The 57,671-nt window shown below is 40.3% G+C and carries 60 protein-coding genes (2 of these 60 cut by a window edge); 23 read left to right on the top strand and 37 right to left on the bottom strand.

The window, feature by feature from the left end; translation table 11 throughout:
• Positions 1-1,251, top strand: partial view of a glycoside hydrolase family 13 protein gene (locus AC3ISB_RS06165; RefSeq protein ID WP_480339971.1) — the 3' portion only. The gene continues 504 nt to the left of window position 1, outside the view; only the last 1,251 of its 1,755 coding nucleotides appear in the window; its start codon lies beyond the left edge, outside the window; its stop codon occupies positions 1,249-1,251.
• 43 nt (positions 1,252-1,294) lie between these two features.
• Here AC3ISB_RS06165 and asnB read toward each other — a convergent pair whose 3' ends face one another.
• A complete protein-coding gene (gene asnB / locus AC3ISB_RS06160; protein WP_098371328.1) occupies positions 1,295-3,142 on the bottom strand; it encodes an asparagine synthase (glutamine-hydrolyzing) in 1,848 nt (615 codons plus the stop codon).
• Between the two features lie 285 nt (positions 3,143-3,427).
• Here asnB and AC3ISB_RS06155 point away from each other — a divergent pair, with 285 nt between their 5' ends.
• Positions 3,428-3,994, top strand: coding sequence for a DUF2777 domain-containing protein (locus AC3ISB_RS06155; protein WP_076367203.1), 567 nt, complete (start codon positions 3,428-3,430; stop codon positions 3,992-3,994).
• Between the two features lie 57 nt (positions 3,995-4,051).
• On the opposite strand, the gene AC3ISB_RS06150 is transcribed toward AC3ISB_RS06155, so the two are convergent.
• The 4 genes from AC3ISB_RS06150 to AC3ISB_RS06135 all read right to left on the bottom strand — a co-directional run bounded on the left by AC3ISB_RS06150 (position 4,052) and on the right by AC3ISB_RS06135 (position 8,870).
• Positions 4,052-4,393 (bottom strand): YisL family protein, encoded by a 342-nt coding sequence (locus AC3ISB_RS06150; RefSeq protein ID WP_063232221.1) that lies wholly within the window; start codon positions 4,391-4,393, stop codon positions 4,052-4,054.
• A 133-nt stretch (positions 4,394-4,526) separates the two neighbouring features.
• A complete protein-coding gene (locus tag AC3ISB_RS06145) occupies positions 4,527-5,708 on the bottom strand; it encodes a DUF418 domain-containing protein (RefSeq protein WP_480339970.1) in 1,182 nt (393 codons plus the stop codon).
• 41 nt (positions 5,709-5,749) lie between these two features.
• Positions 5,750-7,024, bottom strand: a complete 1,275-nt coding sequence (locus AC3ISB_RS06140; protein WP_141993125.1) for an MFS transporter — start codon at positions 7,022-7,024, stop codon at positions 5,750-5,752.
• Between the two features lie 253 nt (positions 7,025-7,277).
• The gene (locus AC3ISB_RS06135; protein WP_480339969.1) at positions 7,278-8,870 is read right to left on the bottom strand and encodes a long-chain-fatty-acid--CoA ligase; all 1,593 of its coding nucleotides are present in this window, start codon (positions 8,868-8,870) and stop codon (positions 7,278-7,280) included.
• A gap of 224 nt (positions 8,871-9,094) precedes the next feature.
• Here AC3ISB_RS06135 and AC3ISB_RS06130 point away from each other — a divergent pair, with 224 nt between their 5' ends.
• The 6 genes from AC3ISB_RS06130 to AC3ISB_RS06105 all read left to right on the top strand — a co-directional run bounded on the left by AC3ISB_RS06130 (position 9,095) and on the right by AC3ISB_RS06105 (position 11,062).
• Complete coding sequence (locus AC3ISB_RS06130; RefSeq protein WP_098371407.1) at positions 9,095-9,316, top strand: spore germination protein; 222 nt, start codon at positions 9,095-9,097, stop codon at positions 9,314-9,316.
• A 22-nt stretch (positions 9,317-9,338) separates the two neighbouring features.
• Positions 9,339-9,545, top strand: coding sequence for a spore germination protein GerPB (locus AC3ISB_RS06125; protein WP_098371332.1), 207 nt, complete (start codon positions 9,339-9,341; stop codon positions 9,543-9,545).
• An 83-nt stretch (positions 9,546-9,628) separates the two neighbouring features.
• A complete protein-coding gene (gerPC, locus tag AC3ISB_RS06120) occupies positions 9,629-10,240 on the top strand; it encodes a spore germination protein GerPC (protein ID WP_480339968.1) in 612 nt (203 codons plus the stop codon).
• Entirely contained in the window at positions 10,230-10,409 is a 180-nt protein-coding gene (locus tag AC3ISB_RS06115; RefSeq protein ID WP_098371334.1) for a spore gernimation protein GerPD, read from the top strand. The genes gerPC and AC3ISB_RS06115 overlap by 11 nt, the downstream gene beginning before the upstream one ends.
• 5 nt (positions 10,410-10,414) lie before the next feature.
• Positions 10,415-10,822 carry a spore germination protein GerPE gene (locus AC3ISB_RS06110; RefSeq protein WP_098371335.1) on the top strand — a complete coding sequence of 136 codons (408 nt, stop codon included), beginning with the start codon at positions 10,415-10,417 and terminating at the stop codon, positions 10,820-10,822.
• A 21-nt stretch (positions 10,823-10,843) separates the two neighbouring features.
• On the top strand, positions 10,844-11,062 hold the full coding sequence (locus tag AC3ISB_RS06105) for a spore germination protein (RefSeq protein WP_141993122.1): 219 nt from the start codon (positions 10,844-10,846) through the stop codon (positions 11,060-11,062).
• 45 nt (positions 11,063-11,107) lie between these two features.
• On the opposite strand, the gene trpB is transcribed toward AC3ISB_RS06105, so the two are convergent.
• The 5 genes from trpB to AC3ISB_RS06080 all read right to left on the bottom strand — a co-directional run bounded on the left by trpB (position 11,108) and on the right by AC3ISB_RS06080 (position 21,025).
• Positions 11,108-12,271, bottom strand: coding sequence for a tryptophan synthase subunit beta (trpB, locus tag AC3ISB_RS06100; RefSeq protein WP_098371337.1), 1,164 nt, complete (start codon positions 12,269-12,271; stop codon positions 11,108-11,110).
• A 128-nt stretch (positions 12,272-12,399) separates the two neighbouring features.
• Positions 12,400-16,134, bottom strand: coding sequence for a helicase-exonuclease AddAB subunit AddA (gene addA / locus AC3ISB_RS06095; protein ID WP_489275827.1), 3,735 nt, complete (start codon positions 16,132-16,134; stop codon positions 12,400-12,402).
• On the bottom strand, positions 16,127-19,624 hold the full coding sequence (addB, locus tag AC3ISB_RS06090) for a helicase-exonuclease AddAB subunit AddB (protein WP_480339965.1): 3,498 nt from the start codon (positions 19,622-19,624) through the stop codon (positions 16,127-16,129). Before addB ends, addA begins: the two co-directional genes overlap by 8 nt.
• A gap of 189 nt (positions 19,625-19,813) precedes the next feature.
• Positions 19,814-20,377 carry a signal peptidase I gene (gene lepB, locus AC3ISB_RS06085; protein WP_098371340.1) on the bottom strand — a complete coding sequence of 188 codons (564 nt, stop codon included), beginning with the start codon at positions 20,375-20,377 and terminating at the stop codon, positions 19,814-19,816.
• A gap of 33 nt (positions 20,378-20,410) precedes the next feature.
• Entirely contained in the window at positions 20,411-21,025 is a 615-nt protein-coding gene (locus AC3ISB_RS06080; protein ID WP_098371341.1) for a TVP38/TMEM64 family protein, read from the bottom strand.
• Between the two features lie 290 nt (positions 21,026-21,315).
• Here AC3ISB_RS06080 and AC3ISB_RS06075 point away from each other — a divergent pair, with 290 nt between their 5' ends.
• The gene (locus tag AC3ISB_RS06075) at positions 21,316-21,687 is read left to right on the top strand and encodes a YhjD family protein (RefSeq protein ID WP_098371342.1); all 372 of its coding nucleotides are present in this window, start codon (positions 21,316-21,318) and stop codon (positions 21,685-21,687) included.
• 266 nt (positions 21,688-21,953) lie between these two features.
• On the opposite strand, the gene AC3ISB_RS06070 is transcribed toward AC3ISB_RS06075, so the two are convergent.
• Positions 21,954-22,196, bottom strand: a complete 243-nt coding sequence (locus tag AC3ISB_RS06070; protein ID WP_144550807.1) for an STAS domain-containing protein — start codon at positions 22,194-22,196, stop codon at positions 21,954-21,956.
• An 852-nt stretch (positions 22,197-23,048) separates the two neighbouring features.
• Here AC3ISB_RS06070 and AC3ISB_RS06065 point away from each other — a divergent pair.
• Positions 23,049-23,888 carry a ComEC/Rec2 family competence protein gene (locus AC3ISB_RS06065; protein WP_098371343.1) on the top strand — a complete coding sequence of 280 codons (840 nt, stop codon included), beginning with the start codon at positions 23,049-23,051 and terminating at the stop codon, positions 23,886-23,888.
• Positions 23,889-24,107, top strand: coding sequence for a DUF3006 domain-containing protein (locus AC3ISB_RS06060; protein ID WP_098371344.1), 219 nt, complete (start codon positions 23,889-23,891; stop codon positions 24,105-24,107).
• Positions 24,108-24,195: 88 nt separating this feature from the next.
• Here AC3ISB_RS06060 and AC3ISB_RS06055 read toward each other — a convergent pair whose 3' ends face one another.
• Positions 24,196-24,759, bottom strand: coding sequence for a competence protein ComK (locus AC3ISB_RS06055; RefSeq protein WP_489275824.1), 564 nt, complete (start codon positions 24,757-24,759; stop codon positions 24,196-24,198).
• Positions 24,760-25,079: 320 nt separating this feature from the next.
• Here AC3ISB_RS06055 and AC3ISB_RS06050 point away from each other — a divergent pair, with 320 nt between their 5' ends.
• Positions 25,080-25,316 (top strand): IDEAL domain-containing protein, encoded by a 237-nt coding sequence (locus AC3ISB_RS06050; RefSeq protein ID WP_480339964.1) that lies wholly within the window; start codon positions 25,080-25,082, stop codon positions 25,314-25,316.
• Between the two features lie 70 nt (positions 25,317-25,386).
• Here AC3ISB_RS06050 and AC3ISB_RS06045 read toward each other — a convergent pair whose 3' ends face one another.
• The 7 genes from AC3ISB_RS06045 to AC3ISB_RS06015 form a co-directional block, all read right to left on the bottom strand.
• Positions 25,387-26,196 (bottom strand): YitT family protein, encoded by an 810-nt coding sequence (locus tag AC3ISB_RS06045; RefSeq protein ID WP_480339963.1) that lies wholly within the window; start codon positions 26,194-26,196, stop codon positions 25,387-25,389.
• A 149-nt stretch (positions 26,197-26,345) separates the two neighbouring features.
• Positions 26,346-27,611 carry a M48 family metallopeptidase gene (locus AC3ISB_RS06040; protein ID WP_489275822.1) on the bottom strand — a complete coding sequence of 422 codons (1,266 nt, stop codon included), beginning with the start codon at positions 27,609-27,611 and terminating at the stop codon, positions 26,346-26,348.
• A gap of 381 nt (positions 27,612-27,992) precedes the next feature.
• Positions 27,993-28,604 carry a LuxR C-terminal-related transcriptional regulator gene (locus tag AC3ISB_RS06035; protein ID WP_489275821.1) on the bottom strand — a complete coding sequence of 204 codons (612 nt, stop codon included), beginning with the start codon at positions 28,602-28,604 and terminating at the stop codon, positions 27,993-27,995.
• Between the two features lie 177 nt (positions 28,605-28,781).
• Positions 28,782-29,309, bottom strand: a complete 528-nt coding sequence (locus AC3ISB_RS06030) for an HD domain-containing protein (RefSeq protein WP_098371349.1) — start codon at positions 29,307-29,309, stop codon at positions 28,782-28,784.
• A gap of 176 nt (positions 29,310-29,485) precedes the next feature.
• Complete coding sequence (locus AC3ISB_RS06025; protein ID WP_480339960.1) at positions 29,486-31,030, bottom strand: fatty acid--CoA ligase family protein; 1,545 nt, start codon at positions 31,028-31,030, stop codon at positions 29,486-29,488.
• Between the two features lie 179 nt (positions 31,031-31,209).
• Positions 31,210-32,199, bottom strand: coding sequence for a lipoate--protein ligase (gene lplA / locus AC3ISB_RS06020; protein WP_141993113.1), 990 nt, complete (start codon positions 32,197-32,199; stop codon positions 31,210-31,212).
• Positions 32,200-32,240: 41 nt separating this feature from the next.
• Positions 32,241-32,975: an MBL fold metallo-hydrolase gene (locus tag AC3ISB_RS06015; protein ID WP_098371352.1), complete on the bottom strand. Its 735-nt coding sequence runs from the start codon at positions 32,973-32,975 to the stop codon at positions 32,241-32,243.
• Positions 32,976-33,148: 173 nt separating this feature from the next.
• Here AC3ISB_RS06015 and yhfH point away from each other — a divergent pair, with 173 nt between their 5' ends.
• On the top strand, positions 33,149-33,277 hold the full coding sequence (gene yhfH / locus AC3ISB_RS06010) for a protein YhfH (protein WP_065310849.1): 129 nt from the start codon (positions 33,149-33,151) through the stop codon (positions 33,275-33,277).
• A 162-nt stretch (positions 33,278-33,439) separates the two neighbouring features.
• Here the strand turns inward: yhfH and AC3ISB_RS06005 are convergent, their stop codons facing one another.
• The 3 genes from AC3ISB_RS06005 to hemE form a co-directional block, all read right to left on the bottom strand.
• Positions 33,440-34,015, bottom strand: coding sequence for a TetR/AcrR family transcriptional regulator (locus tag AC3ISB_RS06005; protein ID WP_098371353.1), 576 nt, complete (start codon positions 34,013-34,015; stop codon positions 33,440-33,442).
• Positions 34,016-34,296: 281 nt separating this feature from the next.
• Positions 34,297-35,232, bottom strand: coding sequence for a ferrochelatase (gene hemH / locus AC3ISB_RS06000; protein ID WP_141993112.1), 936 nt, complete (start codon positions 35,230-35,232; stop codon positions 34,297-34,299).
• Positions 35,233-35,310: 78 nt separating this feature from the next.
• Positions 35,311-36,354, bottom strand: a complete 1,044-nt coding sequence (gene hemE / locus AC3ISB_RS05995) for a uroporphyrinogen decarboxylase (RefSeq protein WP_098371355.1) — start codon at positions 36,352-36,354, stop codon at positions 35,311-35,313.
• Between the two features lie 271 nt (positions 36,355-36,625).
• Between hemE and AC3ISB_RS05990 the strand changes: the two genes are divergently transcribed.
• Complete coding sequence (locus AC3ISB_RS05990; protein WP_098371356.1) at positions 36,626-37,141, top strand: antibiotic biosynthesis monooxygenase family protein; 516 nt, start codon at positions 36,626-36,628, stop codon at positions 37,139-37,141.
• 182 nt (positions 37,142-37,323) lie between these two features.
• Here AC3ISB_RS05990 and AC3ISB_RS05985 read toward each other — a convergent pair whose 3' ends face one another.
• Positions 37,324-37,947: a phosphatase PAP2 family protein gene (locus AC3ISB_RS05985; RefSeq protein ID WP_098371357.1), complete on the bottom strand. Its 624-nt coding sequence runs from the start codon at positions 37,945-37,947 to the stop codon at positions 37,324-37,326.
• Between the two features lie 92 nt (positions 37,948-38,039).
• Between AC3ISB_RS05985 and AC3ISB_RS05980 the strand changes: the two genes are divergently transcribed.
• Positions 38,040-39,251, top strand: a complete 1,212-nt coding sequence (locus AC3ISB_RS05980; protein WP_480339959.1) for a M20 family metallopeptidase — start codon at positions 38,040-38,042, stop codon at positions 39,249-39,251.
• Between the two features lie 28 nt (positions 39,252-39,279).
• On the opposite strand, the gene AC3ISB_RS05975 is transcribed toward AC3ISB_RS05980, so the two are convergent.
• The 3 genes from AC3ISB_RS05975 to AC3ISB_RS05965 all read right to left on the bottom strand — a co-directional run bounded on the left by AC3ISB_RS05975 (position 39,280) and on the right by AC3ISB_RS05965 (position 42,034).
• The gene (locus AC3ISB_RS05975) at positions 39,280-39,987 is read right to left on the bottom strand and encodes an EcsC family protein (protein WP_339201496.1); all 708 of its coding nucleotides are present in this window, start codon (positions 39,985-39,987) and stop codon (positions 39,280-39,282) included.
• Positions 39,988-40,089: 102 nt separating this feature from the next.
• The gene (locus tag AC3ISB_RS05970; RefSeq protein WP_098371359.1) at positions 40,090-41,298 is read right to left on the bottom strand and encodes an ABC transporter permease; all 1,209 of its coding nucleotides are present in this window, start codon (positions 41,296-41,298) and stop codon (positions 40,090-40,092) included.
• Entirely contained in the window at positions 41,291-42,034 is a 744-nt protein-coding gene (locus AC3ISB_RS05965; RefSeq protein ID WP_076367270.1) for an ABC transporter ATP-binding protein, read from the bottom strand. The genes AC3ISB_RS05970 and AC3ISB_RS05965 overlap by 8 nt, the downstream gene beginning before the upstream one ends.
• 659 nt (positions 42,035-42,693) lie before the next feature.
• On the opposite strand from AC3ISB_RS05965, the gene AC3ISB_RS05960 reads away from it, so the two are divergent.
• The 3 genes from AC3ISB_RS05960 to AC3ISB_RS05950 all read left to right on the top strand — a co-directional run bounded on the left by AC3ISB_RS05960 (position 42,694) and on the right by AC3ISB_RS05950 (position 45,124).
• The gene (locus AC3ISB_RS05960; protein ID WP_480339958.1) at positions 42,694-43,116 is read left to right on the top strand and encodes an HIT family protein; all 423 of its coding nucleotides are present in this window, start codon (positions 42,694-42,696) and stop codon (positions 43,114-43,116) included.
• 259 nt (positions 43,117-43,375) lie between these two features.
• The gene (gene serC / locus AC3ISB_RS05955; protein ID WP_141993110.1) at positions 43,376-44,479 is read left to right on the top strand and encodes a 3-phosphoserine/phosphohydroxythreonine transaminase; all 1,104 of its coding nucleotides are present in this window, start codon (positions 43,376-43,378) and stop codon (positions 44,477-44,479) included.
• Positions 44,480-44,605: 126 nt separating this feature from the next.
• Entirely contained in the window at positions 44,606-45,124 is a 519-nt protein-coding gene (locus AC3ISB_RS05950) for a tryptophan transporter (RefSeq protein WP_076367276.1), read from the top strand.
• Positions 45,125-45,218: 94 nt separating this feature from the next.
• Here AC3ISB_RS05950 and yhzF read toward each other — a convergent pair whose 3' ends face one another.
• On the bottom strand, positions 45,219-45,398 hold the full coding sequence (gene yhzF, locus AC3ISB_RS05945; protein WP_480339957.1) for a membrane protein YhzF: 180 nt from the start codon (positions 45,396-45,398) through the stop codon (positions 45,219-45,221).
• 317 nt (positions 45,399-45,715) lie between these two features.
• Between yhzF and AC3ISB_RS05940 the strand changes: the two genes are divergently transcribed.
• On the top strand, positions 45,716-46,087 hold the full coding sequence (locus tag AC3ISB_RS05940) for a YtxH domain-containing protein (protein WP_480339956.1): 372 nt from the start codon (positions 45,716-45,718) through the stop codon (positions 46,085-46,087).
• Positions 46,088-46,269: 182 nt separating this feature from the next.
• Positions 46,270-46,848, top strand: a complete 579-nt coding sequence (locus AC3ISB_RS05935; RefSeq protein WP_034314691.1) for an HTH-type transcriptional regulator Hpr — start codon at positions 46,270-46,272, stop codon at positions 46,846-46,848.
• Between the two features lie 2 nt (positions 46,849-46,850).
• On the opposite strand, the gene AC3ISB_RS05930 is transcribed toward AC3ISB_RS05935, so the two are convergent.
• Positions 46,851-47,177, bottom strand: a complete 327-nt coding sequence (locus AC3ISB_RS05930; protein WP_098371363.1) for a DUF1878 family protein — start codon at positions 47,175-47,177, stop codon at positions 46,851-46,853.
• A 198-nt stretch (positions 47,178-47,375) separates the two neighbouring features.
• Between AC3ISB_RS05930 and AC3ISB_RS05925 the strand changes: the two genes are divergently transcribed.
• Both AC3ISB_RS05925 and AC3ISB_RS05920 read left to right on the top strand, forming a co-directional pair.
• Positions 47,376-47,960 (top strand): DUF3267 domain-containing protein, encoded by a 585-nt coding sequence (locus AC3ISB_RS05925; protein ID WP_098371364.1) that lies wholly within the window; start codon positions 47,376-47,378, stop codon positions 47,958-47,960.
• A 108-nt stretch (positions 47,961-48,068) separates the two neighbouring features.
• Complete coding sequence (locus tag AC3ISB_RS05920; protein WP_034314696.1) at positions 48,069-48,251, top strand: hypothetical protein; 183 nt, start codon at positions 48,069-48,071, stop codon at positions 48,249-48,251.
• 111 nt (positions 48,252-48,362) lie between these two features.
• On the opposite strand, the gene AC3ISB_RS05915 is transcribed toward AC3ISB_RS05920, so the two are convergent.
• Positions 48,363-48,446 (bottom strand): YjcZ family sporulation protein, encoded by an 84-nt coding sequence (locus AC3ISB_RS05915; RefSeq protein WP_061462016.1) that lies wholly within the window; start codon positions 48,444-48,446, stop codon positions 48,363-48,365.
• A 183-nt stretch (positions 48,447-48,629) separates the two neighbouring features.
• Complete coding sequence (locus AC3ISB_RS05910; RefSeq protein WP_098371365.1) at positions 48,630-48,713, bottom strand: YjcZ family sporulation protein; 84 nt, start codon at positions 48,711-48,713, stop codon at positions 48,630-48,632.
• Between the two features lie 199 nt (positions 48,714-48,912).
• Between AC3ISB_RS05910 and AC3ISB_RS05905 the strand changes: the two genes are divergently transcribed.
• Positions 48,913-49,779 (top strand): peptidylprolyl isomerase, encoded by an 867-nt coding sequence (locus AC3ISB_RS05905; protein ID WP_098371366.1) that lies wholly within the window; start codon positions 48,913-48,915, stop codon positions 49,777-49,779.
• A gap of 54 nt (positions 49,780-49,833) precedes the next feature.
• Here AC3ISB_RS05905 and AC3ISB_RS05900 read toward each other — a convergent pair whose 3' ends face one another.
• From AC3ISB_RS05900 to AC3ISB_RS05870, 7 genes are all read right to left on the bottom strand, one after another.
• A complete protein-coding gene (locus tag AC3ISB_RS05900; protein WP_053344914.1) occupies positions 49,834-50,016 on the bottom strand; it encodes a sporulation YhaL family protein in 183 nt (60 codons plus the stop codon).
• Between the two features lie 99 nt (positions 50,017-50,115).
• Positions 50,116-51,054 carry a 3'-5' exoribonuclease YhaM gene (yhaM, locus tag AC3ISB_RS05895; RefSeq protein WP_480339955.1) on the bottom strand — a complete coding sequence of 313 codons (939 nt, stop codon included), beginning with the start codon at positions 51,052-51,054 and terminating at the stop codon, positions 50,116-50,118.
• Between the two features lie 178 nt (positions 51,055-51,232).
• Positions 51,233-51,931, bottom strand: a complete 699-nt coding sequence (locus AC3ISB_RS05890; RefSeq protein ID WP_098371368.1) for a (2Fe-2S)-binding protein — start codon at positions 51,929-51,931, stop codon at positions 51,233-51,235.
• A complete protein-coding gene (locus AC3ISB_RS05885; protein WP_098371369.1) occupies positions 51,924-52,748 on the bottom strand; it encodes an ABC transporter ATP-binding protein in 825 nt (274 codons plus the stop codon). The genes AC3ISB_RS05890 and AC3ISB_RS05885 overlap by 8 nt, the downstream gene beginning before the upstream one ends.
• 320 nt (positions 52,749-53,068) lie before the next feature.
• Positions 53,069-53,476, bottom strand: coding sequence for a hypothetical protein (locus tag AC3ISB_RS05880; RefSeq protein WP_489275813.1), 408 nt, complete (start codon positions 53,474-53,476; stop codon positions 53,069-53,071).
• Between the two features lie 31 nt (positions 53,477-53,507).
• Entirely contained in the window at positions 53,508-56,537 is a 3,030-nt protein-coding gene (locus tag AC3ISB_RS05875; protein ID WP_480339953.1) for an ATP-binding protein, read from the bottom strand.
• Positions 56,538-56,558: 21 nt separating this feature from the next.
• Positions 56,559-57,671, bottom strand: the 3' portion of a protein-coding gene (locus tag AC3ISB_RS05870; protein ID WP_480339952.1) for a metallophosphoesterase family protein. It continues 171 nt past the right edge of the window; 1,113 of the gene's 1,284 nt are visible here — the last part of the coding sequence; its start codon lies off the right edge, out of view; its stop codon occupies positions 56,559-56,561.

Raw genomic sequence — 57,671 nt, 5'->3', positions numbered from 1 at the left:
AATTTTTTTGGCGGGGATTTCGAAGGAATCATTGAACATTTGGATTACCTAGAGAACCTCGGCATCAACGGAATTTATTTCACGCCAATCTTCCATGCCTACTCCAATCATAAATACGATACGATTGATTATCGGAGTATCGATCCGCAATTCGGAACGAAGGAAACATTGAAAACCCTAATAACCGAATGCCACAAACGGAATATCCGGGTCATGCTTGATGCCGTTTTTAACCATAGCGGCTACTATTTCCCCCCTTTTCAGGATTTACTCGAAAAAGGGGAGAAATCAAAATATAAGGATTGGTTCCACCCACACAACTTTCCTCTTAAAGGAGGGGAAAGGCCCAATTATGAAACATTCGGTTTTTTTGAATCGATGCCAAAATTGAATACTGCGAATCCGGAGGTGAAAGAATATCTGCTCGAGGTCTCGACTTATTGGATCAAGGAGTTCGATATAGACGCCTGGAGGCTCGATGTGGCAAATGAAGTCGATCAGCCATTCTGGCGTGAATTTCGAACAACGGTGAAAAATATAAAGCCTGACCTTTATATTCTTGGGGAAATTTGGCATGACTCGATGCCATGGCTTCGCGGCGATCAGTTCGATGCGGTCATGAATTACCCGTTTACCAACCAAGTTTTTCGCTTGGTCGCTTCACAAACCATCAATGCGCGCGAGTTCACAGAAGAAATGACAGCCATCTATCACAGTTATCCTACCAATGTTTTTGACGTGACATTCAATCTTCTTGGAAGCCATGATACACCGCGGATTTTCACGGATTGCGGGGAAGATCTAGCTCGAACCAAGCTCATCCACGCAATCCTTTTGACATTCAATGGCAGCCCTTGTATATACTATGGAGATGAAATCGGCTTAACCGGAGGCATGGATCCAGGGTGCCGAAAATGCATGATCTGGGAAGAAGAAAAACATAATACCGAGCTTTTCAATGAAATTAAGACATTGATCCTCTTGCGAAAAGAAGAAAGATTACTTGCCAATGACGGAAAGTTCAAATTCCTTGACACAGCCGGTAACGAAAATATCGTGGCCTACCAAAAGTATAATGGAGAACGTTCTGTCGTGATCCTCATCAATCCGACGGATGTCCAGCAATCCTTTGCCCTTCCTTTTGATTTGAAAGGACGTACACTAACCGATTTAAGAACAAAAGAAACCACACAGGAAGGTAAATTTGAATTGGGTGGTTATCAATATAAAATTCTCGCATTCAATCATTGAGGCAATGAAAACGGGGCAATGAAAGTCATCCGCCCCGTTTTTTTCAATCGATTATTTGGATATCATATTCTTTGAACCATACATGGGTTTGTGCCAAGTGAGCAAGCAACTGTGGACCTGACATCAATTGCCCGAACCACGGCACTTTAAAAGCGGCACCCTTGGAATCTACTATATCGGTTAGCTTCTGTTTATCGAAAAACTCATGCAGGACCGAATTTTTATCCGTAAGTAAGTCTTTCAACCACGCCTGCACACGGTCTGTATAAATAGGGTTATGGGTTTTTGGATATGGACTTTTTTTACGATACAATACCTCATCAGGTAACAGCCCCTCCAACGCCTTCCTTAGAATACCCTTCTCACGGTTGCCTTCCATTTTCATTTCCCAAGGAATGTTCCATGCATATTCAACAAGGCGATGGTCGGCAAATGGAACGCGCACCTCTAGACTTGCACCCATACTCATCCGGTCCTTCCGGTCAAGGAGCGTCGTCATGAACCATAATAAGTTCATATAGAAAAGCTCTCTCCGCTTTGCTGCCACACCGCTTTCCCCTTCCAATTTAGGCGTTTCGGCAAGGGTGGTCAAATAAGCTTCCTGCGCATATTCCTCGAGCTTCAATTTCTCGCGCCATTCCGTTTTTAATAATGATACCCGCTCCCCGGTCGATCTCATCCATGGAAAACCAGCACGATTCAAATCATCCTCACGATGAAACCAAGGATAACCGCCAAAAATTTCGTCCGCACATTCGCCGGATAGGCCTACGACAAAATCCCGCTTGATTTCCTTACAAAACCAAAGTAAAGAAGAATCGACATCCGCCATGCCTGGGAGGTCCCTTACAAGTACAGCTTCCGTTAAATAATCCGTCAACTGCTCTTGAGTGATGATCGATGAATGGTGAACCGTATTAAAGGTATCCGACATCTTTTTAATCCAATACCCATCAGAGTTAGGCTGAAAGTCATTTGCCTTAAAATAGCGCTCATTGTCTTCATAATCGATGGAATACGTATGAAGCTGGCCTTTTCCTTCTTTTTGATAGGCGTTTGCCGCAATGGCTGTTATCGAGCTTGAGTCAAGCCCTCCCGATAAGAAGGTACACAGCGGAACATCTGATACAAGTTGCCGTGTGACTGCATCTTCGACAAGGAAGCGAACCTTCTCGGCCGTCTCATCAAGAGTATCCCGATGTTCTTCGCTTTTCACATTCCAATATCTCCAAATCCGGAGGCCTTTCCTTGATAAGGTAAGCGCATGGGCAGGCCTTAATTCCTGGATATTATGAAATACGCCTGAACCTGGCTTTCGGGATGGACCAACACCAAAAACTTCAGACAACCCTTCGCGGTCAATCTCCGTTTTAACATCCGGATGGGCCAGAATCGCCTTAAGCTCCGATCCGAAAATGAACCCGCCGTCCCTTTCCGCGTAAAAGAATGGTTTTACTCCCATGCGATCTCTTCCAACGAATAATTTCTGTTCCTTTTCATCCCAAATCGCAAATGCAAAAATCCCATTGAACAAGTCAATGCATTTTTCTTTCCATTCTATATAAGAAATTAGTAAAACTTCTGTATCAGAATGACCGTTAAAGGAATATCCTTTTAATAATAGCTGTTTACGAATATCCTCGGTGTTATATAGCTCACCATTATAACAAAGTGTATATCTGCCGTTTTCGTGATTTTTCGTCATCGGCTGTTTTCCGCCTTCCGCATCGACAACCGTTAACCGTTTATGACCAAAGGCAACATGGGCTTCGCTCCAAACATTTTCTTCGTCTGGCCCCCGCTTTGCCAACGTTTTTGTCATGTTTTCCAGTGTTTTCGTTTTTGTCCGTAAATCTTTTTGAAAATGCACCCAGCCTGTTATCCCACACATTTTACACTTCATCCTTTCTATCCGGACCATCAAAAATAGATTGGCTCCCTGTCTTAAAAAAGATTTACAGTCCCTAAGTACCGATCAGCAATTCCGTAGGACTACCCTGCCCACATCGCCCGGCGTTGTTAATGAATTGTTGAGCAAAGCATCCCGTGTTTAAACATAGCCTATGCAAAGACGGAAAGATGGTTATTTGTCCATAAAATTTTAAAATATACAGTTATATTTTCATTGGATTTTGACTAAAAAGTAGGTGAGGATTCCACTATTGGAGGTATATGTATGAGTCAGCAACAACGAATCAAGTTAATGAACAGGCAAACAAGAGCTTTTACCGAAGGAACAGTGGAAAATATCAATCAACAATGGATTTTTTTCGATGATGAAACAGATGAGGCCTGCTCCATTGAAGACCACGTTGATAGCATCATTGAAGTGTACAGGGGTGGGCGCTGGCAGCAAGGAGTAGTTGAAGAAGAGGGGAAAATCTTGCTTCACCGGGAAATCACCTTCTTAAGGGAAAATGAGCCCATTCGGATACGCAAAAAACTGCTCTACTCTTTTGAACGTTTATTGGAAGAATTGAACGATGATTCCTTTTTCCAATTTGTAACGACATTGAATTCACTTGATTTTTCTATTTATGATTGTATATATAGTTATAACCAGCTCACCTTTTTAAGGGCCGTCCCTAACCAGTCCGGCGTGAATTTCTTCACCTTTGATAATGAGAGCCAAATATGCCTCGTCCAGCACCACTTTTCTTATGGGAAAAAGGATCACGATCGTTTTGAATTCACCCTGAACACTGGAAAAAGGATCGTCATTGAGAAAGTGAATTCACAATAAAGGATAAAAGAAAACGGGTAAATGAGGTTTCCTCATTTACCCGTCTTCAATTCAGTATTAAAAAAAGTCCATTCCTTGTGGCAGCGAAAGCCCTAAATAAAGGACGAATATAAGCGCTACGATGAACAATATCCACATGGCACTTGTGCTTTTCCCTTTTTTCGTACGGACCAGCACCATTTCCATCGCCGCAATCACGATGATTCCAACAATCATTTTTACTGCGTAAGCACCAAAATCAGTGATCAGCATACCGCCAGTCAGGAAAATCAATAGATAGAACAACCGTGTTATCATATGTAGCATTTTCGCTTTCGGATTTCCACCTTTAAGCATCGAATATGTGACAAAGAAAAGAATGATTCCGATAACCCAAGCCGTAATATGCATATGTGTCATTTTTTTTCCCCCTCGTTCAGTTTCCATTTCATCATATCATAGGCTTTTACAAAAAAACAAAACTAAGGAATCACCTGAACGGGTAAAACCAACAATTTAATGAACACCATTTACATTTCTTCTTAACTGGTCCCTACCTGCGCATAACCGGCTTTTTACCATATGTAACCAAACGCCATATATATTCAACCGGTCCGTATTTAAACAGCCCCATCCACAATAAGGAAAGCAGAATTTGGAGGCAAAACAGGGCTATTAAGAAAACAAATCCTGTCGTATAAGAGACTGATCCATATAAGCCAAGGCCATATGAATAAAAAATGGCCGTACATACTATCGATTGGAACAAGTAATTGCTCATCGACATCCTTCCGATATACGAAAGCGGGTGTAAGAGGCGGAAAGCCCCTGCCTGTTCCGCCAAAAGCGTAATTGCCGTGATATAAAAAATCGTAAGTAACGGCCCTCCCAAATAATCCTGCACGAATATCGTACCAAAATGGTAAACCGTCACATATGGCAGAATCTTAATTGACATGCCCAATAATAAGCTTACAATCGAAATCATCTTCAATTGTCGTTTATATTGGGTTGGATTTTGGATAATGCCTTGTTTTGCAACGCCTGCTCCAATTAAAAAAAACGGAAAAATCGATAAAAAAAGGATAATGGCATTAAAAGGGTTATTCACCATATACCAATCCAGTGCCCTTTGACTCATTATGTCCGTAAATGTACCAGATTGATAAACTTCCAAAGACTGTTTCATCATCGCCGAATCAGTCGTTATTGCCATCCCTTCCCTATCAAAAATGCCCAATATAAGAAATAGCGAACCCAATATCGCAAAAGGCAGGACATAACAAACCGAGCCTAGCAGAATTAAATTCCTGCCCTTCATTTTATAAAAAAATAAAAATGCAAACCCAAATACAGCATAATTAATGAGGATGTCCCCATGCCAGATGAAAAAAGCATGAATGCACCCGAGTATCAGCAGGAAACTTAGCCTTTTCATATATAGTAAAGGAAATGAAATACCCTTTTCTTCAGTCCTTACAGCTAGTATGATTGCCCCGAAACCGAACAGAAAGGCGAATAACGGATAAAAGCTGGCCTGTGCGACAATATCACTGAATCTGTACAAAATCCTGTCCCATCCCTCGGACCACCGCTCGGCACCATCTATGTACAAGAGCGGAGAGTGGAAAGAAGGCATATTCACTAAAAAAATACCTAAAATGGCTAATCCACGTAAAACATCGATGCTTACGATCCGTTTATTTTCCTGCAATGGTACCATTGTGCCCTTCATACCGTACACCCTCTTTCATCCATACAGATTTAGCATCTTTTCTATAACTCCATTGCATCATCTCTAACTTTTGTGACCGCTTTTTGCTTTTTTATCAGTATGACAAACAAGCTGCCCAATAAGCAAAAGATTCCTGCAAGAAAGAATGCCCATGTATAGGAATTGAATATTTTGAAGATAAGCCCTCCACCGTACGCCGCCACTGCTGCACCCACCTGATGGGCCGCGAATATCCAACCGTATACAATCCCGCTTTTCTCCATGCCAAAGACTTGCCTTGAAATGCTTATGGTTGGAGGAACGGTGGCTATCCAATCCAAGCCATAAAAAACGGAGAAGATTATCAATAGACCGATAGAGCCTTCATTTAGCGCAAAAGGAAGTAATACGAGGGAAGCACCCCTTAGAGCGTAATACCAAAACAACAGCCAACGGTTATCGAAACGATCTGATAACCACCCGGATACAGTCGTACCAATCAAATCAAAGATTCCCATGAAAGATAGCAGTGATGCTGCCGTCACAACCGGTAAACCAAAACTAATGCAGTAAGAAATGAAATGTGTGCCGATCAACCCGCTCGTTGAAAGACCGCATATAAAAAAGCTTCCTGCCAATAACCAGAATTCCTTCACTCTCACTGCTTCAATCAATGACTGAAAAGCCATGGCGATGGGGTTCTTCTTTTGGACTATAACAGCCTCCTGACTTTCCTCTTCTAATCCATATGGAAGAGTGCCAACTTCCATCGGATTGTTTTTCATGAATAAAAGGATGATTGCCAGCATGATCAAGCTAAGGATCAAAATTAATCCAATCGCCCATCTCCATGAATAATTCTCAATGATGATGGCTAAAACCGGAAGTAAAATGAGCTGGCCTGTGGCTGTACTTGCCGTGAGTATCCCTACCGCCAGCCCCCGCCTCTTCTCGAACCAACGATTTGCCACATATGGGCTCAAAACCGTTAAAAACACTCCAGAACCCAATCCAATGATAATTCCCCAAATTAAAATGAGCTGCCACTCATGCTCCATGAAAAAAGTGAGGAAAATCCCTGCCAATAAAGTGGACATGGCCAATACCATCATTTTCTTCAATCCAAGCACTTCAATTAGAGCGGCCATGAATGGACCCGATAATCCATAAAGAAAAAGACTTATGGCGAAGGCTAAAGAAATGACGGACCGGTCCCACCCGAACTCACTTTCAAATGGTACGATGAATACTCCCGATGATGACCTAACGATTCCCGCTACAATAATCGAGAAGAAGGTTATGATTAAAATAACCCAGCTATAATGAATACGTTTCAATGCTCTCCCCCACAATCCAAAAATCTTTGAATCAACATGATGAAAAAGAAAAATTATAATAATTTGAAATATTTTATAATAGTAACACTTTATCGTTAAACAGGATGCTTTTTTCGAAACAAATTCCAGTGCTCCTAAAATGACCGTCCATATCCAACAATGGCATGAGTTACTCTTCATAGTTTAATATGAAACCGAATTTAAAGGGAAACAGAAAAAACGCTGATCATTTCTGACCAGCGTTAGCGAGGCATCAATTAACGAATCTTCCTGATTTCCCCTTAATTTCCCAGTAATCATTACGGAGATGGATTTTTTGTATTTTCCCCGATGCCGTTTTTGGAAGCTCATCGACGAACGATACACTGGTAACTGATTTGAAATGAGCTAGTTTTTCCCGTGTGAAGGACTTTATATCATCCTCCGTTAATTCCACGCCCGTTCTTGGCACAATGAAGGCATGCGGCGTCTCTCCCCATTTTTCATGCGGAACGGCAATGACTGCCGCTTCAAGAATTTCCGGATGTTCGTAGAGTACTCCTTCCACTTCTATGGAAGAGATATTTTCTCCGCCACTAATGATGATATCCTTTTTGCGGTCAACGATATCAACATTGCCATTTTCATCGATTGTGGCCATGTCCCCAGTATGCAGCCATCCATTTATTAGTGTCTGGCTTGTCGCTTCTTCATTTTTCCAGTAACCTAACATCACTCCATGACTGCGGACGATGAGCTCCCCGATATCCACGCCATCATGGGCCACTTCCTCCCCATTGCCACGGATGACCTTTACCTCACTGCCTATGATGGGATATCCGGCTTTCGCCTTCATTCTGTATTTTTCTTTTTCAGAAAGATCATCGAATTCAGAACGAATCAGCGATATCAGACTAACCGGTGTTGATTCAGTCATTCCGTAAATTTGAATGAATTCCCAGCCTAACTCTTTTTCCACCCTTGTAACGAATGCAGGAGGCGGTGCGGAACCCGCAACGACGATTCGGATATCCTGCTCGATATTCGGAACATTCCGTTCATAATATTGAAACAGCGAATTCAGAACCGTGGGTGCCATATGCATTATGGAAACCTTATGCTTTTGCAGTGCATCAAATATCATTTCGGGGCTGGTTTTCCTCAAACAAACTTGAGTTGCACCATTTGCCGTATAATAAAATGGGGCACCCCACCCATTCACGTGGAACATCGGCAGTACATGCAAATATGTATCGCGGTCATTGACCCTGAAATGATGCATCGCGCCCAGGGCATGCAAATAGTTGTTGCGGTGAGTCAGCATCACCCCTTTGGGATTTCCTGTGGTCCCACTAGTATAAAGGAGACTCGAAACATCATTTTCATCCACGGACTCCCGGTTGAAGCACTTGTTATCATAACGTTCCAGCCAATAGTTGTAATCGGTTTCATTTATCTCTTCATTTTTATAATGAACGATTATGTGCTCCACCGACTCAAGTTCATCCTTGACAGGGGAAATTAGATGATACAATTCCTGATCTACGAAAAGGACCTTTGAATCGCTATGGTTCAAAATGAATACATAATCGGCAGGCTTCAAACGGATATTCAATGGAACGATTACTGCCCCAAGCTGAAATACCCCATAAAAGCCTTCAAGCATTTCAATTGAGTTAGGTGCCAAATATGCCACCTTGTCACCCTTTTTGACTCCAAGGTCCCTTAAACCATTTGAAAGCTGGTTTACACGGCCTTTCAACTCTGAGTAGGTTAAAACCTTGTCATCTCCAATGATGGCTTTCTTATCGCCATATAGTAAGGCTGCTCGATCCAAGAAATGCGATAAAACTAATGGTACATTCATTTCCTCACCTCTAATTTTATTTGAAGATTCTGAATTAGCATTATATTACCATATCTGTTATCAATATTCCAATAACATTTACCATTGTTATATAACAATATATTAGTAGGCAGATGAATCACATCAATCATGAGCCAACATACAATACCTTGAAACTCCCTTCAGTGATAGGCTCATGGCCTGAGATTCAAGGGAAAAACCAGAATAAAAAAAGGGTGATTTTCTTGCCAGCCATCGTAGGAGTCGTTCAAGTTATCAACGTCGGTAGCAGTGGAATTGTCCATATTGGGGACGTCTTTAAGATTAGTCCATATACCACCTCAAAAACGTTTGCAGGTGCTGGCTCTTTTAATACAGGTGAATCCATATCCCTCTATAATGCCTACAGCACCACAAATACAAATGATACAGATGGTGTCGATCAGCCACTGGTCTTAAATCTCTAATGGTTTTAAGAAAGGAGTCAGCATGATCTTCAATATTCACCAGACCATACAAATCAATATGATAAAAATTGAAAGCATCGCCAATTCATCCGTTTTTCAAATAGGAAGCGCCGGGGTTATTAAACCATATTCCACCTTAGCCAATACTGGTGGATTCACTGAGCCTGCTCCACAAATTGAAGCTGATGTAGTCCCATCAACCAGTTTCGTCCCGTTTACCCGCTCCTAGTTCATAGGCATTCACCTACCTCCAACTTTTTCATATACTGTCTTATATAAAATTAACTTATTGTGAAGGTGGGGTGTTGAATCGTGAATCAGGATCTATATTCATATTCCATACAAATGCAGCGTTTTCTTGAAGCCCAGGATAAACGGATCATGAAACTTGAACACGAACTCAAACGCCTGAAAGATGAACTAGCCGAGCTGAAAAATAAACCGCCAATCCATGTAGATAAAATTGAATATAAATTCGATCAGTTAAAGGTCGAATCTCTAGATGGAACTTTGAATATCGGTTTAAATCCAACTGATCTTAACAACATTGATGAATTTGCCGTCAACAACCAACCTGTTCAACCTGGCCCTAACCTATTTCCAGGCAGGGAGATCGTCGTCGAGGAAATTCACAACGATATACTTTCAGACTTGGAAAATATGATTCACGATGCGGAAAACCAGCTGAAAATATCATTGGAACCCTCTTATCATGACTTTATTAAGCAGGACGTCGAACGCCAGCTGCATCAACGAATCAATATGTATTTCGATAATCTTTCGTACGCGGAACGTGCTCCGCAGCAAAGGGATAATATCAAGGAAAAGATCAGGGAAAAGGTGAAATCCGATATTCAAACCGCATTATTTCAATTCATTACCCATTCACAAGCCGATACAGGAGGAAATCCAAATGGAGTTTAATGTAACCAATCACCAGCTTTGCGTAGGAGATATTAAAATTACCGGTGTAGCAAGCTCTGCTTTATTTCTCATAGGGGATGTACAAACGGTCCAACTATCTTCCGCATTCGATACCCCGCCGGAATCCCTTATCATCGGACCATTCGTCCCATTTGCTCCAAAAGGATAAAAGAGATGTTTTCAAGAATATCAAAAGTAAAGTCTATATCTTCCAAGACACTCATTTTTAGCTCCACCATGCAGATTGGAGACTGTTCTTATATTGACGGAAAATCATTTGCCTTGGCAATCCAGAAGAAAAGCGAAACTTTCCAGTCAGTCGATATTCATTTCGAAGATTATGAAATTTCCAAGAGACCATTTTATATTCCGAGATTGAATGAACCAGTCATATCAAGTTTTTCAAATCCGAATCCCTTCATACGGGTCGGCAATATCAATATAATCGGGATATCAACCTCATCTGTAGTTGGTGTGGGGAACGTAGGCCATGCACGTATGGAATCAAGAGTGAAACACATTCGGGAGATTCCTAAAAAAACCGAAGAGACACCAATTGAGGGTTCAACCAACACCACTTAAATTTTAAAAGGAGGAATTCATATGCCAGCTATTGTCGGTCCAATCCAAATATTCAATATCGCGGAAGGAAACCTGTTATTCGGGGATGCAGCCGTCATTTCGCCGAAATCTTCCAGCAAAACTGTCACCGGATCTGGTTCAGCTAACACAGCTGCAATCGTTTTTACGGCCAATGGCCTGAATGGTAGTAATGTCCTTGATGTCAATGGGGTCGACCAGCCCATTACAGGGAATAATTAGTCTAAGAAAAAGCCTCCCCTTTCCAGGGAGGCTTTTAAATTCGGCCTATTTTTCTAACATGTTAAATACTTGCTCGACATCTTTGTCTCCCCTGCCTGATAAATTGACGATCAGTATATCCTCTCTTGTCAACTCTTTCGCCAGCTCCAAGGCGTGAGCTAGAGCATGTGAGCTTTCGAGAGCTGGAATGATTCCCTCTGTTTTGGATAATACCTGAAAAGCCTCAAGAGCTTCTTCCCCTTTAACCGTTACATACTCCGCCCGTCCGCTATCTTTCAAAAAACTGTGCTCGGGTCCTACGCTTGGGTAATCCAATCCGGCTGCTATGGAAAATGTCGGTTTTGGTTCCCCTTGTTCGTCCACTAACGTCAAACTTTTGAATCCGTGCAATACTGCCGGGACACCTTGCGAAATACTTGGTGCTTCACTTGGCTCTACACCAATTAAACGGACATTTTCTTCATCGATATAATGAGCAAAAGCACCAATTGCATTACTTCCCCCTCCTGCACAAGCAATGATGGCAGTTGGCAGCTTTCCTTCCTTTTCAAGGATCTGGCGCTTTGATTCTTCACTTATGATTGATTGAAAATGCTTAACGATCGTTGGATATGGGTGTGGTCCCACTGCTGAACCAAGCAAGTAAAAAGTATTTTCATAGTTTTGCACCAAATCATTCAATGCCTCATCAACGGCATCCTTCAATCGACCCTGTCCCTTTTCGACCGCTACGACCTTTGCCCCCAACAATTCCATCCGAAAGACATTCAATGCCTGCCTCTCCGTATCCAGCTTACCCATATAGATCACACACTCCATGCCAAACATCGCACATGCTGTCGCAGTCGCCACACCATGCTGCCCCGCGCCCGTTTCTGCTATGATGCGTTTAGCACCCATCCGTTTAGCGAGCAGGATTTGTCCGATCGCATTATTAATTTTGTGAGCACCTGTATGATTCAGATCCTCACGCTTCAAGTATATTTTTGCCCCGCCAACCTTTTTCGTTAAATTCTTCGCAAGTGTTAACGGATTTTCGCGCCCGACATATTCTTTCAAATAATATTGAAACTCCTCAATGAATTCCGGGTCATCCTTGTATTTCAGGAATTCCGTTTCCAAAATATCCATAACTTCCTGAAGTTCACCTGGTACGAAGCTTCCACCAAACTCACCAAAGTACCCCTTACTCTTGATCTCACTCGTCATACTCTTCTCTACTCCTTTAAAAAGGTATTTTTCTCCACTAGTATATAGTAAGCATTTATACCTTTTCAAACTATTCTGTTTATTTAACCAAAAAGAAGGTCCCACATCAATGGGACACTCCTTCTCTCTTATACTTCCAATAAATGCGAGCCATCAAAGAAAAACAAGTAACGGCCGGTTACCTTCTTATTCATTATCCCTTCAACAGCCCTCGTATAAAGCTGAAGCTGCATCCGGTATCTATCGGCAAGAATCTCTTTAGCCCCTTCATACCCGCTAGCAAAACGGCCGGTGATGGTATCCGTTTTATAATCGAGGAGCACAAGACCTTGTTCATCCTCAAAGATACAATCAATCACACCTTGAATAAGGATCTCTTCATCTCCAGCTGCCCAATCGCTATAAGCTTCCTTTGCAGGCAACGACATCGTAAATGGCACTTCACGGCGAATGCTCCCGGCCCTCTGCATTCTTTGCCCGATTTCACTGTCAAAGAAATCGACGATCGCCTCAGGGTCCACAGCTTCTTTCTGTTCCTCCGTCAACAACTCACGTTGAATCAAGTCAACGATCAGTTCCTGAATCGATTGAATGGTAATCTCTTTAGATAGATCGATATGCTGCATGACTAAATGTGTAATCGTACCCCTTTCAGCGGGGGTCAGTGACTTTTCTTGCATGAAAGTCGGCCGCTTCGTGATAGGCCGCTTAAATTTACGCAACAACTCTGTGGAGCTTTGCTCGTCCTTGAGTTCATATTGACGTTTTAGTTCAGAAACGGATTGCTTGGAACGATACACCGTCGCATCATGCTCTGGGTACTCCCATTCCAGCTGTTCCTTGATATCATCATAAAACTCGGAAGCGATACCGACCTTCTCCGATTTCTGGACATGATCAAGCATTTGCTCTTGAACCAGTGCCTCTTCCTCATCCAGAACAGCAAGCTCTTCACTTGGAATGACGGAAATGGACCAATTCGATGGATGCGACTCCATTTCCAAGCCAAGACCTGCAGCACCAAGAGAATCCCGATGTCGGACAAGGGATGGACCAATCCAATCAAGATAACTTTTTGCACCTGCCCGTACATAGTCCTTTAATAGCCACTCTCCATGTGCCGCATTACTTTCCCAGTTCTGCTGCGTTTTTTCAGCATCATTGATACTGGCAATCAAATAAAGCTTCTCCTTAGCCCTTGTAAGCGCCACGTAGAGGACACGCATCTCCTCGGCAATTAATTCAAGTTGCTTTTTTTTCTTGAAAGCCAATTGAGGGAGGGATGGATAAGTTATCCGTAATTCGGAATTCACATACTTTGCCGCAAAGCCATAATCCTTGTCCAGTAAATAGGGCTTGCGTAAATCCATCATATTGAATTGCTTGGAAAGGCCGGCAATGAACACGATCGGGAACTCAAGCCCCTTTGAGGAGTGAATCGTCATCAGCCGGACTACATCTTCCTGTTCCCCTAAAGCCCGAGCTGCCCCTAAATCATCCCCACGTTCTTGCATCCTTTCTATAAAACGCAAGAAACGGAACAGACCGCGGAAAGAACTTGCTTCATATTGCCTTGCCCTGTCATAGAGCGCTCTTAAATTGGCCTGACGCTGTTTGCCACCCGGCATCCCACCTGCAAAATCATAAAACTGCGTTTCGCGGTATAGTAGCCAGATCAAATCTGATAATGCTTCCTGCCTGGCAAGCTTCCTCCACTTCACTAGTTTTTTATAAAACGCAGAGGCTTTTTCATAAAGCCCCGGATGTTCTTCCGGGTCACTCTTTCTGTAAAAATCAGCTAGCGCTTCGTAATAGCTTCCTGTATGGAATAAACGCACCTGTGACATCTCTTCTTCATCCAGCCCGACGATAGGTGAACGGAGAACGGATGCCAATGGGATATCCTGTTGCGGGTTATCTATCACCTTCAATAAGGAAATCATGATGGCCACTTCGGTCGCTTCAAAATACCCTGTCGACAAATTGGCATATACTGGAATTCCCTGCTTTTTAAATTCCTCCATGATTTGCGGTGCCCATGGCATCGATCGAAGAAGAATGACCATGTCTCGATAAGTGGCAGATCGGTACTTTTTGGTTTTCGTATCATATATCCGATGCTTTTCGCTTATAGCCTTTTTAATGAGCTTGGCCATCTGCCTTGCTTCGAGCTGTGCTTTTTCAAGCTCCTCGGCTTCAAACCCGCCATCCGATCCTTCCGTTTCCGAATGAGCTTCCGGATCGGCTGTTCCATCAATTAAATGGAGTTCGATCGGATTTGGATCGTCTTCGGGATATGGGGCACCTTTTTTCAATTGGGCATCTTCATCATAATCAATCTCACCGACTGTAATGCCCATCAACTGTTGAAACAAGAAATTGGTCCCATCGAGAACTTCCTTACGGCTCCGGAAATTGCGGTTTAAATCAATTTTCAGTCCGGAATCAACACCATCATGAGTAAAACGTGTGTATTTTCCAAGGAAGAGATTCGGTTCCGCAAGCCTGAACCGGTAAATGGACTGCTTGACATCGCCAACCATGAAAAGATTCCCATTATATTCGCCGTCAGCCGTCACCAGTTTTAAGATGGATTCCTGAACCAGGTTCGTATCCTGATACTCATCTACGAGTACCTCTTTGAACTGGTTCCTATATTCTACGGCTGCCGCTGAAGGTTTTCGTTCACCATCCACAGTTTCCCCTGTCAAAATTTGAAGACAATAATGTTCCAAATCGGCGAAATCCACCAAGTTCTTTTCTGCTTTTGCAGCGAAGAATCGATCGTCAAACTGTTTAACAAGCATTACAAGTGTATCGACATAGCCCTTGAGCTCCCTTATATCACGCAGATAGCTTTCCGGTTTACGGGAAAATAACTCTTCCTGTAACGATTTGATGATCTTCTTCGCCTTATCACGATACTTGGTAGCCTCATCCGTAACTTCTTTGATAAAATCTCCACCAGTAAGGCGTTTTGCCGTTCCAAATTTCACATTTTGGATTTCTTCATAAAGAGCGTTCCAGGATTGATCCTTCACTTCCGAAAGTTTAGCAACCAGGGCAAGATCAGCTATATAGTTCTCAGCCCTTGGGGCCGGCCCCCCAGGGATTTTTGTCAACGCAAATGAGCGTTCCAATAAGTCCCTGGCAGTGTCCAATTGTAAACCAATATCAAACTTCAATGAATCGATAAACGAAAGAACATCAATCCCATCATCATCTGCCAACTCATACATGCTAGCAGCACCATCGAGCCATCGGGCCGGATCAGGATTCGATTGCGAAAAATCATGAAGCGATCGAACCATATTCTGAAGCGCATCATCGTTTCGATCGCTTGTGAAAGCATCAACCAAATTAAAGAACTCTTCATTATCACTTTGGCCATACTGCTCCTCGAAAAGCTCTTCCATCACTTCATCACGGAGCAGCTGGATCTCCGTAGAATCTGCAATCCGGAAGCCCGGGTCAATATCCGTCAGATAATAATACTTCCTGATCACCTCTAAACAAAAGGAATGAAGTGTGGAAATCGAAGCACGATTAATCAAGCTCAACTGCTTACGCAAATGCTGTGAATGCGGATTATCATTGATCGCTTTTTCTAATGCCTCACTTACCCGATGGCGCATCTCGGCAGCCGAGGCATTGGTGAATGTAACGACGAGCAGTTCATCTACATCGATTGGATCTTCTTCGGAAATGACTTTTTGAATGATCCGATTGACCAGCACCGCTGTTTTCCCTGAACCTGCAGCGGCCGCAACCAGAATGTCCTGATCTTTAGCCCATATCGCCTTCCATTGATCTTCCGTCCAAGTCACGTCTCCTGGCAGAGCAGGAATTTTCGTTTTACTCATCGTTCTCTCCCTCCCCCCTTAATAGCTCAAGAACGTCATTTTGTTTCTTCTGTGCCAAATTCCTGAATTGGTTTTCCTCCAGTGACTGGTCGAATTGGCATACAGATTTAAAGGAACAGAAGGTACACGGCGTTTTTTCCTTTAATTTATATGGCGTTATATCCACATCACCATCGACCATTCGATCACCAGCCTCCTGATAAATACGGCGCACATGATGATTCAGAAGCGAGAACTCTTCCCTGCTGGCAACTTTGGAAGCCGCAAGGAGCGATCCGTCCTTTTTAAATCCAGCTGGAATGATATCCGACTTACCCGAATTTTCAATATCAAGCGAGGTATCCATCATCTGAATGACATTTGAATGATCTAGTACAAGTCCATTCATTTTAAAACTTTTATAAATTTCTTCTTCAATTTTATCCAAACTGAGCATTCCCTTTGATTTGACAACAGGATTATGCACATGAAAATACAAAACGCCGGCTGGAATCGCTTCTTTTCCTATAAGCGACTTGGAATGGGTGACGACGATATCTAAGTATGTCAACATTTGCAGCGCGAGTCCATAATACACTTCACTCATGTTCAGTTCCTTTTCACTCGACTTATAATCGAGCACACGCAAATAGACACCCTCATCTTCTTCCGCTTTATCCACGCGATCGATCCGCCCGATCAGTTCCATCTTCGTACCGTTTTTCAATGTGAAAGAAAGTGGAGGAAGCTCGCCATTTTTTCCGAATCCAAGTTCTAATCCGACTGGGGCAAAACCGCTCACCTTTGCATGTTCACTTAATACGATCGAGGCCCGACCAATCACGTGTTCCAGTTTCCGGCGTAAATAGTGATGGCGGTTCGTACTTAACAAAATCTGATTTTGGAGTTTAGGAGCAAGTCTCTCCACAGCAATTCTGGCCAGTTCCAAGCATTGTTCCGGGGTCAATGCAGACCATGGAATATCATGTTCCTTTAAATAATCGGAAATCATTTTCAACGCTCCATGGAACATCTCGCCTATATCCGGGGCATCCAAACGGAAAATTTGCCGTTCCCGCAATTTCAAGCCATGAGCGGCATAATGGGAAAACGGGCAGCTATTGAACATTTCCATCCGGGATACACTTGTAAGAATGCTCTCACCGTATAATTGCTTACTTGTTTCCTCAGATAATTTCTTTGTTCTATTTTGATAAAAAAGACTCGATAAAACCTTAGTTGCTGAAGGACCGGCCATTTCATCATCCATAATGGCATTATATACATCCCACCATAGTGAATGGATTGGATAGTTCCTTTTTTTCAGCTGCAATTGGGCAGCCAGGTACGATAGGGCAACATCATGATTTGCAGCATATTTCACCTGTTCCTCAGCAGGCAGATCGGACGGATCGTTCATATAATACACATCGGACACGTTCGGCAATACGTCCCTTACCCGTTTCAAATAAGATGAGGGTAAAAGTGCCTTTCCTTCCTCATCGGCAAGCGGATATGATAAATAAAGGGCCTCAGCAGGCGTAGTAAAGGCTTTGTACGCTGTAAACTCCTCATCCAGCAGGCGCACTTTTGAACTTGGGGCAACATCAAGTCCACCAGCCAGCAGCGCCTCACGATCACTATCTGAAAATATCCCGTCTGATACAGCTTTTCCTGGCAAAACCCCTTCGTTCAGGCCGATGACAAAAGCTGTCTTCACATCATCCAGACGGGATAAATCTAGATTAGCGACCAATACTTGGTCAATTGCCGGCGGTACCAAAGAAAATTCAAGCGACTCCAGACCAGCTTCAATGATAACTGCAAACTGTTTCATGGAAAGCTCTTCCCCGCTCAGCAGTTCAACGAATTGATCCAATAGGTCGACAACTGCATTCCATGTTTGCTCATGCTCTCTTGCCGATACCAAATCACCTGCTGCTTCTGCCTCTTGTTTCAGCTTTTCCAATTTTTCCGATACATGCAATTCTTCAAGATATAGATAAAGGGCTTCACACAATTCCCTGCCATTAACAGCCTTTTTAACACGTTTTGAGAGCTTCAAGATGGGCTCGGTAAATAATTGCTTCAGCTCATTCAACTCTTGCTCAAGCTGCATTTCCTTATCCGTTTGATTCCGGTCCTCGAGTTCCAGTCCGCGGAAGCGCCGGTAGGTCCAACGATCTTTGGACGTCCACCTGCTTCCTTTAATGCCACGGGCCAGCACATAGTTTTCCAGCTTATCTACCTGTTCGCGCATTCTATCGTGGTTATTTTGCAGCGGAAATAGAAGCTCCGTCTTGATGGCACGAAATACCGGCTCATAGCGCCAATAGCCATTGATGATCTCCAAAGTGGAACGAATCAGCTCAATCAGAGGATGATTCAGCATCGTCCGTTTGGAATCGACGAACAAGGGAATTTGATAATCCCGAAAAACAGTTTGTAAAATATCTGCGTACGCTTCTCCATTCCGGACTAAAATCGCAATATCACTGAAACGGTGCTGCTTCTGTCTGACCAGCGACAAGATGTCCCGGGCAACTCCTTCGATCTCGGCTCTGCGGTTAACTGCCTGGGCGATCGTTACATCAGGCGACTGCTCAAAAGTTTGTGCAGGTCGAATGGCAAAATAAGTTTCCAGATGATTCAGTCCCGGGCTCTTTCCAAACCTTTCCGTTCCCTTTAGAATTCGATCTTCTGAAATCGGTATGCCATTCCTCAATCCAGCGTGATAAAGGTGATGATATAGATTTCCCGTTTGCCTGAACAACTGCAAATCATCCGGAGCGTATTGTCTGTAGGGCTGATCTAACGTCAGCGAGATCGTTACACTCCTGCACAGCTTGATCATTTCTTCCACAATCAATAATTCCTGTGGAGTCAAACTATAAAAACCATCGATATATATATCCGCATCCCTTATATAGGAAGAACCTGCCATTTTCTCGATCAGCAAAGTGAAGTAGTCTTCGGAATCTAAATATTTGTTAACCATTTCATCCTCAAAAGCCTGATAGACCAATTCAAGATCATGCAGTTTATCCTGAATGCCGCTGCCGGCCTGTGAGGTTTCGGCCAAATAGTTTTGAATGTCATCAGGTTGGATGCAATACTGCTTGAACTCAGCCAGCATTAGCTCCATCTGTGCAATGAACCCCTGCTTATCAGCAGAACGACGAAACATCTTTAACTCTTCCTTTTTATCATCCATGATCTTCCGTATCAACATATTAACGCCAACGCTGTCCAAATGCAGCCGGCTCATCCCCCCGGTCTCCTGAAGAACGCGCCAAGCAAGCCTGCTAAAACTAAAAACCTGTGTCCGGATCATTCCGGCAAGGCCTGGTGTTTTAATTAATTTATATTCAGATAGAAACGTCATCTGATCAGGAACGAGGTAGATAATTGGATTTCCTTCGGGATTTTCTGCCAATTTGGAGCGAATTTCGTCCAATATATTCGAAGTTTTCCCTGCACCCGATCTTCCCAGTAAAAAACGGAGTGACATCTCTTTTTCCCCCTTACAACATAATATCTAGATCCATCATACCAGAAATACTTTAGTCACCATGACTAGGTTTCTGTTTCCAATTAGATTTACTTTCTATTATTTTACCGTTTCCCTTTAAAAAACACCAATCGTACGTTCGCGTTTTTCCCCAAAAGAAAAAGCCCACATAATTTTGGGCTTCCACGATCATTCACCTGTAAATTTATAATTGAAATCTTTGACCGGCCAATATCGAACATCCACTTTACCGACAACATTTTCAACCGGTATATAACCAAAGTGACGGCTGTCAGCACTTTCAAGACGATTATCACCCATGACAAAAAGCTTGCCCTCCGGAACTTTGGTTACATCCGTCAATTCTTTTAATGTAAAATCACCCGTAAAGTCCTGTTCCGGGAAACCTTCCTTGAATTTCTCAAGATAAGGCTCATCCACTTTCTTACCATTTACGTAAAGCCAATCATCTTTATAACGAATTTGGTCACCTGCAATCCCTATAACTCGCTTAACATAATCTTCTTGTGAATTCGCATGAAAAACAATAATGTCAAAACGGTTGATATCATGAATCTGGTAATTGATTTTATTCACGACAAGTTTATTTCCATCTTCTAGGGTCGGCTGCATCGACTTCCCTTCAACATCATAGCTTGAAAAGAAAAATGTACGGATTAAGATGTAAATAACAAAAGCTATCATCGCTGGTTTTATCCAATCGGATAAAGAATTCTTATTTGTTTTTTCCATCTATTTCAACCCCTACTGCATTTATATACTAATTTATTGTCCTTCTTCCCTCTTCATGCTTTTATTTAACCGGACTTCAAGTCTTTTCCCCACATACCATAGGATAAAGATGACGATCCCGATAATGATCGTACGCACAGGTTTATGAATTAAGGATACTAAATCGTAACCTACGAAGCTGATCGTAAAGATCATCACCGCTTTCCCTCCCACTACTGCAAGTCCATATTGCAAGGGACTGACTTTTGAAAGTCCTGCCACGATATTAACGATGGCCGAAGGTGTAAAAGGGAAGCAGAGCAATATGAACAAAGGACCGAATCCATGGCTTTCCACCCAAACCATCAACCTCTGCACCTGTTTATGCTTTTGCAAAAACCGGAAAAACCTCGTTTGACCATATCTTCTAATAATCCAAAAGATCAAAAAAGAACCCGCTACCGCACCAATCCAAGAAAATAAAAATCCCCACCATAGGCCAAAAGCCGTTGCATTAGCAAGCACGAACACCACTAAAGGCAAAAAGGGCAAAAAAGCTTCCAGCATCGGCAGTAAGATCCCGGGAATTGGACCGAATGAGCGATATTGCTGAATAAGTGCAGATATATGATCAAGTGTAAACCACTCACGTATAGTATCCAAATCCATAATTATCTCCCTCGACATGCTGCTATCCAAGCAGCATAAACTTATTAAAAACTGTTTATTTTAGATATATCACTTTCCCCTGAAATTGCAAGAATTATTATCCATATACCTTCATACTTTCCCTAACTCCGGAAAACATAATCTTGTTAACGAATATTTCTAGATTTATCAAAACCGCTTGCATATACACTGAAAATACATTAGGATAAAAAAACAGAACAAACGTTCTTTTTTACATAGTATACATACTAATATTAAAAACCGTGCTACTTTAGAAAGGAGCGGTCAAGATGACCCGCATTCCAGAAGATGACCGAAATATGATTGAAAAAGCCATCTACCTCCCTATGGTTATAACAGTCTTAAACCGGGATCTCAAGGTCATCGAAATTAGTCCGTTTAAATTAAAAAGGCCCTATTCGGAGCTAGTCGAACATATTTTAAAAGTGGTTCAAGACGAACTTGCCGAGGTAAGGCGATATTTGCGCAAGGAGAATATTAAGGTTAGTGAAATCAAACGCGATGAATCCTTCACGATGTATTGTTTTTTATATAAAGGATACGAGGAACATCATAATTATTTCAATCCCCGCCTTCGCAACAAAACCGAAGACTTGTTATGTTATTACTTTTTCGAAAAAAGACACCGTTCAAGGAATTAGCGGGTTACAGGCATCACCACTATATGTTTGTGAACTATGGGTGTTTGGAGCCTTTCGGGAAGGGTACAGATGACCTTCGTTGTAAGTATGTATGCCATTAACAACGCATCCCACCTTTCCTGCTTCATAAAGTTACGGGAGGTCAATTTTTGATAATCAAGATCGATAGGACTTACTTACCTCCATTCACATGTATGAATGTTCCATAATCATATAATAATTGGCTTGTTCAAACATGGATTTTCAATTTTCGATCAAGGCATAACCTATGTAATCAAGTGAACCATTTTAGTTTTAAGATTCTTTAAATCAAAGTTATTTACATATTCCTTGGCAAAGGTTGGAGTGACCCCCGTTATGATCGTTTCCGCACTCATCATATTGATGAGAAAGTTAGGAAAACAGCTTTCTTGAAAGAGGCGCTTCGACAAATCAATGCTAAAGTAACTAATGTCATTACCCGCCGAAGAATGTAACACATCACTCATGATTTGCACTGAACGATTCAAGGACACAGTCCTTAACGAATAATAGGCCGGGCTCGTATAATAACCATTATCCAACACTATCATTTTAGAGTCCGTATAATGTTTTTGCAAAAGATTGTTAATTGCATATCCATACTTACTATCATCTACTTGTAACCATCAATTGATATGTAAAGTATTAATTTACCTGCCAAAAAAATAAGAACCTTTCGCGAAAACGCTTGTGAAATACTGAACAAAATTATTGATACATCATGTGGTGTCTATTATATTATGCATTATGAAGTGAACTATTAACAAATTCATACCCCATTGCTTGATTGTGAAAAATTTCCTCAATCCCTTGTTTCTTATAAAAACCATGCAATGTTTTATTTGCATGGTTTTTATAAGAAATAATTAATTCGAAAGTGCAAGACATTTCCGATATGGTATCAATCCCAGTTCTCAATTGCCTCTTGAAAGCTATCTTGTATATATTCATTACAAGTTTTATATCTATTCAATTCTGCTTATATAATCCGGTCGAACTCCATAATATTCATCTATTATTCTTAAACAGTAAACAAACTCATCAACATTCTCTATAACGCTCTGTACTTTCAACTTCAAATACGTAGCCTGCTCCTTCAATACCAAGCATGTCAACTCCATACTTATAACATTCTTCTAATAAAATTCTGAGAGAAATAGATTTTCTATTGTCTTTTCACCTGTAAATTAATAGCTTTGTTAATTAAATATAAATACCTAGGTCTATTTTACCTAACCACGATTCAGACGCCCATCTTCCTTTTTTTATCACAAGGAAAATTATGTCCAAATCCCCATTTTCCCTGTTACACATGGTAAATTATTATTGGAGGGAAAAAAATGAAGAAAATAAATATTCTACTGGTCGCTGTTCTTGTTTTGTCTTTATTCACAGGACTTAAAACAACCGAGGCAGCCTCAAATGTGAAGGTACATTTCATCAACGTAGGACAAGGAGATTCAATCCTTATTCAAACAGGTAACGAAAACGTTTTAATCGATGGCGGCGGTAAAGGAAAGGGCGACGAAGTTGTAGCCTACCTAAAAAAACAAAAGGTAAAAACACTTAATGCATTAGTATCCACTCACCCAGATGCGGATCATGTGGGCGGTCTGGCTTATGTGATAAAATCGCTTAATGTGAAATCTGTGTATGCCCCTAAAATTTCTCATACTACCCAAGCATACAAAGACTTTTTAACGGCTGTTAAGCAGAAGAAGCTTACAATAAAAAAGGCGCAGACTGGCGTGGAAATCAACACTAAAGCTAAGGATAATTCCCTTAAATTCATTGCACCTGTTAAAGAATATGCTAAGTCTGACTTAAATAATTGGAGTGCAGTCCTTTTACTTAAACACGGCAAAAAAACATTCTTGTTTACAGGTGATGCTGAAGTAAAAGCAGAGTCAGATATGCTGGCTAAAAAACTGGTACCAAGTGTGGATGTACTTAAAGTCGGCCATCATGGTGCAAAAACATCAACAAGTTCAGCTTTCATTAACAAAGCAAAACCGAAATACGCTGTAATCAGTGTAGGGAAAAATGGATATGGGCACCCTACTTCTACTGTTGTAAAACGGTTGAATTCAGTGAAAGCCAAAACTTATCGCACAGATAAATCAGGTAACATTATTTTTACTTCTACAGGTCAGAAAATTACTGTAAAGACGGTGAAATAAATGGTACAAGGAATTATCGATCGCTTCGAGGGAAAGATCGCTGTCGTTGAAATCGAAGGTGGCGACATGAAGGATTTTCCTAAAAGCGCTCTTCCCAAGGGAGCAAAAGTAGGAGATATGCTGATTATCGATGGTAATACGATCACCATTTCCAAAGAAGGCACTAAGCAGTTAAGAAAAGAGATTGACGATTTAATGGATGAATTATTTGAGGATTAATTCCGGGGCCCTTCTTTAATAAGAAGGGCTTGCTTTAATTTTGAATGAATCCCGTTTGCATTCTTTTATGATTATCCCTGAAACCCCACTAACGCGGTATATACTTTGACATTACCTCTGAAGCCTTTGCCCCATTTGCATCGGAAAACAGATAGAAGGATTTCCTCTTTGTCTCCTCAATTCTCTGGATCAATTTCGTTTTTAAAAAAGATGTCCGGTGCAGCTGGTTTTCGAAAGAACTGCATGATACTGCTATATCGATAGTTTGTCTATTCCTGAATGTGATGGTTGTATGTTTGGAATCCAGGCGATCACAGGATGCCACATGCTCATGTGATAGCCAGATGCATTGAGGACGCAACGGAGATGTAGTCGGAAAGAAGAAAATCGAACTGGTCGGATCAATCGCGATCGGTGCTTTATGTGTGATGTTTATGAGCTGTTTCGTGCCTTGCTTGCGTCCTTCATAACTTGATCCGAAGAACTCACAGCTTTTCTTTATTATTTCCATGGGTTTAAACGGGGAGATGAACTCGTCCTCCATTTCAACGATACGGGAATATATTTTACTCCCATAATTGATTGGCGAAACCATTAGTGTATGTGGCGTGATTTCATATTCCTCGATGATTCCCTGATTGTTTTCCTTCATTTTTAATCCACCTCTTCCTCATTACTAAACACCGCTTTTACTTTACCGAAGCTTATACTCTTGATTGCTTGTACCCCTCCATTCCCCATTGTCCAAGAAGAGTGAAGGGGAATAGTAAATGTATGTTAAATTACTCACTATAATAGCACAACCCTAAAACATAAAAAGGGAGTTCACGAAAAATTAAGAATTCTTTTATTTAGTGGCTTTTTCGTCATCTAAATGACACATTCTCTATTAATGTTTAAATTTTTTAAATTTTCAGTTGATTTTATCCGCTCAAATCCATATAATAATAAAAAGGGTCAGGGGTGGTAACTTTGAAAAATGAAAAATCTTATTCAGAGTCAGTGAAGTCCTTATCAATGAGCGAAATGAAAAACGATGCCGTGGTTCAGGAAATGTTAATTGATATGATTATTCAGGAAGCCGTCCTTACTACCAAAAAGAATATCCTTGCAAAACAGATCGATGAAGCCTTGGATATGAAAAACCAACCTTTATTCTTAAAACTAAGTTCTGAAATGAACGTTTTACTAAAACAGTTCGGCAATTAAAATGCATGAATAAAAAAGCCTAATGATCAGAAAAGCCTCCCATAATATTGGGAGGCTTTTCTAATTATCATCACTCTTTATGAAACATCCCCATGACCTCGGCTGTTTCGGTTATATTGACAAAAGCATTCGGATCCACTTCTTTTATCATCGTTTTTACATCGGTTAACTGATAACGTGTAATGACTGTCATCATTACTTTACTCTTTTCTCCTGAATATGCACCTTCACCATCCATGACTGTAATTCCACGATAAAGGTTGGTCAAGAGCTTGGTTTTCATTTCGTCACTCTTTTTGGTAACGATCATCAATGTTAATTTAATGTGATTGGAATGGATCGTATCGATCACCTTTCCTGCTGCATAAATGGAAATCAGCGTATATAATGCGGCATCCCAACCAAAGATGAAGCCTGAGATAACCACCACAACTGCATTCATCACCGAAAGCATTGTACCAAGTGGAAAGTCGCTCTTCTTAGCCAAAAGCATGGCAATGATATCAAAACCGCCTGAAGAACCTGAAGCACGAAAGATGATGCCTATACCGAATCCCGATATGATTCCGCCAAATAAAGAAGACAAAATCGGATCAGTGGATATTCCGTGAACTGGAATGAGGTATAAACTGACGGATATCACGACAACTGATAATATCGTATAGGTGATAAAGCGTCTCCCTAATTTCAAGTATCCAAGAATCAGCAATGGCAGGTTCAACAGAAAATTCAATATCCCTGTGTTGACCGGAGTGATGATTCCGAACATAATCGCAAGTCCACTAAGTCCGCTGCTTAAAATTAAATGAGGTATCAAAAATAAGTTATAGGCTACTGCAACAAGCACTGAGCCCATAGTGATCAAAAGTACATTATACATATCCGATCTCCTTAAAACGAACTGGGAATTTAATTTATTATAGTAGAGAACCTTAGGTTTTTAAAAATAATAGTTTTTTCTGAAAACAACTTACAAACTTACATTTTTCCGATATAGAAGAAAAAAGCCAGCTGGTTTTCAGCTGGCTTTCAATCACCCTTTGTATCTGTATTTTCAACCGTTGAAATCCGCTCGAGCATGGTTGGATGGGAATACCGCAGCCATTTAACCAGGAATGGTGGGTTGACTTGACTCAAACCCGACCTCGTGAGTTCCTGGAACGTCGTGATTGCTGATTCTTTATCCCCGGTCATTTCAATGGCATAACGGTCAGCCCTTGTTTCTTGATATCTGGAAACATAATTGGACAGCGGACTCGAAGCAAAGAGCAGCACAGACGTTATTAAGAGAAATAAAGGAAGAGAAGAAATACTGTCAATAGAACGAACCTTTAACAGATGGCCCCAGCGTTTAATGATAAAATTCATGATTTTCGATGTCAGCCACAAACCGATTAAAGTCAGTCCTAAATAACCTGCAATCCCTATATAAATATGCTTTTCCACATAATGAGCCATTTCATGTGCCATGATAAAAAGGATTTCATCTTCCTTCAGTTTGTGCAGGGTCGTATCCCAAAGGACTATTCTTGAGTTGGAACCTATGCCGGTCACGTATGCATTCAAGGCATTTGTCTTTTCCGCCATATTTACTTCATACACGTGTTCAGCAGGAATTTCAGCCTGTGAGGCAAGTGCCAATATTTCCGTTTCCAGCTCTTTATTTTTGAGCGGATAGAATTCATTATATAGCGGATCAATCAATACAGGCTGTACAAACATCAGAAACAAGGTAAATGGAATGGACAACATCCAAGCATAGAGCCACCACTTCTTCACACTTTTCTTCATTAACCAATACAAAACGGACACGATGATGAACATCATCCCGTAATTCACCCAGAATTCGATGACTCCATCCTTCATCCACGAGGTGAAACTTTGTGTACTTATATGGTAACTCCTGCTCATCCGATATCCGATGAAACTGATTGGAAACAGTGCCAGGTAAGAAATAACGGAAAGCCAGAATAAGTAGATGCCCGTTCTGACCGCTTTCCATTTCGAGACTGCCATTGACGACTTTTCAAATGCTTTTGAAAAACCAAATAATAAAATGAAGAAATACAGCAGCCATTCATATGGCCTGGATACGAAAAAAATAAAATTCCGCAGTCCTGAATACTCTTCGCTAAGCTTTAGTTCCCTTGCATTCAGAAATGTTGCAGGATCTGCTGCAGTTCCACGCAAAGCTTCGGGAATCGAGGTATCAGCTCCATAAAAAATATACCAATACATCGCCGCTGCATAAAGGATATATAACAGAATCGCTCTTCCAGCCCATTTTCTAACCATGATGCCCCTCCTTAAACGAATCTCCTCTTAATAGTTTAATCCAAAATGGACAGGTTAGAACCGCATTTCCCTTCTATATTATTTATTCCTTTCAATCTCCATCATTTTTTTATTTTTTATTCTTTATTATCAACCTTAAGATTTCACAGAATACACCTTCAGTCAAAAATGTACTTCCGGGATAATATTGACATCGAGGAGATGAAATGATGAATATGCAGAGATATTTTAAAAAAAACGGAGGGCTTTGGAGGTTTAAGGTAACGACGAATTTATCCCTTTGCCGGCACCTAATTACCTTGATGTAAATCGTTTCATCAAATTTTTTGGAATGCGAAATCGATAATGAAGCCGACTAACGGAACAGCGGGCATGAGGTAGTCATCCCTTCATCCCGCTTTTTTGAAAACTATACAAAAGTGCCATAAGCTCCGGTCGATTATTAACATTCAGTTTTTTGTAAATACGGCTTATATAGTTTTTTACCGTGCCGATGGATAGAAAAAGTTTTTTTGAGATTTGCTGATTTGTTTCACCTTGGGTCAGCAGGATAAGCAGTTCATACTCGCGTTTAGAAAAGGCCCCCAATTTTTCGATTGCCTTATCCAAAGTTACTGGTGATCTTTCAACATCCTGCTGCAGCTTCTTCATTAAAATTGATTTAAATGAGGCGGGATAAACTATCTGACCGTTGGCACATTGACGGATTGCCGACAGCACTTGTTTCATTCCGCCATCCTGTAACACATAACCTGCTGCACCATGGCATATCGCTTCGATAAGATAATGATCTTCTGAATAGGCAGTAAAAATGAGGAAAGGAGTGGATGGATGTTTTACCTTTAGGATCGGCATGACTGATGATGTGTGATTAAAATCAAGAAGGTCCATTTCACTTCCAGTCACCCCTATGGCCTTAATGTCTTCTTCTTTTTCGATGAATTCCTCAAATCTTCCCTGACCACCATATATCAATAGCTTAATCGACTTCATAACATCACCTGTTACTTTCATTATTGTTATTAATCCGATAATTTTTTATAATTGCCCGCGCTAATAGTTCTATTGGTCTATACTTTACATCATTAATTCACCTGATAACAAATTTAAACTGTAAAATGCTTAAAAAGTGTACCTCCTGACAGTAAAAAGGCTATCACCCGTTTGTCTTCAGGATGATAGCCTTCTTCTTTGTTCCTCATCTATGAGCGTATCAAGTTTCATGATGCTCTCCTGTGCCCGGGGAAAATCAATTTTGCGATAATGGTGTTTTCCACCTTCTTCTTCATCTTTTTCGTCGGCCCATTTGACGACTTGCTGAAGCGGTGTACGAATAATATCATTTGAAGGTAAGAACGAATCGGTGTGAAATAAAATGGCGAGGGAAATGGTCTTTGCCTTTATCGGGTTTTCCCCCAAGCGGATTAAAAGTTTATGTGCTCGTTCTGCACCTTTGATGGGGTGAATATCATTTTGTTTATACAGATCATAATCCCATTTACCATTGCGATACCAGGTGAAATGACCCATATCATGCAAAAGTCCAGCTTTAGCAGCAATATCAGGGTCGACATTATACTCGTTTGCTAAGTGAAACGCATGGTATGCTACCGCAATCGCATGTGCCAGACCTGAACGGTTCAAGTATTTTTGAGCAATGGGATGTGTAAAAATATCCAAAAGCTTTACATCTCTCATCTAACCCCTCCTTACAATTATGTGGAAATTTTTAATGACAATCATAACTCTTTTCGAAACAAGAATCAAGGTTTTAAGATTCTCCAATATATTTTATGCAGCATGATACACTTTGGTTGTACAAAAAAAGGACCATTGCCGGATATAGGCAATGATCTCCTTATGATCAATGAAATTCAGTTTTGCAGTACATGGTTTTTCAAAGAGCGTCGTAAAATTTTACCAGTCGCGTTTTTTGGAAGTTCAGCCAAAAACTCAATTTTTGCCGGTACCTTATATTTGGCCAAATGTTCCATGCAATAGGCAAGCAGTTCTTCCTCTGTCAATGCATTGTTTTTCTTTACCACATAGCACTTAACCACTTCCCCTTGATTGGGATCGGGAACGCCTATGGCTGCTGCCTCAACTACTTCAGGATGGGCATACAGAACCTCCTCCACTTCACGTGGATAGACATTATAACCACCGACGATGATAAGCTCCTTTTTACGATCTACAATGAAAAAATAGCCTTCATCATCCATCCTGGCTAAATCGCCTGTATATAACCAACCATTTTTCAAGACAGCGGCTGATTCTTCAGGCATTTTATAATAGCCCTTCATTACATTCGGACCTCTGACAACCAATTCTCCTACCTCGTTGATTTGCACTTCTTCTCCAAGCTCATTGACCACTTTGTTTTCCACCCTAAGGATGGAGGTTCCGATGGATCCCGACTTCCTTGGACGATCCAAAGGATTGAAGCAGGTAACTGGGGAAGCTTCGGATAAGCCATATCCTTCTGAAACCCTGACATTAAATTTTCGCTCGAATGATTCAAGAAGGGACACAGGCATTGCGGATCCTCCCGATATGCATATTCGTAACGACTTCAAAGCATCTTCTTTCGCATCTGGATATTGGAAAAGAAAGTTATACATCGTAGGCACTCCAGCAAAAACGGTTGCATCATATTTTTTGATTTGCCTGAATATTTCCTTTGGACTGAATTGCGGGACAATTAAAAGCGTACCTCCGCTTATCAATGGGGCATTCACAACTACCGTTAAACTGAAAACATGGAACATTGGCAATGTCGTAATGACACGGTCACTTTCCGAGATTTTTAAATATTCACCAATATCATGTGCATTGGAAAATATATTGGTATGTGTGAGCATGGCCCCCTTTGGTTTCCCCGTTGTTCCGGAAGTATAGAGTATGATTGCCGTATCTTCAGGATCCAGTTCTGGCCCTTTAAAACCGTCATCCCCCGTTTCGATCATTTTTGTAAACGATTTCATTTTTGGGTAGATGTTAAATTCGCTAATATCCCCATTATCCTGCTGCGTTTCGCAAATAACATATTGTTCTACGCTTGAGAGGATCGGGTTCATTTTCTCTAGTAAGGGTAAAAGCTTATCTAATGCCACAACAACCTTTACATCGCCATTATTAAGGATATAACCAATCTCGTCAGGTGTGTAAATTGGATTGACGGGAATTACGGTCGCCCCTGCTCGCATAGCCCCATACAACGAAATGATGAAATGTGGAGAGTTGCCTAATAACAGCGCAATGTTATCACCTTTGGAAACACCCAGCCTATGTAATTCGTCTGCGAACTTCGTAACGGCTTTATCCAATTCCCCATATGAAGTGGATTGATCCATAAAGTAATATGCTGGCTTATCCGCCTTTTTTAAAGCCATTTGATGAAGCTGTTCAGATAAATTCATCTTTCTCCCTCCCCTGCAAATAGCATGAATGAATAGTCATTCATTTTTATGGTGAACTAAATACATTTTTATTATATTAAAAGAAAGCTATTACAGCAACAATTTTATCCATATTCAAGCAATTACTGTCATTATTAGGCACAAAAGCCGTCCTATTAAGTCGGGACGGCTTTTGTGGCTTAATATATTAGTGCCAATATTTCTTCTTTCGTTACATTGCCAAAATAATGACGAACATCGATCTCATCTAGTACCCTGCTGATTGCTTCCTTTTCATAACGTGTTCCAGTAAGCTTTTGTTCAATATCCGCAACCTCTCCGACCCCGAAGAAATCGCCGTAGATTTTACAATTTTCAATAATTCCCCTGTTCACTTCAAGGCGGATGTCAACAGACCCCACAGGGAATCTATGTGAGTTTTGCAAGTTGAATTTAGGCGATTTTCCGTAATTCCATTCCCAGTTTTGATACCTTTCTTCAGAGATTATGTGAATTTTCTCCCAATCCGTCTCCGTTAAAATATACTCTGTAACCTTACCGCTATCTTTGAAAATATTTTGCAGAAGGAACGAACGGAACTCTTCAACAGACATCGGTTCTTTTAAGAAATCAGCAATATTACCGACACGGCTTCTTATTGATTTTATCCCTTTTGACTCTATTTTATCTTTTTTCACTTTTAAAGCGGATACAATGTGATCCATTTCTGATTGAAACAGCAATGTCCCATGACTGAACATTCTGCCCTTCGTTGAAAACATCGCGTTTCCCGAAATTTTCTTTCCTTCAGCCAGAATATCGTTACGACCGCTCAATTCAGCATGTATTCCAAGTTTCTCAAGCGTTTCCACGACAGGCTGGGTGAATTTCTTGAAATTATGGAAACTATCCCCATCGTCCCTCGTAATGAAACTGAAATTGAGATTCCCTAGGTCATGATAAACCGCTCCCCCCCCGGAAAGGCGGCGAACAACTGTAATGCCATTTCCATCTACATAATCGGCATTGATTTCTTCAATCGTATTTTGATTTCTTCCTATGATGATTGAAGGACGATTAATGTAAAATAGAAGATAGGTTTCATCTATATTTAAATGTTTAAGCGCATATTCTTCAATGGCAAGGTTAATTCTTGGATCTGTAATTCCCTTATTATCAATAAAAAGCACAGTTGTTCCTCCTTGTAGACTTCATATCACTGATGTTTCATTTATAGTTGGAATTCGAGATTGGTTTTAGCTACAGCTATTTCCCTTTTGAATACCTCGGATGCTTCTTTTTTCAGTTGATCAAGATTCCCATAATGTGGGAGATGAGTTAACAGCAAAAGCTGGACGTCAGCCTTTTCCGCTAGCATGCCCGCTTCTCTTGCCGTCATATGCCCCGCCTTTGAACCATCCATATCACTGTAAAAGTTACTTTCACATAGTAAAACATTTGCGTCTTTAGCGAAATCTGCAAGCTCATCCATATATGAACTATCCCCTGTGTAAACTATCGAATGATTTTCAGCTTCAATCCTCATTGCAAAACAAGGGACTGGATGATTTGTTTTCATGAACGTAAATTTACACGGTCCAATGGTTAAGGGTTGATCAGCAGTGTAGGCTATCCCCTTTGTCACGTCTTTATAAGTTAACTTACCAAACTCGACTTCGTCCAAATCATGACCATAAATAGGAATCGTCCTTTTTTCGCTGCCCAATATCTGCTGTATGAACGCAGCGTGCTGCAGGACACCAATATCCGCTACATGATCCGGATGATAGTGGGATAATACAACTGCACCAAGATCCTCCGGCTTCATATGGTTTTGCAGCTGTGATAGAACACCGCTGCCACAATCAAGCAGAATGCGAAAATCTTCATATTCAAGCAAATAGCCGGAACTTGCCTCATTTTTAGCTGGATAACCGCCCCAGCAGCCAATTACGGTGATTTTCATGCTTAGGCACTCCTTTTTTTCTCTCAATGACTTCCCCATTAATATAAACTATTCTTGCCCTTATTTCACCTTTTTTACTTATGTTATAAAACATTCGTTGACATTGTAAATCTGTTATAATACAATAAAACTATAGAAAAGCGAATAATAAAATAATTCAGGAGATGATGTTCATGATTCAAAGTAGCGTTGAGTTCTTTAAAAACCTGCCTCCGAAACAATGCACGGAATGCGGAAAAAAAATCGAAGAACAGCACGAATGTTATGGAAACCACTGTGATCATTGCCTTTCTGGAGAGTAGTATTCTTGTGTTCCACCATCCGCTTCCCAAATAGCAGGATGAATTCATATAAGGTTCAGTTTCGCAGCTGAAAAACATCCCCAATAAAAAGAAGAGATACCGCTCATCGGCATCTCTTCTTTTTATTGGGATTCATTGACTTTCAGCAAAAAAATAGAATTATCACTTTACGGATAATCCTTTGAACAAATATATTTTAAATAGTTCAGCAATTTCCTCTTTCTCTAATGGGGCATGGTTCCTTTCCCAATCAAAAATCAGGGCAAGGTACATCTTTAGCATCAGGAAAGCTGTTATCTCTGGATCGCAAGGCTGTATATAGCCCTTATCAATCGCTATTTTTAGTTTTTCCTTAATGTAGGATACAATGGCTTCTTCCATTTCATTAACCATTTCCTGAACGGCCGGCGTACCAATTTCCCGCTCTTCCTGAAGAAGTTTTAAAGATAATTGATGTTCCTGCCTGAACTCCAGAATTCGATAAACGGCCCGATGCAGATTTTCAAAAAAGGAGAATTGATCATCCAAAGATTGTTCAGCTTCATATTTCATTTCCTCTATCATCCGCTGAACGATTTCTTTAAACAGCTCCTCTTTATTTTTATAAAAGGTATAAATGGTCCCTTTTCCCACATTGGCAATTTTAGCGACTTGATCCATCGTCGTTGCCTTATATCCAAAAAGTGAAAACGACTTGGTCGCGGCTTCTAAAATTAATTTTTTACGATCAACAGACATTTCCCACCTCGATCCTGACCAAACGGACAAAATAGTCATTATGTTCAACGATATCATACCAAAAATATTCAGTCTTTTCAATTAAATTTTCGATTTTTTAGAGAAACAATGGCCATCCTCATTAATGGACAGCCACTTTTTCAAAAGGGGTATTTATTTAAATCACTCAGGTAAAGTAAAAAAAGCGTCGCTTTTCCAGGTGCATGGCATCTATCAACTTCATATGAAAATATGTAGAGCGAATCGTAAGCATGGTTAAACTGGTTTCCTCTATTGATTGATCACTTTTCCTGTAATTTGTTTAAAATGATTGTAGCCAAAGCATCGATGAATTCAGGTTTAACATTGGGCATATCCGGCCTATAGTAACCTGCACCAATCTCTTCTGTCACAACCTTACATTCATAATCATTATCATAAAGGACTTCAAGGTGCTCGGCAACAAAGCCAACAGGAATATAAATGAAAGCTTTATAACCTTTTGTTCGATGAAGATCTCTGGTTAAATCCTGTACATCAGGTCCCAACCATGGTTCAGGTGTTTGTCCAGCGCTTTGCCAGCCTACTGCATAATTGGTAACCCCTGCGCCTTCAGCAATCATGTCTGCCGTTTCTTTCAGTTGATTTGGATACGGATCTCCTGATTGCAGGATTTTTTCAGGAAGGCTATGTGCCGACACAATCAAAGCGAAGTTATCGCGTTCTTCCGAGGACATTTTCCCGATTACTTCTTTTACTTGGTCTACCCAATATTGAATGAATTTCGGCTCATCATACCAGCTTTCAACGGAAGTTATGGTCAGGTCCCCCCATTTAGCGGCTTCGTCCTGGGCACGTCCATTATAAGACTTCACGCTGAATGTTGAAAAATGCGGTGCCAATACTATACTGACCGCTTCTTTGATTCCATCTTCATGCATTTGTTTCACTGCGTCTTCAACAAAAGGTTCAATATGTTTCAGTCCAAGATATGCCTTGAATTCAACTTCTTCCTGAACGGAATTCAATTTCTTTTCAAGGGCTTCAGCTTGTCCTTCCGTTATTTTTGCAAGCGGGGATAATCCACCAATCGCTTCATATCTGCCTTTTAGGTCGGCAATCAATTCATCGCTTGGCCGTCTCCCATGACGAATATGTGTATAATATCTTTCAATATCCTCTTCAGTGTATGGAGTACCATAAGCCATGACTAAAAGGCCCATTTTTTTTCTTGACATGAAATTACACCTCATTTAAAGATTTCGTTCTTTTATTGTGCATCCAATTAAGGATTTTTAGCAAATGGTTCGCTCACCTTACTTCATTTTTGATGAATATTCATGAATGAAAGCGGTCAGCCTCTTCAGTGTTTCCGGATTTACGGAAGGGAAAACCCCATGTCCCAGATTAAAGATGTAGCCGTCCTGTTCCATGCCCTGATCCAGGATCCTTTTCGTCCGTTCTTCTATAACATCCCATGATGATAAAAGAAGGGCAGGATCAAGATTACCTTGTACCGTTTTCTGTATTCCCATTTGTCTTGCTTCTGTAATTGGCAGTCTCCAATCGAGCCCGACTACATCAATCGGAAGATCATTCCACTCAAGTGCCAAGTGACTTGCGCCGACCCCGAACATGATTAGCGGTACATTTTCTTCACGCAATGAAGTAAAGATACGTGTCATGATCGGTTTGATGAACACGCGGTAATCTTCAACGTTCAAAGCACCTACCCATGAATCAAAGATTTGGATGGCACTAACGCCGGCTTTAATTTGTGACTTGACATATACGATGATCATATCCGCTAGCTTATCCATTAATGCAAACCAGGCCTTGGGCTCGGAATACATGAAAGCTTTCGTTTTATTGTAGTTTTTGGATGGGCCGCCTTCAATCATGTATGAAGCAATGGTGAAAGGTGCCCCGGAGAAACCGATCAAAGGAACGGACAATTGCTCCGTGGTCAATAATTTAATCGTGTCCAACACATATGGGATATCTTTCTCTGGGTTCAATTCGCCTAATTTTTCAACATCTGTCACCGATTGGATCGGGTTGGCTATGACTGGACCGATTCCGGACTTAATCTCAACATCCACACCAATGGCTGGTAGCGGTGTCATTATATCTTTATATAAAATCGCAGCGTCTACGTCATATTGCTCAACTGGCAATCTAGTCACATAAGCGCATAATTCCGGCTGATGAGTAATCTCAAAAAGGGAGTACTTCTCTTTCAACTTACGGTATTCCGGTTGTGAACGGCCAGCCTGACGCATATACCAAACAGGCACATGATCCGTTTTCTCTCCTCTTGCAGCTTTTAAAAATGTATCATTCGTAATTTCCTTAGACATTAATATCCACCTTTCAAGCAATCACGTTTCTATTTTTATTCATTACCTACATAGAATATCAGAAGGATGTTGAATTTGAAATCGAATCTCCTTAAACTATAGCTTTTTCTATAATAGAAGTATAGCCAACCTATTTATTTGTCAGAAAATCGACTTTTTTATAAGTATCTTACCGGTATCAAAGACTATTGGTTAGATTGAAAATGGTAAAAGCACTATTCATTGGGTAAAATGGGTATACAGGTACTATATAGATATTGGAGGGGAATTTATGAATGTATTCATCACATCAGGCAGTTTCAATTTTTTGAAAAGCAAAAAAGATAAGCATCCGAATGAAAATATATTACTTATGCAAAACCCTGACACTACAGTACTTTTACATGAAACAGAAGGTAAAACGCTCTTCAGCTCTCCACGTAAGTATGAAGTAGTTGATGGGAAAGGGAACCTTCAGGATCATGGGTATGTAGTCATGAACAATATACCTGTCAGTGAAGAAGGAAGGCCGGTATTCGAACATCGTTTTAAAAACAGGGCAGGATTCATTGAAAATGAACCAGGTTTCGTCGCACTTCGTGTACTGCGGCCAATCAACTCTGAAACTTATGTAATCTTAACGATTTGGGAGAAACAAACCGATTTTTTGAACTGGAAGAAATCCAGTTCCTTTCAGAAGGCGCATAACAGCGACTCCAAAGCTCCCGTTACGAATTCCAGCCAGAAGATGTTTTCAGGTGAAGCCTATGTAACGCAATATACTTTGGTGAAGGATTCAGAAGAATAATCCAATCTTGCTCAATAGGAGGCCCATCCCTCAAGGATGGGCCTCTTTGAATATATAGTAATACAGAGCGTTATTTGGGACTGCCCAAAAATCATATGAACCTATAACAATCCGACAAATTCCTTCTTTATTTCCGGGGAAATGCAACGGGTATTTACAATTATTTTATCTGAACCCTTTTTTCAAAGTACTTTAGGCCCGAGGAATTCATACAATTTAAACAAGGTTAAAATATATGCCGCTCCTAATGCAAAACCTGCCAAGATATCAGTTGGAAAATGAACTTTCATAGCGATCCTACTGACCCCGATTAGCAGAACCAGACAAACGAAACCGATTCCCACTGCCCATTTCAAAGAGTTTCCTTTAATTTCTTTCATGATTAAATAAGCAACCATACTGAAGAAAATAAGGCCCACCATTGCGTGTCCACTGGGAAAACTGAAGCCAGCGATCTCCATCAAATGATTTTCAGGGCGCACTCTTTTAATATGATTTTTTATCCACCCATTTAATACATCACCCCCGGCCATACCGATAGAGAAGATGGCCATGGTCCAATAATCCTTCTTTATTATCCACAAATATAGAACACATAATAAGCTTCCAAAACCAATGAACTTGGATTTCCCAAGATAGGTAATGGACTTGAAGAAAGTGAACGAAAAAGTATTCTCACCTACGGAAATAAGTTTCGTAAAATATGTATCGAACGCTAAAGGCTTTCCACTCTCGACTTCTTGCATCAAAAAAAAGAATAGCAGCAAGCAAATCAAAACCATAGCAAACCAGGAATATTTAATCATGATATATATCTCCTCAAGGTATTTAATTCACTTTGGATCATTCAGAATATGATATACTATTTACAATTAATCCAATCATTAGGAGGCGCAAAATGATACAGCAATTACACGATCTTCTAGATGGTTCATATGAAGAAATGGTTTCCATCAGACGTTATCTTCATCAACATCCCGAGCTTTCCTTTCAAGAAACCCAAACGGCTGCCTTCATCGCTGGATATTATGAAAAACTTGGAATCGAACACCGGACGAATGTAGGCGGTAATGGTGTTATTGCCAAAATCACAGGCAATAAGCCTGGTAAAACCGTAGCTTTGCGCGCTGATTTCGACGCCTTACCCATTCAGGATGAAAAAGAAGTTCCCTATAAATCTTCCGTACCCGGGGTAATGCATGCGTGTGGACACGATGGCCATACAGCGACACTCCTTGTCCTTGCAAAAAATCTGAATGATCTTAAGGATGAGCTCGAAGGTGAATATATATTTATCCATCAGCATGCTGAAGAATATGCTCCAGGAGGTGCCAAACCGATGATTGAGGCTGGCTGCCTTGATGGGGTGGATGTAATTTTCGGCACCCATTTATGGGCTACGGTCCCTACCGGAACAGTCCAATACGCTTATGGACCCATTATGGCCGCTGCTGACCGTTTTGAAATCACCATTCAAGGGCAGGGCGGACATGGAGCCCAGCCGCATAAAACCCGTGATGCAATCGTAGTCGGCTCCCAGCTAGTCATGGCCCTACAGCAAATCGTAAGCCGCCGCCTTAACCCAATAGATTCTGCAGTCATTACCGTCGGTTCCTTTGTAGCGGATAATGCCTTTAACGTCATTGCAGATAAGGCTAGAATAATCGGGACCGTCCGCACTTTCAAGGAAGATGTCCGTTCATTCATAAGCGAAGAAATGGAGCGGGTTGTTAAAGGAACCTGCCTAGCTGCCGACTGCACTTATGAATATCAATACTTTCAGGGTTATCCAGCTGTTATTCCACATGTTGAGGAAACTAAATTCCTCATCGAAAGCACTGAATCCGTCAAGGAAGTTTTGATTACAGAGGAAATTGACCCGGATATGACAGGTGAAGATTTTTCTTATTATTTACAAAATGTGAAAGGTACATTCTTCTTTACGGGGGCCAAGCCAAAAAATGAACATACATATCCGCACCATCATCCTTTGTTTGACATCGATGAAAAAGCGATGCTCATTGCAGCCAAAATATTAGGCACTGCAGCTGTAACCTATCACAATAAGAAACAATCATCGCAAAAGGTGAATGAATCTTTATTACGGTAATGATAAAGGGACGGGTTCTCCCCGTCCCTTACTCTTTTAGAAGTCTGATTCTGTAACAATTGACTGCCGTCTCCCCAAGTTGTTCCAACAAATGATGGTTGGCATATGCACCGACAGCTGCCCCAAACCCTGGGACTAGCTGGAACATTTTGATGACATCGATGTGATCGCGATATTCCTGCTGAAATTCTTGCCAGTCTATTTCCGGCCATTTCCCTGAATCCCATTCTTCTATTACCCGTAATGTTTCCAGTTTTTTTTCCTCGCTCGAAAATGCCATCTGAAAGATATGGAGTATGAATAGGCGTTCCTCATATTTATTTGGATCAAAACCATATATACGGGATATTTCGAATAATAACTTCATCTTGATGCTAAGCAGTAATGGGAAATCAGCCAATCCAATTAAAAGTCCTGCAGCTCCGGTTCCAACACCTTCTATAACGGCCGTTTTCCGATAGGCCGTTACAGTTTCCGCAACCCATTCTTCTTTTTGCTGCAAGGATAGAAGCACTACATTTTTTTCTTTAGACATATATTTCGAACCTGATAATACGGCCTCTATCATCCCTTTAATACTATCAGTAATCATTTTGTGCACTCGGTCTGGAATATAACTATTCATTTTGATTTGTGCCTTTTTGGATATCCGCTCAAGCTTGCCGGATTTCTTGGCTACTTTCTTTTTCCATGATATTAGTTCCGATAATGCCTTTTGTCCATATTCATCCATCATTTAACACCTCCGTTAAATATGTATATACCACCTATGAGGCTTTTAGTTTCAATTTTCATTTCTTAAAAGAAAAAGCTGATTTTATGAAAAATCAGCTTCTGATTAAAAGTTTTTAATTTTCTTTGCTGCATAAATTTTAAAACCGAGCAAGAAAACAAGCCCCATTGCCAAGGCGGCTAAAGCGGACATCCATTCCCCTTTCACTAGCAGGACCAAACCGAAGACAAGGTCCTCAAATAATAAGAAATAGGAAATAAGCTTTATCACTGCAGATTCTCTCATTTTTGCTGGCAATGGATACAAGGAGACCCATACCTTCCATTCATGAGCCTTCCAAACCGGCAGCAGTTGCAGGGCTGTCATGAATAGGAACATGAAGGTTACAATCAAATGTGCCCATATGTTAGTGAATACACTTAAAATCACTGACCCAATGATAGTCAAGCGAAAACAAAGTCCCACATAATCATTCGATCGCAATAGAGTACGGGCGTAAAGGTAGGTATACGTTGATTTTTCACCATACGGAATGAATGATAATAGCCAGTCCATCCATTTTCTTCTTGCTACCTTTCCTTTCAAATGAGGAACATCAGTAAACATGTTCGCTATTCGATAAAAAGAATTCATCCTCTTGTTTTCCAATTCCACCAGCCGTTCCCACTTAAGCACAAACCCTTTAGTTGCGCTTCGGTAATACATGTAAAGTCCTAACAATAATAAAAATGTTATAAGTGCAAACAGTATATTTGCCCTTGAACAGATGAAATAAAGAATCACTCCATTAAGTAAAAAGCGGATGAGAGAGTCCCAATGGCTCACTGATGTATCCTGATATTTCAACACCTGCCAGCGCATGGTTAAATTCAAGAACTTCAAAATAAGCAAAACGACCAGGATGATCCCAAGGTCCGTGCCTCCTGCACCCGTAACCTTCGAATACATCGGTATAGATGCGATGAGGACAACCAGAAGAATAAACCCCTGCATGACCCAACTTAATATCAGTGAATTCTTGAAATAGCTTCTCAACTTCGTTTCAAGCGGAAGCAGGAATACCGTATCAGGTTCTTTCAAAAAAGTATTAATCGGGCTTCTGGTCACAATGATCGATAAAACAAAGGCCATGATCAATTCAGCAGGGAAATCACTGTCCAACGTCTTCACCCAATCACTGTAATAATAGGCCAAACCACCAAGAACCAATACCATGACAAAAACAAGATGGCCATTAAAAATATAGCGCAGATATTTTTGCGTTTCATTTATATAGCCTAAATATCTTTCCTTCCAGAGATTTTGACTATTCATGACCGATTTCTTCTTTCGTCAATTGAATATATAAATCGTCAAGAGTTGCCCCCGGCATGGAAAATTGTTCACGAAGCTGCTCAAGATCGCCTTTTGCCCGGATCTCTCCATTATGCAGTATGATGAAAGAATCACAATACCTCTCGGCTGTTGCCAGTATGTGTGTAGACATTAAAATTCCCGCTCCGCTCTCTTTCATTTTCCTCATCAAATCGAGCAGGGATTGAATGCCTAATGGATCGAGACCTACGAAGGGTTCGTCGACGATATATAAAGACGGCTGTACTAAAAAGGCGCACATTATCATGACCTTTTGCTTCATTCCTTTTGAGAAATGGGCCGGAAACCATTTAAGCCTTTTTTCCATATGGAATTCCTTTAATAGAACGTCCATCCTTTCTTTATATGTGGCTTCCGCCAAACCATGTGCCATGGCCGTAAGCTTTAAATGCTCCTCAAGTGTAAGCTCATCATACAAGATTGGCGTTTCTGGAACATAAGTGAATTGTTTCCGATATGTATCCGGGTCCTGGGCAAGAGTTTTACCATGAATCGAGACACTTCCGCCTTTCGGCTCCATGAGTCCGATGATATGTTTAATCGTCGTACTTTTCCCAGCCCCATTTAGCCCAATTAACCCCACTAGCTCATTTGGTTGAATGTCAAAACTTATTCCCTTTAAAACGGGCGTTTTTGTATATCCGCCCACTAATTGCTTTATTTCCAATAAGGACATATAAACGATCCTTTCTATATAGAGGTTCTTATTTCCATTTTATCAAATTCTCCTGCTTTTATATAGTCGAGTGTCCCCGGAACTAAATTTCCATAAATAACTAATTATATTTTTCCTGCTTGATGGTCATCATAAATAAGGAAGAAGGGGTTAGTCATTACGTGTGATTCACATCATATTGTAAATGAGGTGTCAGTTAAAGACGTATTACACTGAAATACCCAAATGTTTTATTACAAATGATTCACATCATATTGTAAATGAGGTGTCAGTTAAAGACGTATAACTGAATTAAACCAGAAGCTTCATTAAAAAAAATCGTTTCGAGCAAGGAGATGGTTCTCTTGCACGTAAAAGCAGAAAAATCATTCAATAATTATCAATTATGCTTTGAAAGTTGATGAAACTTTAAAGATATAGGAGATGGTTGCTTTGAATGGAAAATCTCTAATCAGATAATAACCATATTTTACTAAAATGTAGATGAGGTGTTTGTCGCAGAGAATTTATGCTAATGCGAATTTTGAAGCAAAACCCCCTTTTTCAACAGGCAGGGTGCAACTTATGTTGCATCCTGTTTTTATGATTTTTCCTTTTCTCAGGGATTCAAGCTATGGTACGATTAACCAAATACATTAACTTCTAAAGGGGCGTTTTTAATGAGTGATTGCATTTTTTGCAAAATAATCAATGGGGAAATCCCAAGTTCCAAAGTTTTCGAAAATGAACATGTATTGGCCTTTCTCGATATCAGTCAAGTAACTAAAGGCCATACGCTGGTAATACCTAAAGTACATAAGGAAAATCTTTATGAGTTGACACCCGAGATTGCCAAGAACCTTTTTGAAGTGGTGCCGGAAATTGCCCGCGCCATGAAGCAGGAATTCCAACCTGTAGGCCTGAACCTTTTAAATAATAACGGTGAAGCCGCTGGACAGTCCGTTTTCCATTTTCATATGCATTTAATTCCTCGGCATGGTGAAGGAGACGGCTTTGGGGCTGTTTGGAAAACGAATACCAGCGACTATACACCAGATGACCTGAAACAAATCGCTGACTCCATTGCACTGCATTTAAAATGAGACCGTGATGGCGTGTGCAAATTTCTTTTTCCTTTCGTTATACCTTTTTAATTGAACGTTAGCTAACACTGGTTGCATGAAAAAACAATGATCCCGATTTGGTCCTCACTCAAAGTGGAGGACCTTTTTGCATTGGCCCATCATTAAAACAAAATGTCACCTAAAATTCTAAATTTTCCTCCTATTGAATTTAGTTTTCTGGTAGGATATATGAATAGTCTCAAATACTTTATCACATAGTCGCATAGGAGGAAAAAAATTGAAACGTGCACGTAATTTTAACGCTGGGCCAGCCGCCCTTCCCTTAGAAGTTTTACAAAGAGCCCAAAACGAATGGTTGAATATTGAGGATTCCGGTATGTCGGTCATGGAATTAAGCCATAGAAGTTCGGAATTCGAAAAAATTCATAACCATGCCATTCAATCATTAAAAGACCTCATGGAAATTCCTGAAAATTATGAAGTTCTCCTGCTTCAAGGAGGAGCAAGCCTACAATTTTCCATGATTCCCATGAACATTTTGAATGATGGGAAAAGGGCAGATTATGTCCTAACTGGTTCTTGGTCGGAAAAGGCATTAAAAGAGGCCAAAAAGGTTGGTGAAACGGCTGTTGTCGCTTCATCAAAAGATGAAAAATATACGTTCATCCCTAAAGTCGAAGACATCCAATTGAATGATGATGCTGCATATCTTCATATCACAAGCAATAATACGATTTACGGTACGCAATGGAAGGACTTCCCGGAAACAGGGGGCATTCCTTTAGTAGCTGATATGTCAAGTGATATTCTCAGCAAAAAAATTGATGTTAGTAAATTCGGCATCATCTATGCAGGTGCACAAAAGAATCTGGGTCCATCGGGAATCACGGTCGTTATCATCCGTAAAGATTTAATTACAGATAATGACAAAATTCCATCCATGATGAACTATTCTATCTATTCGAAAAATAATTCTTTATACAACACTCCCCCGACATTGGCCATTTACTTATTGTCCCTTGTGTTGGATTGGGCAAAAGAACAGGGCGGCGTTGAAAAGATTGCTGAAGTCAATGAAGAAAAAGCAAAAGTCATTTATGATGCCATCGACGGCAGCGATGGTTTTTATAAAGGCCATGCCCTACCGGACAGCCGTTCATTAATGAATGTGACGTTCACGCTTCCGTCAGAAGAAGCTGAAGTACAATTCCTTAAAGAGGCAAAGCAAGCCGGATTCGTAGGACTGAACGGTCACCGTTCCATTGGTGGCTGCAGAGCATCCATCTATAATGCTGTCCCTATATCCCATTGCCAGGACCTTGCGGATTTCATGAAGAAATTCCAGGAATCGTATAAAGCGAAGGAAGCTCAAATCCTTTAATTCAAACAAATATAACTTCTAAAAAAATAGGTCTTATGATATACTATTTTAAACTTCTTGCAACAGGCAATAGTGCATTGTTGAAGAAAAGATGTTAGTTGAGATGAGAATAGGAGAGATGAGTAAATGAAAACGAAAACCCTTGTGTCACTGTCCCTATTAATCGGGATTGGGGCTGCCCTGCATTTTATCGTACCTGGATTCTTCCTTGGAATGAAACCGGATATGATGCTGTTGATGATGTTTTTGGCGATTACCCTGTTTCCCGCGAAGAAGAATGTTTTCATTGTCGCCCTGGCTGCTGGAGCCATCTCTGCCATGACAACTACATTTCCTGGTGGACAGATTCCAAATATCATAGACAAATTGGCAACAGCCTTTCTGTTTTACCTTTTATTCATCAGTCTTAAGAAGTTTTCAACATCCGTTGTCACCGTTAGTATCTTGACTGCCGTAGGAACAATGATTTCCGGCGCTGTCTTCCTTGGTTCGGCTTATTATATCGTTTCCCTTCCAGGGCCTTTCGTTGCACTTTTCGGCGCTGTTGTACTTCCTGCCGTACTGTTAAATACAGTTGCGATGGTCATCATTTATCCAATTGTGAACGGCATCGTAAGAAAATCAAATATACCCATTAATGCTTAAGCAGCAGGATCATCATACCTAAAAAAGCACCGGAATATCCGGTGCTTTTTTTCCAATCTTATGAATCTGGAATTCTAGTCAGAATCATCCTTCATCATTGAATCAATATCCACATAAACCAAATGAAAAGCAGTAAAACCCCGGGGAGGCCTATAGCGAAGGCTCTAGCCTGGAGTACCCTCTTAGGCGGATAGATGCCAGGAGTTTTAGCTCGCCTTAGAAAATACCCCATTCCGCACACGCATACCAGACCTATTAAAAAAATGATTTTCATTCTTTACCCACCAGTGCCATCCATGTTCCGACAGCTTGTTTTTATTATCTATATGCTGATCTTCCTTTTATATGAAGCATTATTAATAAAGCTTCAAGTTATTTTTAAATATTATATATTTACTCTCTAAGTTTAAAAAAATATTTTTGTGATATAAAGATAAAATGGTCGATACTCTTCCATAAGGATGAAAATTATGGTATTTTGATATCAATAGTATTTCTCTCCCTATTTATCATAATTTCCAATTGATGCTTTTTTCAGCAGGGATTCAGACCATGGAAAGCGAAAACATAATATAAAATGAGGTGATCCTAATGAAAGCAAAATCATTACTAATTGGCTTTTTGACTGGAACAGTAGTAGCTGGTGCGGCAACCTTACTTTCAACACCAAGTTCAGGTAAAGACCTACGGACCCGCATCAAAACGAATACCGAAGAAATTAAGAATACAATTGATGAGTTAAAGGTAATAATGCTAAATATTAAAGATGACACGATGGAGGCTTCACAAATCAGCAAAGAAACGGTAAAAACGTTCATTTCGGATGTTCAGGTCGTCATCGAGAACTGGAAGCGGGAAATCGAACCCAATAAAAATGAATTATTGAAGAACGTTCAAGAAATTGAAAATTCATTGAAAGAATTGGAAGCGGCCTCCCCTTCTTCTAAAAAGATTAATAGCTGACATCGTCACACAAACTTGATTCTCCATTTTTCCCAATAAATTACATGGTTTATTGGAGAAGAATGGAGAATTCATTAAAAAACTAAAATTTTCTAAAAATTTTGCAAATATTTTTCTTTATTAATTTTTATTTTATTGTCATAATAAATATATAGAATCTTATAAGTAGGTGAGCCCATAATATGCAGAATAAAAATTATTCTATGAAAGAAGCAATGATTTTTAGTCAACGAATTGCACAATTAAGCAAAGCATTATGGAAATCGATTGAAAAAGATTGGCAGCAATGGATCAAGCCCTATGATTTAAATATCAATGAGCATCATATTCTTTGGATTGCCTATCATCTTAATGGCTCTTCCATTTCTGATGTTGCAAAATTTGGGGTCATGCATGTTTCTACGGCATTTAACTTTTCAAAAAAATTAGAGGAACGCGGATACTTAACATTTTCCAAAAAAGAAAATGACAAAAGGAATACGTATATAGAGATCACAGCGGAAGGTGAAAAAATTCTTCTTGATTTAATGGAGACATACGACCCAAGCAAGAACTCTGCTTTCTCAGGTGCACTTCCACTGCGTGAGCTTTATGGCAAGTTTCCGGATATGATTGAAATGATGGCCATCATCCGTAATATCTACGGTGAGGATTTCATGCAAATCTTTGAACGATCCTTTGATAACATTGATCAGGAGTTTACTGACGTGGAGGGTAAAATCACAAAAAAAAAGATAGAGAAAGAAACTGAGCCAGTTTAATCTCATACTCTATCCATTTCCTTCATGAATGATACATATAAACCTTGTGAGAGGCATGCATCAATGCATTCCTTTATGGTTATTTTTGGATTAACATTTCTTTCAAATTGATTAAAAAGCGGTCGAAAGTTCATATACCCTTCCGCTTTTTCTATTTCATAGCGTTTGCTCAAGATATCACATGTTTCCAATAATTCTTTCGCTTCCTTCTTCGTGAAATTTTTTTCCACAAATAGATAATCCAACTTGGCCTCCGGATTGCGTATCAGGTTTAATAAAAGCCGTTGATGAAAACGGAGTATTTCTATTTCTTCATTTATATTTTTCATACATCACTTATCCCCAATCGATCATTCAATTTATCATAAAAGGCATATAACCATTTTTTGATTTTTCACGCTCAGTAATCTGTCAGATCCCTGGTTCAAAACCTGGCCTTAAACGCCCTTAGCTTGCCTACACACTATATTGATTTTATCTTAAAGTTAATCCAAGAATTTCATTGCTTTTTCCACCCATTCATCGTAATGTATGTAAGTATATTAAAACAGCTTTGGAGGGCTGATTTCGAAATGAATTCGTGGAAAACAATTGACGTGGCAAAACAATATGGCAGTTGCCGTCTGATCTTTTTTGCAGTTTTTACTATATTGTTGTCTTTTGTTCTGATCTATACATTATTAAGTGTCTTTTTAACTCATGTTATTTTGTATGGCGATCAAACAATGGTATTTTTTAGCCTATTGCTCTTATTATATCCTGTTCACAAACTATTACACTATTTACCTTTACGATTATTATGTAAAAAAGTAAAAACTTCTTGGTCCTTGAAGTGGAACCTTGTGCTTACATGCAAAGTCAATGTACATGTTCCGATTCGAAAGCATCTTTATCTTTTGACCCTTGTGCTGCCTTTCGTCATTATGTCTATCATATTGATTGGTTGTGCCCTTAGTTTTCCACATTACATTCATTATTTCACTATTTTATTATCCATGCACACCGGATTATGCGTATCGGATTTTATTTATATAAAAAACCTGATTGGTTCCCCAAGGCATTCTTTTATCGAGGAACATCTCGAAGGATACGATATACTTATTCAAAAGTGATTTCTTATTCATTCATAAAGATGTCCAATAAGATTTTTAAGTATCTTTTTTCATTATAATTTGGTATCGTATTTATACATGATGTTTTGCAAGGAGGGATTTTAGGTTTTGATCTCGTTCTGGTTTATTATTTTTGCTATTTTGATCCTTTATAATATTAATAGAATGACAAACTCTTTATGTATTCAAAAGGAAATTGCTGAAGACCGGCAGCCTAAAGTATTCAGGACCATTAATGTATTAATTACAATTATGTTATTATCCTCCTATATTGAAATTTTGTATACGTAGAGATGAGCAACAAATGATGGCCATCATTTGTTACATACATTGGTGATACCCGGGGCATTATCCACATAAAGAAAAAGGGCGAAGCAACAGCTTCGCCTTTTATTTATGAGTTTATAACCAAGAAGCTCCAATGATGATTAACAGGATGAAAAGAACGACAATTAGAGCAAAGCCTCCACCTATTCCTCCAGACATTGATCTTCCTCCTTTCCATTCTTAAGTAATTGTAATTTCATGCACACCCTTAAATCCGCCAAAAGGAATCCATTCCTTTCTAAGCTTGATATTCACTTCGTCTTTTTGTTGAGCGGCTACCCTATCCTATTCAACTCCATCACAAAAGGAGTGGGCTCTTTCCATTATTAATTTTGCAGCCGATTAGAAACAGGCTGATCCTATAATTATTAATAATATGAATAACACCACTAACAAAGCGAAACCTCCGTTAAATCCATTACTCATTTTACTCCCCCCTTTTGTTGTCCTCGATTTATCATATGTAATGGTTTATTATCTGGGTAGGCGTACACCCATTTTTCAAAAAAATCTTAGTCATACGCCAATATATTATTTTTTGTAAAGCAACCAGAATATGTTATAGTTAATTTTGTGGAAATACGAAAAATAGCAAACCAGAAACTTAAAACTAGGAGTTGTTTTTATGAAGAAGTGGGCATTATCGATTGCTGTTACTGCAGGGCTGATTGGACTTACAGCATGCAACAGCGACAAGGAAGCAGTCGTGGAAACTAAAGCGGGGGATATAACTAAAGAGGAATTTTACAATGTAATGAAAGACCGTTATGGTGAAACCGTTCTTCAGGAACTTGTTTATGAAAAAGTTCTTTCTGAAAAATATACAGTAACTGATAAAGAAGTTAAAGCTAAAACGGACGAACTTAAAGAGCAAATGGGTGAAAATTTCGAAACGGCCCTGGCCTCTTCCGGATATAAGAGCGAAGATGATCTTAAACGTGCACTTAAAATCGGCATGCTTCAAGAAAAAGCAGCCGTAGCCGATATAAAAGTTAAAGAAGCTGATGTGAAAAAAGCTTATGAAGACTATAAACCACAAATCAAAGCGAGACATATTCTAGTGAAAGACCAAAAAACAGCCAACGAAGTTAAAGCTAAATTGGACAAAGGCGAAGATTTCGCTAAACTTGCAAAAGAATATTCAACAGACACAGGCACAGCTGAAAAAGGCGGCGAACTAGGCTGGTTCGGACAAGGTGAAATGGTTCCTGCATTTGAAGAACAAGCTTACAAAATGAAGAAAGATGAAATCAGCAAACCGGTTAAATCCGATTATGGCTACCACATCATCCAACTTGAAGATATAAAAGAAAAGAAATCATACAAAGATATGAAAAAAGATCTTGAATATGATTTGAAAGTCGCTCAAATTGACCAAACTAAAGTTCAAGATATTTTGAATGCAGAAGTTAAAAAAGCGGACGTGAAGATTAAAGATAAAGATCTAAAAGATGCCATTACTTCTGGTGATGCAACTAAAGCAGAAAAATAATTCGATAGTAAAAAGCGACAGGACTTTGTCCTGTCGCTTTTTATCATCATTCAGCTATGCCCCCTGATTTATATCCTTTTTACGCCTCTCGCGCTCTTCTTCCATGCGTTCAATGTACTTTTGACCTTCCTTCTCAATCCAAGCATCATCTATGAGGCGTTCCTGCCTAGCTGTCCAAATTGACATGACTGCACTGACAATTATCCCAATAAACACGAACCATATCCAAATTGGCATGTCCATTCCCTCCCAAAAAATCTACTATTCATTTACTAGAGAATATGCGCGAACAAAAAAAATATGCTTCTTTCTCCATCGAGAAAGAAACATATTTCATTAAAATGTTGGTTTATAGAATGAACGATTATCGAGTGCGAAGACTCTTTCCGTAAATTCACCCGGTTTCACTTTTTCTAATGCCCGGTCCATCATATTTATCTTGGCATCCATATTATCAATATAATGCAGCACTTCCGCTTCCCTAACCATTGGCGGTTTTGGACTGCCCCACTCAGCTTTACCATGGTGGCTTAATATCAAGTGCTTGAGAATCATGACTTCTTCCGCTTCAATGCCCAATTCCTCTGCAGCTTTGCCGACTTCATTTACCATGATGGTGATATGCCCCAACAAGTTCCCTTCCACTGTATAAACAGTCGAAACAGGTCCAGATAGCTCATGTACCTTTCCAAGGTCATGGAGAATGACTCCTGCATACAATAGATCCTTATTGAGGGAAGGATATAGTGTTGAAATGGCCTTAGCCAGCCCTAGCATCGATACAACGTGATAGGCCAGACCCGACATATACTCATGATGGTTCTTGGTTGCAGCAGGAAACGTCAGGAATTCATTCTGATATTTTTTTATGAGATGCCTAGTCACCCTTTGGATATTCGGATTCCTCATTTCAAAAATGAATTGAGTGATGGTTTCCATCATTTCTTCCTGACTTATAGGGGCCGTTTGAATTAAATCGGCTTTCGTTACCCCATCAATATCTGAAGTAATTCTGATATTACGGATTTTCAATTGGCTGCGTCCTCGATAATTCTGGACTTCCCCTTGAACTTTCACCGTAGCTTCCGCACTGTATATTTTCTCATCAGCCTCGGAAACATCCCATAGCTTTGCCTCGATCTCCCCGGTTTTATCGCACAAAATCAATGTTAAAAACGGCTTTCCATTACTTGCCACCGCTTTTGTACTCGTTTTAATGTACATATATATATCTACTACTTCACCAATTCCGTAGTGTATGATCCCATTTCCCATGCGACTGCCTCCGTTCAATTAAATATCAACATTATAACATACCAATCTCGTTAGTGCGTTTAGTTTTCGTTAATAAGTGATAGACAATGGACAAGAAAAAGCCTAAGCTGACCGTCTGTTATCACTCCACAAGAAAACCAGGCTTGACCCCAAGCCTGGCTCTTCAATCAAATCTATTTCAACAGTTATTGTTCGGACAATACGCGCATTTTTCCTGACCCTCAATTCGGTAATATAAACAGCATGTCACCCGTTTATAAGGATTCATGGACGCCGGAACACTTTTTTCCCCAATGAATCGTTTAAAAGGCGAACGCGTTTCAATATTCAGCCATACTTCATCTTCAAGCAGCATTTCAATGTCCTTTTCAACTCGCGTCTTTATATCTGCCTGCTTCAATAACTCACTATACATCCATACCGTATAACTCCAAATATTTTCCCAGAGCACTAGTTTAGATATTTTAGCAGTTCCGGAAAAGAAGCTCATGGCATCAGAACCAAAACTGCTTAATATGGAATGTAGGGCAGATGCGCTTTCCTTTTCCGTGACATTGCTCCACCTGTTAGTTTTTAGTAAAAAATTCGGGAGCCAATGTTTATCTTCTGGATCATCCAAAACGCCAATTTCCTGAAGTGTGCCTTCCCAAATAAGCCGATGTTTGCTGAACATGTAAAATTGTGCCGTGACAAAAAAAGCATAGCGTCTGAACCACATTGAAATTGCTATCCTTGACGTTTCAGCTCCAGTCCGGGCTTGTGCATACTGAATAAGCTCATCAGCATGATTGAAGGTCTTGGAAACTTTGGCTTCATCTCGAAAGGAAATGCGATATCCCTGCAGCTCTTTTTCAATAGCTGGTGTTAGGTTATGCATTGGCCAGCGCTTTTACCTGACTTTGGGCGTAGCGGCCTTTACCAAACGGGACACACATGGGACTGCCGAAAATTGGATCAAAAGAAATTTGACATTCCATGCTGAATACATGCTGTACCAATTCAGGCGTGATGATATCCTCTGGCCGGCCTTGAGCATGTATCGCCCCATCTTTAAGTGCCACCAGATTATCCGCATAACGGCAAGCTAAATTCAAATCATGAAGCACCATCACGATCGTTCGGTTCTCAAACTCATTCAAGTCGAACAATAAGTCCAAAATCTCGATTTGATGGGTCATATCAAGATATGTAGTCGGTTCATCCAATAAAATGACGTCCGTATCCTGAGCCAGCGTCATTGCTATCCATGCCCGTTGCTTCTGGCCTCCCGATAATTCATCGACTGCCTGATCCTTTAAATCGGTCAGGTTCGTCGCTTCAATTGCCTTTTGAACTTTTTCTTCATCCACGGAACTCCACTGTTTCAACCAACTTTGATAAGGATATCTTCCTTGTTTAACAAGTTGATAGACTGTAAGTCCTTCAGGAGCAACCGGGGATTGTGGGAGAATCGCCATCTTTCTTGCTACATCCTTCGATGACATGGTCGAAATCGCTTTGCCTTCGAGCAAAACTGAGCCGGATTGAGGTTTTAACAATCGTGCAACCGACCTTAGCAGTGTTGATTTTCCACATCCATTAGCACCGATGAATACGGTGATCTCCCCTTTGGGTATTTCTATATTCATATCATTTATAATTAATTTATCACCATAACCGAGCGATAAAGACTGTGTGTTAATAGCTGGTCGCATAAAAATACTCCCCTTTTAGTCTAATAATACTAGTTTAATGAAAATGATTCTCACTGTCAATCCTTTAAAAAATATAAACCAAAAAATCCGTGTCCCATTCCTCTTAAACGATTCATTACAGTGAATACTCCTTTAAAGATATGAAGCTTCCATTGGAAACATTAATGTAAAAAAATTAGCACATTATATTAACTTGCCATATCATTTACCACTTCCTGTAGCTTCAGAACGATTCAATAATCCATTCTCCCCCTCGGCGCAAACCCTATCAGAATTTCCATTTAGCGGAAAATAAAAAAGCCCTCCATATGGAGAGCCTTTTAACCGACCATCAGGCGATTTGTACAATGTTCCAGGGATTCATCCCTAATGAAGGTAAATAAATCTTGAAAGATGAAAGGAATTAATCCTTCTGCAATATTCCATGCATTGACCTCTATTTGATAAAGGATTTCTGATTTTCCTGTATTGTATAGCTCCTCACTAAGCACAGCAAGGTCGGGATCCAATGCGTGGCCCAACTCATGTGTGAGGATCACCCATGAATATTCCTCAAGCCTTGCAAGCGATCCTAGGGAGCGTTCACACTGAATTTCGATATCTCTCTCATATAAAGTGATGCTATGTCCTTTGGCAAAATATTTTCCCCCAACACATCGTTCACCAGGAAACTCCTTTTCGATTATTAGCTCCAAAGAAGAATCATGGTGGCTTACAAACTCATTCATTTTCAATGACTTCACTCTCTTTATTTATAGTTTATAACCCATTATATTTCGGGATGATCAAATCATTCATATCCTGGCGCAATACGGGGCTGGATAGACGAATCACTTGGTTTTCGCTAAAGTACTCCATTATATATCGGTGACAAGTAAAAAATAAAATTTGCCGTTTTTCCGAAACCATTTCCAATAACTTGAGCATCCGTTTTGTCCTTTCCGCATCAAAATTGACGAAACTATCATCAATGATGAGAGGGAATGAATCATTTTCAAAAGTATGATCAGCAAGTGCGAGCCTTAGGGAAACATAAATTTGCTCTGCTGTCCCGCGGCTGACCTCTTCAACCCTGAAACTCAAACCATCACTGCGCTGTACCCAAATGCCTTCTCCCGACTGATCAAGGATGATTTTATTATAGCTTCCATTCGTTAAAAAGGAAAAATGCCGCTCTGCATCAGCGATGACCTTCGGTAGGCGTTCCCTTTTATATCGGTCCAAGGTTTTATTCAATAAGCTTTTGGCTATTGCCAATTTCGCCCATTCCTTCGCCTCTTCGTTAAAAGCAGCTTTTTCTTCATAAAAACGATGAAGTAAGTCATCATAAATCCCTGACACTTCAAGCTGTTTTATCTTATGCTTCGTATCCGCCTGTTTCTCTAATAAAAGTGATTTCACCTTTACAGAATCCTTACGTTTCCGTTCTAAATTTTCAAATGTATACGTGTTGATCCCCTGTTTTAGGTAAGTTTGGATTTGTTCAGGCAGCATTCTGGATTGCCCAATTTGAATGGTGATCAAATCAAGCTGTTTTTGTAAAGCAATTTTCTTTTCGGACAATGCAGCGTCTTGCCTGAACTCTTCCTCGTCCTTGACCTTCGCTAACTTAAAAAGCATTTCCATTTCTGCATCAAGATAGTCTTTTTCCATCGTCAACTGCTCGATTTCGTTCGTCAAATGACTCCGTTCCTGCATCCATTGTATTAGTTGAACGGAGTATTCAACCGCTTTATTCATTTCCCGTTTCAATAGGCCAATCGCTTCCCGCCATGTGGATGGTTCAAAATCAAGGCTGTGTGCAAAATGAAATAAAGCCTTCGATTTACCCTCAAATTCTGCATGCAGAAAATTGTGCATCTTGATTGCTTCATATTTCCTATCTACGGCTTCCTTCCATTTCTCAAGAAGTTCAAATACAGATTCAAGATTGATTTCCATTCCGGGATAAGACAGACCCCAACCGCTTAAGATGCTCCTCACTTCTTTATCCAATCGGTCCCTGCTAGCTTCCCAAGTAGCATATTCCTGAATGGTCGATTCAAACGCTTCCTCCCTTTCTTCATATTTAAACATTTCACTTTCAAACCGCCTTTGAAGTCGTTGGTCCATTTCAAGCAACCGACCCATCGACTCTCCTTCACTCACTCGATTGGTTTCACTGCCAATTGCAGCCCTTTTCCTTTTCATCTCATCCAATTGCCTAATATATCCGGACAATATATCATCACCTTTAAAGAGATGCCTGGAAACCACAAACAGAACAGCCATGGATAGAAGTATAATCCCCAACAAAATCTGTTCACTGAAATAACTTCCAATCGCACCTAAACAAAGAAGTACTATTAAACTGCCATTCATGATAAGTGAACGTTTACGATTATGCGCTTCCTTCTTCCTCTGTAAAGCCAATTGCTTTTCAAGCTCAAGTATTTGTTCATCAAGAATAAGGGATTGTGCCGCTTCAAATTCGATGTTATTCTGCTTGTTGTATAAGGTCTCCAGCTCGATTCTTTTTTCATCTGGCAGTAACTGGGTCTTTATCTCCTTCAATCGGGATTCTGTAGTTTCCAGACTATCCTTTTGCAGTCCATATTTCTCATCAAGCTGTTTTTTATCATTTTGGAGTTGATGCTTTTCCCTCTCGGCCCTTTTCACCTTTTCCTTCATGAATGTACTGATATCCAGTTTTCTTATTTCATCATCAGAAACATCCAAGAATAATTCCTGCTTCACCTTTTCAATATTCTTTTCTTCCAACAGCCTTTCGTGTTCCGCTTTTCTTATATCCAGCTCGAGCTTCTCCAGCAATGTTCCTTGATCGATTGCATGTTCAATCTGCTCTTTATGCTCCTTGATGAACGGATTGATTTCGATTTCCGTGAGTTTTACCTCAAGTTTGTCCATTTTCTCAGTCAATGCCGCAAGTTGGGCTTTCATGGGCATTCCAACTGCCTGAAGCTGTTCAAGTCTTTTTAAGCCATCAACAGGAAAACTTACATCCGGAATTTCACTTATTTCTGTTTCAAGTTCCCGCTGTTCTTCAACCAAGGGTTTAATCCGCAAAAAAGTGCTCACGTTAACGAGATTTTCTTCAATCTCCTGAATATCTATCGTGACTTTAGAGAGCTCCTCCTTAAGTTTTGCTTCTTCCTGAAGCAATGCCGTATATGACTGCTGTTCTTCTTCCGATGCTTTCACCTTTTTCTGCAATTCCTTAAGTTCTTTCAATCTCACATTCAGTAAAGGTTTTTGGCCAGATGGCTTGAACCTTAAATCGAGCTCCTTTTGCAATTTCGTTTCGGCTTCAAGAAGTTTATCATTCCCAATCAGCCCAGCTGAAAGCAGATATTTACTCATGGTCCCTTCACTTAGTGTATGTAATCCCTGCAGGCCCTGAAGGTCGAAAGAAAAAATGGCTTGGTAATAGTTTTTATCAACGCCATGGAGAATCTCATTCAATTCTTCCTCGCCGCCGACCCTTCCATCCTCGAAGGTCAATTTTACATCACCAGTAGCCTTTCCCTTCACACGCTCAATGACGATTTCCCCGTCATTTTTTGTTATGATACTGAGCCTTCCCCCATATTTGGCATGCATTTTGGGCTCATAACGCGGTTCGTTTTGAACCTTTGTCGGAAAACCAAACAGCATACTATGAATGAAGGACATGATGGTTGACTTGCCCGATTCATTTTCCCCAAAGAAAACCTGCAGCTGTCCCAATTCAGGAAAACGCTGATTTTCCAGTTTGCCGTATCCATAAACATGGAGGTCTTTAATAATCAAATCCGTTCCTCCTCCCTACAGTCATTTATTCGCTTCAAAAACTTGCAAAAGCCATCTTTCCGCTTCATCCAAAAGTTCCCTCTGCTCTTCCGGCTCTATTGAATCAAGAAACCTTCTTGCACCCGGATGAATATAAAGCGGGGCCAGAGCAGCATCCGTATCATCAAATTCAGATGCAAGCATCGATACCTCAGCCATAAAGGGCGATATTCTTTCATTTGACCTAATCATCGGCATGGACTGAATGACTTTGATTTTATACACCCAGATAAATGGTTCCCCTTGGTCCTCTTCCTGCAAGATCCGGGTCAATTCTTCAAGATAATCCCCGGAAGGGCCTGCTGCGTCACCAGCATCCAGCTTCAATTCCAAAAGAAAGCTTCTCCCATCGAAACCCTTCTGTTCAATTACTTCCTTGCATTGCTTGAACAGGGCATCAAAACCACCTTCCGCGGATATTTCAATTGTTTCGCTTTCCCATATCACCTCAGAGGTTTCAATAAAAGAATGACGCTTCACGTCCCCGTCGAATTCGACAAGCAAGCACCCTTTAATGCCGGACTCCTTTCTGTTCCTGCCTTGAATATTTCCTGGGTATATCACTAGCGGATCTTCTGATACAACCTGATGTTTATGAATATGGCCTAATGCCCAGTAATCGAAATCTTTAGCAGCTAGTTCCTTCAATGAAAAAGGGGCGTATGGGCTATGTTCGGAATTGCCTTCCAAATTCCCATGAAGCAGACCTATATGATAATCGGCCCCTTCAGCTTTTATGTAGGTTTCAATCATTCTCTCCCTGACGTGACGGCGTGGATAACTGAATCCATAAAGGTGGACAGTCGTCCCATCGATTTTTTCAAACCGTTTCACTTCGGTTTTCCCTGAAAATACGTGGACATTATTCGGCAGCTCCACAGTAATCCATGAGCCGCTGAGATGATCATGGTTACCATGAATGATATAAGCAGGAATCTGATGCTGCTGGAGTTTTTCCATTTCAGCTCGAAAGCGGACCTGTGTCCGGAGACTCCGATTTTCCCCATCAAATAGATCCCCCGATAACACGATAAAGTCAACCTGATGGGAAATTGCTTCATTAATGATAGTTTTAAAAGCTTTAAACGGACTGTC

The organism is Peribacillus sp. GL_122, from assembly GCF_057835005.1.
The sequence above is the reverse complement of the archived record's forward strand: the minus strand, read 5'-3'. Positions and strand labels throughout refer to the sequence as shown.

Excerpts from the sequence above, each read along its gene's own strand:
- asnB (WP_098371328.1), bottom strand. The coding sequence starts at position 3,142 with ATGTGTGGGATAACAGGCTGGGTGCATTTTCAAAAAGATTTACGGACA.
- AC3ISB_RS06155 (WP_076367203.1), top strand. The coding sequence starts at position 3,428 with ATGAGTCAGCAACAACGAATCAAGTTAATGAACAGGCAAACAAGAGCT.
- AC3ISB_RS06150 (WP_063232221.1), bottom strand. The coding sequence starts at position 4,393 with ATGACACATATGCATATTACGGCTTGGGTTATCGGAATCATTCTTTTC.
- AC3ISB_RS06145 (WP_480339970.1), bottom strand. The coding sequence starts at position 5,708 with ATGAAGGGCACAATGGTACCATTGCAGGAAAATAAACGGATCGTAAGC.
- AC3ISB_RS06135 (WP_480339969.1), bottom strand. The coding sequence starts at position 8,870 with ATGAATGTACCATTAGTTTTATCGCATTTCTTGGATCGAGCAGCCTTA.
- AC3ISB_RS06125 (WP_098371332.1), top strand. The coding sequence starts at position 9,339 with ATGATCTTCAATATTCACCAGACCATACAAATCAATATGATAAAAATT.
- AC3ISB_RS06115 (WP_098371334.1), top strand. The coding sequence starts at position 10,230 with ATGGAGTTTAATGTAACCAATCACCAGCTTTGCGTAGGAGATATTAAA.
- AC3ISB_RS06110 (WP_098371335.1), top strand. The coding sequence starts at position 10,415 with ATGTTTTCAAGAATATCAAAAGTAAAGTCTATATCTTCCAAGACACTC.
- AC3ISB_RS06105 (WP_141993122.1), top strand. The coding sequence starts at position 10,844 with ATGCCAGCTATTGTCGGTCCAATCCAAATATTCAATATCGCGGAAGGA.
- trpB (WP_098371337.1), bottom strand. The coding sequence starts at position 12,271 with ATGACGAGTGAGATCAAGAGTAAGGGGTACTTTGGTGAGTTTGGTGGA.
- addA (WP_489275827.1), bottom strand. The coding sequence starts at position 16,134 with ATGAGTAAAACGAAAATTCCTGCTCTGCCAGGAGACGTGACTTGGACG.
- addB (WP_480339965.1), bottom strand. The coding sequence starts at position 19,624 with ATGTCACTCCGTTTTTTACTGGGAAGATCGGGTGCAGGGAAAACTTCG.
- lepB (WP_098371340.1), bottom strand. The coding sequence starts at position 20,377 with ATGGAAAAAACAAATAAGAATTCTTTATCCGATTGGATAAAACCAGCG.
- AC3ISB_RS06080 (WP_098371341.1), bottom strand. The coding sequence starts at position 21,025 with ATGGATTTGGATACTATACGTGAGTGGTTTACACTTGATCATATATCT.
- AC3ISB_RS06075 (WP_098371342.1), top strand. The coding sequence starts at position 21,316 with ATGACCCGCATTCCAGAAGATGACCGAAATATGATTGAAAAAGCCATC.
- AC3ISB_RS06065 (WP_098371343.1), top strand. The coding sequence starts at position 23,049 with ATGAAGAAAATAAATATTCTACTGGTCGCTGTTCTTGTTTTGTCTTTA.
- AC3ISB_RS06060 (WP_098371344.1), top strand. The coding sequence starts at position 23,889 with ATGGTACAAGGAATTATCGATCGCTTCGAGGGAAAGATCGCTGTCGTT.
- AC3ISB_RS06055 (WP_489275824.1), bottom strand. The coding sequence starts at position 24,759 with ATGAAGGAAAACAATCAGGGAATCATCGAGGAATATGAAATCACGCCA.
- AC3ISB_RS06045 (WP_480339963.1), bottom strand. The coding sequence starts at position 26,196 with ATGTATAATGTACTTTTGATCACTATGGGCTCAGTGCTTGTTGCAGTA.
- AC3ISB_RS06040 (WP_489275822.1), bottom strand. The coding sequence starts at position 27,611 with ATGGTTAGAAAATGGGCTGGAAGAGCGATTCTGTTATATATCCTTTAT.
- AC3ISB_RS06035 (WP_489275821.1), bottom strand. The coding sequence starts at position 28,604 with ATGAAGTCGATTAAGCTATTGATATATGGTGGTCAGGGAAGATTTGAG.
- AC3ISB_RS06030 (WP_098371349.1), bottom strand. The coding sequence starts at position 29,309 with ATGAGAGATGTAAAGCTTTTGGATATTTTTACACATCCCATTGCTCAA.
- AC3ISB_RS06025 (WP_480339960.1), bottom strand. The coding sequence starts at position 31,030 with ATGAATTTATCTGAACAGCTTCATCAAATGGCTTTAAAAAAGGCGGAT.
- AC3ISB_RS06015 (WP_098371352.1), bottom strand. The coding sequence starts at position 32,975 with ATGAAAATCACCGTAATTGGCTGCTGGGGCGGTTATCCAGCTAAAAAT.
- yhfH (WP_065310849.1), top strand. The coding sequence starts at position 33,149 with ATGATTCAAAGTAGCGTTGAGTTCTTTAAAAACCTGCCTCCGAAACAA.
- AC3ISB_RS06005 (WP_098371353.1), bottom strand. The coding sequence starts at position 34,015 with ATGTCTGTTGATCGTAAAAAATTAATTTTAGAAGCCGCGACCAAGTCG.
- hemH (WP_141993112.1), bottom strand. The coding sequence starts at position 35,232 with ATGTCAAGAAAAAAAATGGGCCTTTTAGTCATGGCTTATGGTACTCCA.
- hemE (WP_098371355.1), bottom strand. The coding sequence starts at position 36,354 with ATGTCTAAGGAAATTACGAATGATACATTTTTAAAAGCTGCAAGAGGA.
- AC3ISB_RS05990 (WP_098371356.1), top strand. The coding sequence starts at position 36,626 with ATGAATGTATTCATCACATCAGGCAGTTTCAATTTTTTGAAAAGCAAA.
- AC3ISB_RS05985 (WP_098371357.1), bottom strand. The coding sequence starts at position 37,947 with ATGATTAAATATTCCTGGTTTGCTATGGTTTTGATTTGCTTGCTGCTA.
- AC3ISB_RS05980 (WP_480339959.1), top strand. The coding sequence starts at position 38,040 with ATGATACAGCAATTACACGATCTTCTAGATGGTTCATATGAAGAAATG.
- AC3ISB_RS05975 (WP_339201496.1), bottom strand. The coding sequence starts at position 39,987 with ATGATGGATGAATATGGACAAAAGGCATTATCGGAACTAATATCATGG.
- AC3ISB_RS05970 (WP_098371359.1), bottom strand. The coding sequence starts at position 41,298 with ATGAATAGTCAAAATCTCTGGAAGGAAAGATATTTAGGCTATATAAAT.
- AC3ISB_RS05965 (WP_076367270.1), bottom strand. The coding sequence starts at position 42,034 with ATGTCCTTATTGGAAATAAAGCAATTAGTGGGCGGATATACAAAAACG.
- AC3ISB_RS05960 (WP_480339958.1), top strand. The coding sequence starts at position 42,694 with ATGAGTGATTGCATTTTTTGCAAAATAATCAATGGGGAAATCCCAAGT.
- AC3ISB_RS05950 (WP_076367276.1), top strand. The coding sequence starts at position 44,606 with ATGAAAACGAAAACCCTTGTGTCACTGTCCCTATTAATCGGGATTGGG.
- yhzF (WP_480339957.1), bottom strand. The coding sequence starts at position 45,398 with ATGAAAATCATTTTTTTAATAGGTCTGGTATGCGTGTGCGGAATGGGG.
- AC3ISB_RS05940 (WP_480339956.1), top strand. The coding sequence starts at position 45,716 with ATGAAAGCAAAATCATTACTAATTGGCTTTTTGACTGGAACAGTAGTA.
- AC3ISB_RS05935 (WP_034314691.1), top strand. The coding sequence starts at position 46,270 with ATGCAGAATAAAAATTATTCTATGAAAGAAGCAATGATTTTTAGTCAA.
- AC3ISB_RS05930 (WP_098371363.1), bottom strand. The coding sequence starts at position 47,177 with ATGAAAAATATAAATGAAGAAATAGAAATACTCCGTTTTCATCAACGG.
- AC3ISB_RS05925 (WP_098371364.1), top strand. The coding sequence starts at position 47,376 with ATGTATGTAAGTATATTAAAACAGCTTTGGAGGGCTGATTTCGAAATG.
- AC3ISB_RS05915 (WP_061462016.1), bottom strand. The coding sequence starts at position 48,446 with ATGTCTGGAGGAATAGGTGGAGGCTTTGCTCTAATTGTCGTTCTTTTC.
- AC3ISB_RS05910 (WP_098371365.1), bottom strand. The coding sequence starts at position 48,713 with ATGAGTAATGGATTTAACGGAGGTTTCGCTTTGTTAGTGGTGTTATTC.
- AC3ISB_RS05905 (WP_098371366.1), top strand. The coding sequence starts at position 48,913 with ATGAAGAAGTGGGCATTATCGATTGCTGTTACTGCAGGGCTGATTGGA.
- AC3ISB_RS05900 (WP_053344914.1), bottom strand. The coding sequence starts at position 50,016 with ATGCCAATTTGGATATGGTTCGTGTTTATTGGGATAATTGTCAGTGCA.
- yhaM (WP_480339955.1), bottom strand. The coding sequence starts at position 51,054 with ATGGGAAATGGGATCATACACTACGGAATTGGTGAAGTAGTAGATATA.
- AC3ISB_RS05890 (WP_098371368.1), bottom strand. The coding sequence starts at position 51,931 with ATGCATAACCTAACACCAGCTATTGAAAAAGAGCTGCAGGGATATCGC.
- AC3ISB_RS05885 (WP_098371369.1), bottom strand. The coding sequence starts at position 52,748 with ATGCGACCAGCTATTAACACACAGTCTTTATCGCTCGGTTATGGTGAT.
- AC3ISB_RS05880 (WP_489275813.1), bottom strand. The coding sequence starts at position 53,476 with ATGAATGAGTTTGTAAGCCACCATGATTCTTCTTTGGAGCTAATAATC.